This is a genomic window from Butyricicoccus intestinisimiae (genome assembly GCF_018918345.1).
GTDB classification, from domain to species: Bacteria; Bacillota; Clostridia; order Oscillospirales; family Butyricicoccaceae; genus Butyricicoccus_A; species Butyricicoccus_A intestinisimiae.
Genome location: NZ_JAHLQI010000003.1, coordinates 171144 through 228814 on the forward strand (window position 1 = coordinate 171144; position 57671 = coordinate 228814).

The following is a 57671-nucleotide window of genomic DNA, read 5'->3' on the forward strand; positions in this document are numbered from 1 at the left end:
CGGCAAATTGCCACGCGCGCCTGTACCGAACGGGTGGACATCGTCGCACCGGTGTCGTGAATGACGAGATCATACGACGACAAATCCTCCGGCAGATCCAGACCAAAGTTGTAATCAATCTGCAGCTCCTCACCCACGACACGGCGCAGCGAACGCGGAATCTTGATTCTGCCGATTTCCTTATATACCTCGCTCGCACGGCTGCCAACGGCAACGAGAATGCGGCTGTTTTCCTTCAAATCACCCAGCGTGCGCGCACCGGCGATGAAGTCCTCGAGCACACCGCGCTGTTTTGCATACAGCAGCGAATACGAGGTCAGCGGAACATTTTCCGGCACAATATCACGCACCTTGCCGAACGAACGTGCATAGGCAATGACTAGATCGACGCGCGGAATCTCCTTGAGCGCGTTTTCCAAATCATCCTCGTGGATGATGACGCAGCGTGCGCCGCGGTTGATCAAGTCCATCATAATCAGGTACTCATGAATCAGACCGGATTCCGGCACGAGCAGCAGGACATAATCTCCCTCGCACACCAGATTGTCCGGCACAAGAGAACCTTCGATATCTTCGCTGGTTCGAACCATCTGCGACAGGCGGGCACGCAGCAGCGATATCGAGCCGGACGTATTGGCAGAGATAAAGATTGCATCCGGAAACTCCATTTTGAGCTTGGCAATATCGCCCGCATACGCTTCGTCACAGCGGTTAAATACCTGCAGATACGGCACATCATTTTTGACGAGCCAATCATGCGCATGCTGATAGGTCTGACGCGCCGTTTCATCAAATTCCTGGATGTTAATTACATAAATAGCAATGTCAGCGCGGCGAACCGTATTGCGCACGCTCGTTGCATTTTCGCCGTCCAGCTCACTGACGTCGTTGAGTCCGGCGGTGTCAATCAGCGTAACTTCCCCGATGTGTCCAAGACGGCAGCTGCCGACAATCGGACCGTACTTTTCTTTTCCGCTCCGTTTGATGTCCTTGCGGTGCGAGACCAGCAAGTTAAAAATACTTGTCTTGCCGCTGCCCACCTGACCGAACAGAACAACATGCCGATTCTGACCGCCGATTTCGCCCGCCAGATCTGCGGATAAATAGTTATGTCTCATGATTTTTCTCCTCCCTATGGGATCACTCCGGCACCATCGCATCTCTATGCTGCCGAACGCCGGAAGGAAGCCTCCTTTGAACTCTTTTCTACATAGCTTTCATTATATCATGAAAATACAAAATGTACAGAGCGATGCCGCTTTTTTACCAACGTGCTTCCTTTTCTTCATATACCAGCGCAATGCCGCCCGGGCCGACATAGGTTCCGATGACCGCACCGATTTCTACATACGTGATTGCAATGTCACTGATATGCGTCTGGAGCATGCGCGTAATCATCTCAACGCGCTCCGGCGCACAAGACGAAATCACCATGACATGATGCAGGTCTGCGGCGTGCCGCAAGAATCCCTCGACGAGCTTTTTGCAGCCGGCCTGTACACCGCGCACCTTGTCCACATTCTTCGGTTCTCCCTCAAAAAACGTGAGCAGCGGCTTAATGCCCATGACCTTGCCCGCAAGAGCGGTTGCCTTTCCGATGCGGCCGCCTTTGCGCAGATATTCCAAGCTGTCAAAAATAAAATACACCGCCAAATGATTCTGCAAATACAACAGACGGTTGAGAATCTCCTGTGCCCGACAGCCCTCGCGCACCATGCGCACAGCTTCCAGCGCGAAGCCCGCCACAGCGCCGGACGCCGTCATCGAGTCTATCAGATGAATGTTGGGCTGAAATTCTTCTTCCTCCCGCAGCATACGGCGCGCCATACTGGCACCGCTCAGCGAGCCGGACACCTTGCCGGATACCGTAATAACAATGATATCATCATAATCCGCAAACTGCTTCATGGCATCCATCCATGTCTCAATGGTCGGCTGGCTGGTTTTCGGCAATTGCTTGCTCGCAGCGAGCTTTTTGAAAAACTCCTCGCTGGTCAGATCGATACCGTCTCGATATACCGAACCGTCCTCAAAAGCCACCTGAAGCGGAACGACGGAAAATCCTGCTTTTTGTGCACGTTCCGGCGTAAAATCACAGCTGGAATCCGCAAGAATTGCTATTTTACTCATATCTGTTTCTCCTCATTCTCCATATCAGCTTTTCTTGCTTTCAGTGTAGCATATCCGCATCTATTCATCAAGCACTGCAAGAAAAAAACGCCTGCCAATTGCCTTGGCAGGCGTTGCTCTCGTTATGTTTCCGGCGTACCGGATTTGTTGTCCTCCTTGGGCCGTCTTCTCGGACGGCGGCGGCGCGGCGGACGATGCGCATCGACAAAGTCTTTGCCCTCCTGCGGGCGGCGCTCATTTTGTGCCGGACGGTTTTCTCCCTGTTCGGCATTTTTGTTATTGCGCTCACGGTGCGGACGGCGCGGACGGGATTTATGCTGCTTGTCGCCGTTTTTTGCATATTTTTCCCGCTTTTCTCCGTGCTCTCCGCCCTGCTTTGCCGCAGCTTCTGAAGGCTTGCGGCGTTTTTTCGGGCGTTCGGAACGGCGATTTTCCTGTGGCTCGCTGTGCGCGCCCTCGTGCTGCTCCTGCGGCTCGATGCTGTCAGTCAGCTTTTCCGCAACCTTCGGCGCAGCTGCCGGCTTTGCCGACATCGGACGCGCAGGACGGCGCGTTCTGCGTCCTGCCTGCAAGACCTGACAATCTGCACACGCATACACGCGCGGCGTGTCCGGATCGTCCTCCAGCTGTACAGTGCACTGTCCGCGCAGCATGGCGTTGCTGAGCACCACACCGATGCCGTCCGGTGTCTGCACCGTGGAATCTATGCGCGGTGTCACGCGCGCCAATTCTTCATATGCCTCCTGCTCATATTTCAGGCAGCACATCAGTCTGCCGCAGGTGCCGGAAATTTTTGTCGGATTGAGCGACAAATTCTGCTGTTTTGCCATATTGATAGATACCGGCTGAAAATCGTCCAAAAACGATGCACAGCACAGCGGTCTGCCGCAGATGCCCAATCCACCCAGAACCTTCGCCTCATCGCGCACGCCAATCTGACGCAGCTCGATGCGGGTGCGAAAGACCGATGCCAGATCCTTGACCAGCTCGCGGAAGTCTACACGGCCATCCGCTGTGAAATAAAACAGAACCTTATTGAGATCAAATGTATATTCGACGGAGACCAGCTTCATATCCAGCTTGTGCTCCGCAATTTTCTTTTCGCAAATCGCAAAGGCTTCCTTTGCGCGCTTTTGATTGGTCTCTACGACCTTTTCATCCGAATGTGTCGCAACGCGCAGCAGCTTTTTGAGTGGCTTGGTGACCTCGCCCTCTGCAACATCTCTGTTGGCAATGGCAACTTCTCCATATTCTACGCCCCGTGCCGTCTCAACGATGACATGCTGTCCCACTGTTGTCTGGATGCCGCACGGGTCAAAATAATATACTTTTCCGACTTCTTTGAATCGGACGCCTATAATCTGAGCCAAATTTGTTCCTCCTACATCTCGCCAAAGCGGCGAAACGCTCTCTCATAAAATCTATTGTATCCGCTCAAAGCTTCCGGCGGCAAGACATCCTGTCAGCAGCGCCATGCTCGGATTGCGGGAAATGCGTTCGTCCAGCTCTCCCATCCAATCATACAGTGCGAGCAATTGGCGCACGGTGAGCGTTCGGCTCACCGCCTGTGTCTGTTCGGACAGAGCCGGAAGCAGCGGGGACGGTATGCCGCGCGCGCAGAAAATCGCATCGCGCAGTGCGGTGCGCAGCGCTGTCAGCACATGAGAAAACTGCTGCCGCGATAAGCCGGAGCAGTTTTCTGCCGCCTGCAGCAGTCCCAGCTCTTGCCTGCACTCCAATGCACGCAAAAATTCGCCCGCCAGCTGCGTCATTTCTTCCGCCTCATCGCTGAGTGCCGCCAGCGCGTCACCCGCGATGCCCTGACAGCCTGCGGCGGCGCATTGCAGCACTGCGCTGTCTTTATCCGGATACTGTCGGCGCAGCAGCTGCATGACACAGCCGGTATCCAGCGGCACCATGGCATATTGCGTGCAGCGCGACAAAATCGTCGGCAGGATGGCACTTTCATTTTCCGTCATCAAAATGAAAAACGCATATTCCGGCGGTTCTTCCAGCAGTTTGAGCAGGGCATTTTGCGCCGCAGCGTTCATGTTCTGCGCATGGCGAATGAGGAAAATGCGGCGGTCGCTGTCGCCCGGATACACGGCACATTCCGATCGAATGCGGCGTGCAGTGTCCACTTTAATTTCCGCATCGCCCGCATCAATGCAGGTGACATCGGAATGATAATTTTGCTCGACCTTTCGGCAGGCGGCACACTGTCCGCACGGCTTTTCTCCCGTGCTCTCACACAGCAGTGCCATCGTCAGCACGCGTGCCGCGGTCAGCTTGCCGATGCCTTTCGGACCGGTCAGCAAAATGCTCTGCGGAAAGCGTCCGTGCAGGGCATGCTGCCAAGCTGCTTTCAATTCTTCATTTCCCAGCAAACTGGCAAACGTCATAACGGTTCCGCCTTTCCTCAAAAATCACCGTCCATCACGCAGATGGATGCAGTATCAGTATACCATCCGTCCCGCAGAAATTCAATGTGAACTTGCCGAATCCGCTCTCCCGGATATACAAGCGGCACGCCGGGCGGATACGGCGTAATCGGCCGCGCACAGATTTTTCCGGCGCTGTGCCCCAACGGCACGGTTGTTTTGGCGCCAAACCACGCCTTTCGCACCGAGCACACGCGCTCCGGCTCCGGAAACGGCAGCGGCTGCCGATGCGGCTTGGAAACGGCACAAAACCGCTTGTCGCGCAGCGCGCCCATAAGCCGCGCATAATCGCGTTCGGTGTCCGCGCCGGTGCAAATGCACACGAGATAATTGGCGTCCGCCATCTCGGCATCAATCGCAAAATCCGCATGCAGTATCGCGGAAAGCTCCTGTCCCGTGACATTGGTGTTTGTACATCGAATGGTCAGCCGACACGGGTCAAGCGGTGCCTTTTCCTCTGTCAGGGTATCAAATGCGGTTACCTGCGCAATCTCCCGCCGCAGTGCCTGCACCCGCGCGGCACACTGCGCATACGCCTGTGCGCCGTCGCCTTCCAGCCAAGCCCGCGCCAAGTCAATGGACGCGAGAAGCAGATACGATGGGCTGGACGTGCCGAACAGCGGTGCCGTCTCCAGCAGCGTGTCAAACGGAATGCGGCCGGACGAGAGCAAAATCGCGCTTTGTCCCCATGCGGGCAGTGTCTTATGTGTGCTCACCGCCGCCAAATCCGCGCCCTGCTCGATGGGAGACGGCAGACCAACCGCCTTGCAATGGGCGCCATGCGCCGCATCGACGAGCAGCGGCACGCCGTGCGTATGACAAATCTCCGCCAACTGGGGAATATTTTGCAAAATACCATAGTAGTTCGGGCTGGTCACCAAAACGGCGGACGCCTGCGGGTTCTGCCTCAGCGCATGTTCCACATCTTGCGCGTCAAGCAGTCCCGGCATGCCGTCCAGCGGCTCCGGCACGACAAACACCGGTGTCAAATCCAGCAGTGCCATCGCGTGCGTGACGGATTTGTGACAATTCCGATCTAAAATCAGCGTGCCGCCCTCTGGCACAGCCGCGCCGATCGCCGTCATCAGCGCCTGCGTCGAGCCGCCCGTCAAAAACAGACAGTCACGGGCGCCATAGTATCGCGCGGCATCGCGCTCAGCGGAGAGAATCGGTTCATCTCCCTCATACAAATTGCCGGTTCCCTCGATTTCCGTGTAATCAATCGGAAACGGAAAATTCAGCTCCGGCAAAACCGGACGGCCTTTGTGTCCCGGCATATGAAAACGGGCGGCCTTGCGAGCCGCCTGTTTCCGTAATTGTTCGTACAATCTTGCGTCAGACATATTCCTTGGTTACCAGTGGGCTGAGATACAGCGGATTGACATCGAGAATCGCCGTGTCACCGTTTTTAATATCCAGTCCTGTCACATCGCAGGATACATGGCACAGACCCACATGTCCCAGCACGCGGACGCGATGTCCGGCAATGCTGATGTAGATATTGCCCTTGCCCCTGCCGTCTTCCAAATCGTTCTTTACATAACGCATGACATCGCGCGGACGGAACAAATCGCGCTTTTTTTCCACGGAAAAGCCGTCTGTATAGCCGACCGGCACAACCGCCACGCGTGTAGTGTCCTTTGCGACATAGCCCGCGCCATAGCCAAAGGTGTGACCCTTCGGCACGGTGCGCGTCTCAATGACGCGGCTTTCGAGATAACCCAGACGGGACAGTCCATATTTTGCGCCGCCAACAATGCGTCCGGTAAACGCAGAGCCGACGCGAACCGCGTCCAGCATCATATCGTCATAGCGGAACACACCGTTGGAGTTTGCCGCATGGCGCATGCCGACACAAATACCGTCCGCTTCCAGCTGGCTGATGATGTGGCACAGCTGCTTATACTGTCCGCGCGTTGCCGCCTCATCGGCAAACGAGGAGTGAAAATGCGTATAAATACCGGTCACCTGCATGCCCGGGCACGCAGTATACACTTTTTTAATCTCCGCATACTGATCCGGCAAAAAGCCGTAGCGTCCCATGCCCGTGTCAATCTTGACATGCGCCTTTGCCTGCATGCCGCAGCCCTGTGCAACTTCATTCAGGCACTGCGCTGCCTCCGGCGAACCGACCGTCGCAATCGCGTTCGCCTGCACGACCTGATACGCTTCATCCGCCATCGCAGTGGAGCGCATGACGAGAATGTCTTCCTCGGTATAGCCCCAATCGCGCAAGCGCTGGGCGTCCTCCGGCTCGGTCACGGCAAACATGCGGATGCCGGTCTCCTTCAAGACCTCTGCCATCTGCTTCATGCCAAAGCCGTAGCCGTCTGCCTTGAGTACGGCAAATACCGGCACGCCCGCCTTTTTCTCAATGATGCGGGCATTTTCCTTGAGCTTTTCCCGCTCAATCACGAACTTTTTCATGTTACTTGTTCTCTTCCGGCTTCTTTTCTTCTTTCTTTGCCTGCGACTCGCCGCGATGATCGCCGGTCAAATTCTTCGGCTTGGAAGTATCCAGCGCAGCGTTCTTCTTCAGGAAGCGCTTGCGGCGCAGGTTGCGATAGGTGCTCTGACCGTGTACAACGGCAAAGTATATCGGCTTGTTGAATACCAGATCATATTCGCCGACAAACTGTACCAGATCGCCATTGAAATCCTTCTTGAAGCGGTACAGACCGTACAGCGGGTTATCCGGTGTCAAATCGCCGGAAACGCCGCGGAAGTCATAGATGCGGCACTTCTTCTCCAGAGACCACTGAATCATCATCCACTGCAATAAGTAGTTCGGCATCAGCTTGCGGACGTCAAATTCCTTGGTGCCGTTTGCGGATGCGCCGTACAGATACCAAACCTTGTCGCCGTAGTAAATCGCAAGCGTACCTGCAATCGGCTTGTCCTCATAAAATGCCATGTACAGACGGGCATTGTCCCCCATCGCATCCAGCATCTTATTGAAGTAGCTTGCCGGACGGGTGACGAAACCGTCACGCAGGCCGGTTTCCAGCATCATCTTTGCGAAAAACGGCATCATTTCCTTGCCAACCAGCTTGATCTTGACGCCGCGCTTGATTGCCTTGCGCACCTTGGTACGGGTATCCGTCTTAAAGTGCATGATGGCGTCCTCGCCCTGCGTGTCGTCGACAGTGATGTCGAATGCCTCGCCCGGCTCAGCGGTATAAATCTTCTTGGCGTTCATCTCGGAGACGTCCAGACGGAACACGAAGTTCGGCTGAATGCCCTCAAAGTTCTTGCCGTCGCCGGTGGCATTTTTAAAGCCCAGATGCTCCAGCTCCTTGATAAACTCCTTATCCTCAATCGAAACGTCCGGATCAATCTTAAGCACGTAAGAATGATACTTCTTCGCCAGCACGCGAGCGCCCTCGATGAGCTGCTCCATGGTTGCGCGGTCATGCGGATCGCAAACCGGACCGCGGCAGCCGTACATCAGTGTCCACGGCATATGCGGCAGGTTGCGGATGAGCACGGCGAGAGAGCCGCAGATTGCGCCGTTCTCGTCGCGAACGATGACTGCTTCCCACTTCCAGTTATCCTTCAGGTTCGCCCACTTCTTGGACTGCGCGAAATGGCCAAACGGGTGGCTCATATTAAAGGCTTCGTATTCAGCCAGCGTATTATCATTTACAAATTCAAACATTTCCATCCTCCTGATCTGATTGGAACAGAATTTCATACTTATTTCCATTATAACACCGGAACAAACGAACGTCTATGCGCGTTCCGGCATATTTTTTAATTATATGCCATTTCTGCCGTATGTACAAGGTGCAATCATCCGTATTTTCAGATGTTTTGTGCCGGATCTGGGTGCATGTTACCGAAGGCACGTGCCGGCTCCTGCCGTCCTCCGTGAAATTCCATTCGCAGCCACGCCGCACAGAACGTCATATCCGAGCAAAAAATTTGCAAAATCTGAACAACTTTGCCGTTTTTTTGTCATTCTTTGCAGGCACGATTTGTCTCCCTTGCAAAAATAGACAAAAATTTCCGCTTTCGCACGCTAAATTACAGCAGTCGGATGAAAAGGAGTCTGGCGTCTTGACAACCCCGCCTCAAATGCGATTTAATAAGAATGTCAGTTTGAACGAACTGGTAATATTATCTGATTACATAGGGACCGATATATGACTCTTTTTTATCCCTATGTACCGTTGAAAGGCAGGTATCACTCTCATGTCCGAAGGAAGAATTTATAACTTTTCGGCTGGCCCGTCCATGATGCCGCTGCCGGTCCTCGAGAAGGCCGCAGCAGAAATGACCAACTATGGCGGTTCCGGCATGTCAGTTATGGAGATGAGTCACCGTTCAAAGTACTACGACGATATTATCAACGGTGCGCAGGACGTTCTGCGCCGCGTCTATAATATCCCGGACAACTACCGCATTCTGTTTATGCAGGGCGGCGCAACCATGCAGTTCTCTGCGGTTCCGCTCAACCTCATGGTAACCGGCAAGGCAGATTACGCCATCACCGGCAACTTCGCACGCAATGCATACAAGGAAGCAAAGAAGTTTGGCGACATTCACATCGCTGCAACCTCTGAAGCTGACAACTTTACTTGGGTTCCGACCCCGGATCAGCTGGACATCCGCCCGGATGCAGATTACTTCTACATCTGCGCAAACAACACCATCTTCGGTACCGAATGGCACTACGACCCGAACGCAGGAGATGTTCCGGTTGTTGCTGACATGTCCTCCAACATTCTGTCCAAGCCGGTCGACATTTCCAAGTACGGTATGATTTATGCCGGTGCACAGAAAAACATGGGCCCAGCAGGCATGGCAGTTGTCATCATTCGCGAGGATCTCATGGGTCACTACCGCGAGAACATGCCGGTTCTGCTGGATTACCAGCTGATGGCTGACAAAAACAGCATGTACAACACGCCTCCTACGTACTCCATCTACATGATGAAGCTGGTCACCGAATGGGTCGAGCAGATGGGCGGTCTGGAAGCGATGGCAAAGAATGCGGATCTCCGCAGCAGCATGCTGTATGACTATCTGGATTCTACCGATTTTTACAAGGGTGCTGCACAGAAGGCTTCCCGTTCCCGCATGAACGTCACCTTCCGCACCGGCAACGATGAGCTGGATAAGAAGTTTATTCAGGAATCCATCGACGCCGGCATGACCAATCTGAAGGGTCATCGTCTGGTTGGCGGCATGCGCGCTTCTATCTACAATGCTATGCCGATCGAGGGCGTTGAGTACCTCATCGACTTCATGAAGAAGTTCGAGAACAACAACAAGTAATGTGCTTGTAAAGGAGATTTTTCTGTCATGCATCAGGTAAAACTGTTTAATAAGATTTCGAACGCAGGTCTCGATCTGCTCAAGAAGGATTCCTACGAGTATTCGGAGGATTTGACGGACTATGATGCGATCTTAGTTCGTTCTGCCAAGCTGCACGATCTGGAGTTCCCGAAGGGACTCAAGTGCATCGCCCGTGCCGGCGCCGGTGTCAACAACATCCCGCTCAAGAAGTGCACGGAAAAGGGCATTGTCGTATTCAACACCCCGGGCGCAAACGCAAATGCCGTAAAGGAACTGGTTCTGTGCGGTCTGCTGCTGTCCTCCCGTGACATCATCGGCGGCGCAAACTGGGTAAAGACCCTCGCAGGCAACGGCGACCAGATCAGCGCACTGGCTGAAAAGGGCAAGTCGAACTTTGCCGGTCCAGAAATCGCAGGCAAGACGCTGGGCGTCATCGGTCTGGGTGCCATCGGTGTCCGCGTGGCAAACGCTGCCATCGAGCTGGGCATGGATGTCATCGGCTATGACCCGTATCTGTCTGTCAATGCTGCTCTGAACATCCAGCGCGGCGTAGCTTATACCGCAAACCTCAACGACATCTTTGAAAAGTCTGACTACATCACCGTACACGTTCCGCTGATGGATTCCACCCGCGGCATTGTCGGCGAGGAAGGCATCGCAAAGATGAAGGACGGCGTTCGCATTCTCAACTTCGCCCGCAACGGTCTGTGCGACGAGGATGCTGTCATCGCAGGTCTGGAATCCGGCAAGGTTGCTTGCTACGTGACCGACTTTGCTTCCGAGAAGCTGCTGGCACAGCCGAAGGCAATCTGCCTGCCGCATCTGGGTGCTTCCACGCCGGAGAGCGAGGACAACTGTGCGCGCATGGCTGCCGAGGAACTCATCGAGTACCTCGAAACCGGTACCATCCGCAATTCCGTCAACTTCCCGAATCTGCGCGTACCGCGTGAAGCAAACATTCGTATCTGCATCATGCATCGCAACATGCCGAATCTGATTGCACGTCTGTCCACCACGCTGTCTGACCGCGGCATTAACATTGAAAACATGGGCAGCCGTCCGCGTGACGAAATCGCTTACACCATCATGGAGACCAACAACGAGTTGACTCCGGAGACAAAGGCTGCTCTGCAGGCTGTAGAAGGCGTTATTTCGTTCCGCGTTATCGAGTAATCATATCTTCTATATAATGTACTAACCGCAAAAGCGCCGCTTCCTTCACGGAGGCGGCGCTTTTGTCTTGTGTGCGCAGCAAAAAGCAACAGCCCCGCACATTTCTGTGCGGAGCTGCCGACAAAGAGAGATAGAAAAAGTTAGAAAAAAACAAAAATTATTTTTCGCGGATACGCGTTACAGAAAAATTGAAAATCTCGCTGCGGAGATAGTCTATGGTATACAAGACCGGATTGCCGCGGGAGTCAAAATGCTGCTGTTCCATGCCGAGGATCTGCATATCCTGCTGTTCTCCGCGCAGCTGGACAGCCAGCGGGTCATCATGCTTTGGAATCAGGATGTGCGCCGAGGAGCGGCTGACAAAAATGCCTTTGCGGTTCTCAAAGTAGAAAAACAACGAATCCGGCATGTGCATCGGGTCTAATTCATCCGCCAGATATACCGGCATGTAATGCATGCTGCAGCAAATCGGATCGCCGCTCTTGGTATAGCGCGTGCGATTGACGTAAAAAACATTGATGCCGGACTTGACGCCGAGCGCCGATGCCACCTCACTGGACGGAATGGTGAGTCCGGTTGTATAGCTGGAGCGTCCCTCTGCGATGCCAGCCTGACGAATCATTTCGCTGATCGCGCACAGGCGCGTCAAGTCATTTTCCGCCTTGGCGGACACTTCCATGAGGAAGGTGCCGACGCCATGCTTGGAGTAGATAATGCCCTCTCGCCGAAGCAGTTCCAGCGACGCACGCCATGTTTCGCGGCTGATTCCGAAGTGCTGTGCCATTTTGGTCTCGGACGGCAGGCGTTCTCCTGCCTGATAGATTCCCTCGCGGCACATAACCATAAATTCTTCTTTTGCCCGCAGCGATGATGACATGCGTTTCATTTCTAACCCCTTTCTGCTTGTCTAGACCTATTTTCTCTCTGGTATAGACTTCTATGTTACCTTGTCCAACCTATCGTTTGCAGAGGTACATGTTGGAGCGGATATTGTCTGCTTTTATTCTTGTTGTACTTAGTATATCCCGTTCCGGACAGAAAGTAAATTCGCAGTTTACACAAAATGCGGGCACGTGCACACAGCACTTTTACTAATTATGTGCGCGTGCACGCAATTGCTTTGCGTGCACATTTGTGTCTTCAAGATTGTTATTTTTTCGGCATTCTCCGGCGTCCGGCGCGGCATACAACCGCACGCAGTTGTCGGACAGGTATACTTCGTTCTTTTTTGCGGCTATTTTGCGGTGTTTTCGCAAAAAACGCTGTCTCTTCCGCTGTTTTGGTGTATAATAGCAGTATCATTCCATACAACAACAGGAGGTCTTTCTGTATGGCTGAAAATAAAACCAACGCGATGCGCATGCTGGATCGCGCAAAAGTTCCCTATACGCCGCACACCTACGAAACCGACGGCGAACACGTCGACGGCATCACGGTTGCCACATCCATCGGCGAACCGCTGGAGCGCGTGTACAAAACCCTCGTGACCGCAGGCAAATCGGGCGGACACTATGTCTTTGTCATTCCGGTTGCGGCGGAGCTGGATCTCAAAAAGGCCGCAAAGGCTGTCGGAGAAAAATCCGTGCAGATGATTCACGTCAAAGACATCAACAAGCTCACCGGATATATTCGCGGCGGCTGCAGCCCAATCGGCATGAAAAAGCAGTTTCCGACCGTTCTCAGCGACTCTGCGCGCGATTTGCCGACCGTCATTGTGTCCGGCGGACGCATCGGCTTTCAGGTTGAGCTGGAGCCCAACGCACTGCTCAAGCTCATCCGCGGTCAGTTCGGGGACATTGAGGTAAAATAAAAAGCTGGAACCCATGGGTTCCAGCTCCGCTCCGTCAAGGTCTGCTCTGCTTTTTCTTGTGGCGCTTGCGTTGATGATACAATCGGATGGAAAACAGAATGACGAACATCAGCACAATGGCGCAAACCACAATGCTTGCACCGAGGATGGCGTCCTGTGCGAGCTTGGGCAGATGGCTCAGCTTCTGCTGCATCGACGCAGCAACTCCCTGCTTTTCCGACTCGGACTGTGTCTGCACAGCCTGTTCCTGCTTCTCATTTTTGTCATCCATCACAGGAAGCATCACGGTTGCCAACGGCGCTGAACCGTCCAATCCGGTTTCTTCCTGATATGCTTTCCGGCTGTTTTCCGCAACCGAGATTTGCAGCTGCACACCGGACGGTGTTTGGGCGCAGGCGTAAGACAAATCTTTTTCCGTCATGCTCGATGGCAGGCGCAGAGTAACAGCCTGAAGCTCCGCTTCATCCAGTTTTCCGCCCGTTTTTTTGACTGCTTTTTTTGCCTGCTTTTCAAATGCATCTGTCGGCACCGTCAATTTCGGATACGCGCTCTCTGCATAATTGAGCAGCGCGGTTGTCTCTGTGAAAATACCATTCTTCACCGGACAATTGAGCAGCGTGACAATCATATTGCTGCCGTCGCTGGTCTTGGCACAGGCAATAAATGTGTTGTGTGCCTTGGTCGTCCAGCCGGTCTTTGCCGCATAAATACGCGCATCATAAACCGGACTTCCCTGCTCCAGCGCATTCACCTTGGTCTTAATCTGCCAGCCTTCCCCAATCACGTTGTCTGCCGGCAGCGTATACGTGACAGATCCCGCATATTTGGCAAATGCCGGATATTTATTTGCCGCTTGGGTGATAATGGCCATATCGTGTGCACACGTATAATGCCCATCGGCATCCAATCCGTTCGGATTCATAAAATGCGTGTGTGTGCAGCCGAGCTCCTCTGCCTTTGCATTCATCATGGCAACGAAGTTATCCACGGTACCGCCTACAGCTGCTGCGAGGATGTTCGCCGCATCGTTTGCGGAATAAACCAGCATACAATACATCAGCTCGTCCAGCGTCAGATTCTCACCGGCCTCAAAGCCAATGCGCGTTGACGCCAAATCAACCGTCGCCAGCGCCTCATTGGTCGCGGTCGTCGTGCCCTGCAAATCGCTGTTTTCCATGGCAACGAGCGCTGTCATTGTCTTGGTGATGGATGCCATCGGCAGCTGTGTGTAGGCATCTTTTTCATATAAAATTTCTCCCGTGTCCGCATCCATGACGCACACACTTTGTGAAGTCGTCTGCGGCGCTGCAGCGAGTGCGCTCATGCTGCTGCACAGCAGAAGTACCGCCATCAGGCAGGCGGCAATTTTCTTACCCATGTATGTCCCTTCCCATCTGAATTATGTTTTGGTTTGTACAAAACCACTCTTTATGATACACGATAACCAGCAAAATAACAACCATACCGCTATCTTTTTAAGATTATTCACGGAGATTTCACATGATTTTGATTTTTTGGCTCTTGCTGGTCAATTGCATTGGTGCTTTCGTCACGATACACGATAAGCACGCAGCCCAGCGCGGCGCATGGCGCGTGCCGGAAAAAACGCTGTTTGCGCTGTGCATTCTCGGCGGCTGCCCCGGTGTCTATTTGACGATGCGCACCATTCACCACAAGACCAAGCACCGGCGATTTATGATTGGCATTCCGCTCATCTTTGCGGTACAGCTCGCCCTGTTTGCTTGGCTGTGTTATCAGCACACACCGGTTTTGCTGTAAGCAAAAACCGATTCACCCCCATGATATACCATACAAGGAGGTCTTTTATGCTACTCATTCAAAACGGCACCGTTCTCGATCCATATACTGAGACTTGCAAAAAACTGGATATTCTCATTGACGATGCCGGCATCATTCACCGCATCGCACCCACCATTCCTGCGAACTATATCGAAGATGTCTATGATGCATCCGGCTGCATGATTTCTCCGGGTCTTGTCGACGTACACGTACATTTCCGCGACCCGGGACAGACGGAAAAGGAAGATATTTACACCGGCGCCGCAGCAGCAGAGGCGGGCGGATACACCACGGTTGTATGCATGGCAAATACCAAGCCGACCTGCGACAATCTGGAAACGCTGCAATACGTGCAGGATAAAGCGCGCCATGTCATGATTCACGTGCTGCAGGACTGTGCCGTCACCAAGGGATTGGGCGGCAAGGAGCTGGTTGATTTTGAAGCACTGCATGAGGCAGGCGCTCCGGGATTTACCGATGACGGCGTCAATTTGACCAGCGGCAAGCTGTGTTTAGAGGCCATGCGCCGCGCCAAGGCACTGGGCGTTCCGCTGTCGTTCCACGAGGAAGATCCGGCGTATGTCCTGTCTCCCGGCGTCAACTACGGCAGCAAAGCCGCAAAGAAATTTGATGTACTCGGCGCAATGCCGTCCTCTGAGGAAGAAATGATTGCCCGCGACATCGAGCTCGCCCTGATGACGGGCGCGCGCGTTGCGTTCCAGCACATCAGCTCCGCCAAATCCGTTGCGCTGATTCGCGCCGGCAAGGCGCGCGGTGCGGACGTGCACGCCGAGGCAACCCCGCACCATCTGGCACTGACACAGGATGACGTGCTGACCTACGGCGTCAACGCCCGCATGAATCCGCCGCTGCGCACGGAGCAGGACCGTCAGGCACTCATTGCAGGTCTGGCAGACGGCACCATTGACATGATTGCCACCGACCATGCACCGCACACCGCGGAGCAGAAAAACAAACCGTTTGCACAGTCCATGTCCGGCATTACAGGTCTGGAAACCGCCTTTTCCGTGCTGAACACCGCGCTGGTTTGCGCCGGCAAGCTGACGCCGATGCAGCTCATGCGCTGCATGAGCCAAAATCCGGCGCAGTTCTACAACCTGACCGGCAAATCCATCGAAGAAGGCAACCGTGCCGAGCTCATGATTGCGGACTGGAACGCCGATATCACGTATACGTCGTATCGCTCCAAGTCCAGCAACACACCGTTTACCGGCAAGCCGCTCAAGGGCGAAATCAAGGGCATCGTGTGCGGCACGTACACCTCGCTCAAGCAGAAATAACCCCATGCATACAGCAAAAAATCCGGAGACATCGCGCGATGTTCTCCGGATTTTTTTGCGTTACTTATGATATTTTCCGCCAGATGCGATATTGAGCGCCCGATACAGCTGTTCCAGCACCATCACGCGCGCCAAATGATGCGGAAACGTCATCGGTGACATGGACAGCCGCAGCTGCGCGGATTTTTTGAGGCTTTCATCCAGTCCGCACGAACCGCCTATCAGCACACTGATGTGCGACACGCCGCTTCCCATCCATTTGCTCAGCTTATCCGCAAACTGTTCACTGGACAGCGTACCGCCCTCAATGCACATGGCAACCACGGCACTGCCTGCCGGAATTTTCGCGCGGATCGCCTCCGCCTCTTTGGCAAGTGCCGCGTCAATCTGCGCCTGTGACGGGCTGTCCGGCAGCCGCTGCTCGGTCAGCTCTATGATTTCCAGCTTACAGTAGCCTTTCAGCCGCTTTTCATACTCGGCACATGCCTCCCGATAAAATTTTTCCTTGAGCTTGCCGACACAAATCAACCGAACATGCAGCATGGCGCACCCTCCTCTGTCAGTGGTATCGGCTGCTCCATCGCGCCGCGCGGCGCAACATATACCTCGCAGTCCGCGCCGCGCAGCGCCCGCTGCGTGCAGCGCAGAGCAGCCAGCGGATTGTTATTCTTATCACTCAAATGTGCGAGCACGAGCCGTTTTGCGCCGTTTTTGACGGCCTTCAGTGCGCCATCCGCACACGCTTCGTTGGAAAGATGGCCGAGCTTGCCGCGAATGCGCTGCTGCAGGTAAAACGGGTACGGACCATGTCTGAGCATATCCACATCATGATTGGATTCCAGCACAACGGTATCACAGCCGCAGATGGTCTGCTGTACCTCGTCTGACAAAAAGCCGGTATCCGTCACATAGCCGAGCTGATGCCCGCCGCCGTCAATGCGATAGGCAACCGGCTCTGCAGCATCGTGAGAAATCGGCATCGACTGCACACGCAGACCGTCCACGAAAAACGTCTCTCCGCCCGCAAAGAGACGGAAATTCTTTTTTGCCTGCGGCAGCTTTTGCAAAATTGCCGCTCCGGTGCCAAATGTCGCATACACCGGCAGCTCATATTTTTTTACAAAGGTCGCCAAGCCTTTGATGTGGTCTGTGTGCTCGTGTGTGAGCAGCACCGCAGACAGATTCGGAATCTCCATATCAATGCGGTGCAGCGCCTGATTGAGCGCGCGCACCGACACGCCCAAATCAATCAGCACAGAAGTCTCTCCCGACTGCCACACGGCGCAATTTCCCGACGAGCCGGAAGCCACGGAATAATAAAAACTCATTGATATCCCCTTCGACAAAAATGGGGAACTGCCTCGGCAGTTCCCCCGCAAAGCTGCAAGAGCTTATTCGTTTACTCGTTCCATCTCGCCGCCGATGCCGCACACCTTTTCGACGAGCTTTTCATAGCCGCGTTCCACATAACCAATGTTGGAAATTGTTGTCACGCCCTGTGCCGCCAAACCGGCAATCACCATTGCCGCGCCTGCGCGCAGGTCATGTGCAACCACATCGGTGCCAAACAGATCCGGCACGCCTTCAATCACAGCGGTTTCTTTAAAGACGCTGATGTGTGCACCCATCTTTTCCAGCTCCTCCGCATAGCGGAATCGGTTCGGCCAAACACCCTCTGTGATATGGCTGGAGCCGTCCGCCAGCACCATAGCAGCCGCCATCTGCGGATGCATATCGGTCGGGAATCCCGGATACGGCATGGTCTTGAGATTGGTATGACGCAGCGGACCATTGCGAATGACGCGAATGGAGTCGTCATACATTTCAATTTTCACGCCCATGTCCTCCAGCTTGGTGCCGATGCACTCCAGATGCTTCGGAATGACATTCTTAATGAGAACATCGCCGCCGCAGGCTGCAACCGCCGCCATGTAGGTACCGGCTTCAATCTGATCCGGAATAATCGAGTACGTGCCGCCATGCAGGCTTTCCACGCCGTTGATGACGATTTTATCTGTACCGGCACCCTTGATATCAGCACCCATCTGATTGAGGAAGTTTGCCAAATCTACGATGTGCGGCTCCTTTGCCACGTTTTCCATGACGGTCTGTCCCTTTGCAAAGACAGCTGCCAGCATGACGTTCATGGTCGCGCCAACCGTGACAACATCGAAATAAATATGGCTGCCGACCAGACCCTCCGGCGCAATGGCCGAGATAAAGCCTTCCGGCTCCACGCGAACATAGCTGTTCAGACGCTCAAAGCCCTTGATGTGCTGATCGACCGGACGAATGCCGCCGAAATTGCATCCGCCTGGCATCGCCACGCGGGCATGTCCATATCTGCCCAGCTCCGCACCGATGAAGTAGTACGATGCGCGCAGACGCGTCATGAGCTCGAATGTCTCCGGACTTTCCAGATCCATGGTGCCCTTTTCGGTCTGAATGGTTGTTTCATCCAAACGGGTGATTTTCATGCCCATCTTTTCGAGAATCTCGAACTGCAGCATGACATCGACAATATTTGGAACATTTTTAATAATACACGGCCCATCAACCATCAACGTTGCTGGGACGATAGCAACAGCAGCATTTTTTGCGCCGCTGATCGTCACTTCGCCGTTCAGCGGATGTCCGCCCTTGATGATATATTTCTCCAACGAAACCTTCTCCTTAAAATCCTAACTGCCAGGATAGTTGTTTCCCCAGTTAACCTCTATTTACCCTTTACGCATGTGCGGATTCCGAGAATACCCGTGTCAGCACATGTATACGAATAATATGTTAACACAACTATTACAAGAACGCAAACGATTTTTACACATATGCTGATTTTCCCCGCAAAAAAACAGTTTCATCAGGAAAAACGCGTCATTTTGGTACGGAATGCACAAAAATCATCCCTCTGCGTCCCAGATATCTGCCGCGGCATCTGTTGCGTTTTGCTGTGTTGCAGCATTGGATGTGCTTTGCTCCGTGCCGTCCTCCGGCATCTCCAAGTCCGGCAATGCGTCATCCGCATCGGCATCGTTTGCCGTGACGCCGGTTCCGGAACCGGCGTCTGCTGCACTGCCGCTTCCTGCCTCCGCTTCATCGCCGGTCTGACTGGTTTCACCGATGCTCTCCGCCGTGACAACTTCTCCGGTCATAATATTGAGCAAATAGTCGCCCTGATCCGTCGAAAAGCGCCAGCATGGAATGGTCGCAAAGCGGCCGCCGCTGCGATCCGACAGCACATATGCCGCCTGCACGCGGAGAATCTGTCCCGCACCGCTTTTTGCGCCGAGGAATTGAAATAGTGCCTGCTGCTCGGAATAGGTTTTCAGGGCGCGGATTTCCAACGGCTGCGCCGTGCCTGTGCACCAAGTGCCCGTAATATAGAAAATATTATTGGGCGCAATGGCAACATCCAAGCTGCATCCAATCAACTCCGTGTCATAGATGTTTTGCTGCACACTGACCGAAAATCCATTGTTGTCCTGTGTCGCAGCGATTTGCTTCCGAGAGACGGAAAATCCCGCCGTCTTCAGCAAGTTTTCCACAACCTCAGCCGCCTGATCGTTGTCCTGCGGCACTTCTACATCCGACAGCTGCACATCTGCATCCAGTTTTCCGGACTGCGACCACGATACCGTTCCATTGTCGCCGCTCCAAACCACTGCGCTGCCCTTTGCTTGGGTCTTGATGTCTCCGCGCAGCAGCGTCTGCGCCAACTGCTTCTGCACGCGTTCGTCCGCCCGCAGCGTATACGCCTGCGGCGCGTGTTCCATCGTCCGGTACACACTGGATCCGCACAGCACGCCCTGCTGTGCGAGCATGCTGTCCATCTGCTTGTGCATCTGATGCTTGAGCACAGCGTCATATCCTTTGACACAGCCCAGCGCCAGCAGCAGCACAACATTGACCGCAAGCAGCACGGCAATGACCGCGTTCCTCACGCCGCTCCACGGGCGAATCACGCTCGGTTTCGGCTGTTTTTTCCGCCGATTGTTCCGCAGTCTCACGATGCACCACCTCCTTGAATCAGATGGTCAAAGTCCTGCATCACAACGGTGATATGATCCGGTGTCCGCGTCCGATTGACCGCGTCCTTCGCATCCTCCTTGCCATATTGCAGGACATACCACTGCGGCGAGACAGCCGTGCCGGTATTGTCATACCAAGCCGTTGTTCCCGTACTGCCTGCAGCACTGTCCGCATCCGAGGTATCATCCTGCATTTCGTCCCACGACAAATCCGCATCGCCGTCCTCTGCGCTCCAAGCTGCATCCGCCGCATCGCTCGCAGCGGACGCATAGGCATCGCTCCAGTCGTTTGCGGTTTCCTTTGCCGGATCGACATAGCGCAGGCTGAGGATCGCATCCGCATCAAACGCCAGCGATGCCGCCGCCTGCTTTTCCGGCATGACGGCAATGGTCTCTCCGGTTGACTGACAGGTGCGCAAGGCAAGCTCTGCATGGGTGAGCATGCCGTTGTCAAAGGTATAGCGCGCCAAATATCCAGCCGCCGCATTGTCCACCGGCACGCCGTTTATCTGCATGCCATACACGACAATATATTTGCCGCCATCATCGGTGTACGTCTTTTTGAGTGCCGGAACCGCACCGCTGCCGATGGCTTCCAATATCTCACCGGTCAGCCGGTATGCCGTCTGCACATCCTGCTGGTACAATTTTTGTCCGTGCGCCGCGCTCACGCCGATGCCGGTTCCGTCATAAACCGCCGTGCCATCGCCGCCCAGACGAAACGTATGTTTGCCTGAAACATATATCGTTTTTCCGCCCGATGTGTACGCATGCTGCACGGCATCCTCTGCCTGCAGGCCGAACGCCGTGAGCACTTGTTCTATGCCGTCCTCTCCGGTGTACGGCGCAAACGACATCACATCGAATTTCATGCCGCCTGCGTTATACAGGACATCCGGCGAAATTGCCGCGGTCTTTTCGTCCACCGCAAGACTGCATCCGTTCGGTTCAAACTGCTCGACAGCGAGCCGAAAATCCTCGTCCTGCACGGAAGTATCCGTGCGTTTGATGGTTCCGCTGCTGCTGTCCCGAAAATACAGCTGATACCCGTCTTTGCTCTTGCTCAGAAGCACGGTTCCCAGCGCACAATCCGCCAAATTCTTTGTGTCCGAACAGCCGAGCCAATTGGCAATCATTGCAGCCGGAACCTGCCCATCATACTGCATCATCAATATCTGATTGCTCAGCGCCCGACTATATGTCTCCATCGTCGTTGTATACGGCTTGGATGCATGAGACAGCGCCTGCATCCAAACATCCGCCGTCTGCTCATACGCCTGCTTTACGCCGTCCATGTTGTATTCCACGCCGAATACACCGTTCTTGCTGCGCGAAGCAAATCGAATCGGCATGGTTCCCGCGGCGTCATCGGTCTGTGTCTGTTCCGACGACAGCAGCCAATGCGGCAGAGAGAGTGTATGCTGCGGCAGAACCTCCCGCCACAAAAGCACGCTCTGCACCGGTATCGCCGCAAGCAGGACAACCAGCACGCCGTTGCGCAGCAGATGCTTGTGTCGCGCAAACCAGCGCGTCTTTGCACGGCGGGTGCGCCTGTTCGGCAACTGTTTCCGGCTCATTGCTCCCTCCTATCCGAAGGCGTCACAATTGCCGCAAACAAGCCCGGCTCCAATGTGGCGAACGTGACATCCATCGTCGCATGATTTTGGCGCAGCTTGCCGCGAATTAAGCTCTGTTCGGCGGTTGGCATCGGCACATCATGAAAGACATCTTCAAAACAAAGCGTTTTGCCCGCTTTCATCTCTGTGCCGAGCAGCTGCTCCGCCATCAGATTGATTTCAAGCACCTTGCCGTCCGCCTGAAACAGCACATAGCCTTCCTGCAAAAACGGCAGCAAAATATTGAGTGCCGTGCGGTCTCTGCCCTTCCGTTTCTTTTTTTCCGGCGCATACAGCGCTGCCGCCATCGCTTCCCAATCGCCATGCGGCACCAGTGCTTGATTGTTGCGTTCCCGCAGCTCCTGTGCGGTGTGCGCGGCACAATCCGAAAAGGACTTTGCCAGCCCCCAGCTGATGCCCGCTGCGGCAAGCAGACTGAGCACCAGTCCCGCCAGCAGCAAAACTGCCAGACGCGCCATCAAAGCGCGCATACTGCTTCCATCGTCCTGAATATCCAAAATCAGCGCGCTTTCGCCGGTAATCGGAACCGCAACATCCATCTTCGTCGGCAGCAGCGGCATGGCATCTCCCACGCCGCCGCCCATTGCGGTGACGATATTGTCCGTCATAACGGCGTTCTCATCGCCCGCCAGACGGTCTCCCGTTGCGGCGTCCCAAATCGAATAGCTTCTGCCGGAGCCGATGCGCAGCTGTCCGGCATAGGCGCTGATAATTTTTTCCGTTTCAGCGGCAGCACTGTCTGCGGCGCCCGTTGCATTTTCGTTCATTTCTGACAGCAGGTCTGTTGTGAGCACCTGAGAAACCTCCGTCTCAAACTGCTGTTCGGCATAGCGCGCCATGCCGAACAGCAGACAAACGGACACAATGACAAGCGCCGCCGCCACGGCCACCAGCATACTTCCCGTCAGTTTTTTCTGCAATGATTTTCGCATGTATGATATTCTCCTGTCTTACAGCCCCATAATCAGCATTTTGCCGACAGCTGCAACGGTTTTTGCATCGTGAATCTCCCCCGATGCCACGCGCTGGCACAGCTCCTCAAACGGCATACGCACAATTTCCACAAATTCGTCCGCGTCCGGATGACATGCGCCTTGTGCCAGCTCCTTGGCGCAGTATAAATACAAACGCTCATCCATAAATCCCGGAGACGGCCAAATTTCTCCCATGGAAATCATCTGTCCTGCGGTCAGTCCGGTTTCCTCGGACAGCTCCCGCCGGCCTGCCTCTTCCGCGTTTTCCGGACCGCGATCCATCTTTCCCGCCGGAATTTCCAGCGTTGTCTCTGCATACGGATAGCGATACTGGCGCACCAGTGTGACCATTCGATTCTCGTCTATCGGCAGCACGCCGACGCCGCCCGGATGCTCACACACCTCACGAATGCACGGCTCGCCGTTTGGCAGCAGGGCATCATCTACGCGGACGGTCATAATCTTTCCGTGAAAAATATAATTGCTGTTTACTCGCTTTTCTGTCAAGTCCATCCCTAAAACTCCTTTTACAGCACAGCCTTGTGCGGCTGTTTTTGCCGATGATAACTCAGTTTTCAGTATAAAAGCAATGGTACGCTTTGTCAAACGGCTAACTGTATATTTTATCCTCTATTTTTATGTTTTTTCTGTGCACAAACAAAAACAGGACTCGGTGTGTACCGAGTCCTGCCCAATGGCTGTGTATACTGCTTAGCCCAGATAGTTCTTCATCATGGTAGCTGCTTCTGCACGCGTTGCATTGCCCTGCGGATCAATGCACAGCTTGCCGTTCACGGTCTTGCCCTTGATGATGCCCTTTTCCTTTGCCCAGATGACTGCATCCTTTGCCCAGTTGGAAACCTTTGCTCCGTCTGCAAAGTTGTTCAGATCTCCGGAAACCGCCGGTGTGCCGGCATGTGCGTACAGCATGCGCGCCAGCTGCTCACGGGTGATGTTGGTATTCGGACGGAACATGCCGTTTGCGTATCCGGTGACAATACCGTTCTGGCTTGCCCACAGAACTGCGTTGTAATACCAGCTGCCCTGTGCCACGTCGGTAAACTTCATCTCTCCGGAAACCGCCGGGCTGCCAGCCTGTGCGTACAGAATCTGTGCAATCTGTGCGCGGGTCAGCGGCTCATTCGGTGCAAAGCGGTAGTTGCCGACACCCTTCATGATGCCCTTGTCATATGCGTACTGCACATAGTCCAAGAACCAGTCGCCGGTGTTGACATCGGAGAACAGGTCAATGACATTGCTGGAATTCGGATTCGGCACAAATACATTGATTGCCGTTTTCTTGCCGCTCACCTCAACGGTAACGGTGGTCTTGCCGTAATTAACCGGATAGATGCCAACCGTGCCGGCGAGATCTTCTGCCTCGACAATATTGTTGTTTGCACTGATGACCGTTACTTCACGGTTTACGGTCGTGTTCTGCGGATTGAACTGCACATCATAGAATGCAGAAGCGTTTTCCTGCTTTTCAATGGTCACGCCGGTAACCTTCTGGCCGTTGCCGTCTACCAGCGAAATGCCGTTGAGGCCGACTGCCTTCTTGACGATGGTGAAGTTCTCTCTGCTCTTGGTGGAAGAAACAGTGTTCCACTTGTTATTTGCATAGTACTGCGTATAGAACTCAATTGCATACGTGCCTGTGCTCATTCCGTCGGTGTCCAGCGGAAGAACGCTGGTATACAGACCCTCTTCAGCCTCAAATGCTTCTACAAAGGTGTCCAGCGCCTTGTTTCCCTTATACAGCGTGCAGACATAGCGCTGTCCGCCGCGGCCGTTGTCGTACTCAACCAGTGCGAAATTGATGGTATTGCCGGCAACAACGCTCTGTCCCTTTACCGATGCACCCAGCTTGATGTAGGAATAGTCCTCTGCCGCCACATTCTTCGAAATTGCAGCGCCCTTCTGTACAGCCAGCTCACCGGCAGCTTCTGCGGTGTCTGCGGCAAATGCCGGAGCCGTTGTCGCCAGCATGCCCAGTGCGAGAAGCAGGCTTGCCACTCTCTTTTTTACGCTCATTGTTATGTCCCCTTTCGACACATTTTTTTACCGCTTTATGCGGTGGTTTACAAAAAGTAGTATACCACACTTTTTATCCAAAGGAAATACTTTTCTCAGATTTTATAAAAAAAAAACGCGCAAAATATTTATATTTATATGTGATTTATACCTTTAAGATACAAGTTGCCTAAAAGAGAGGCTACCACTGCCTCTCTTTTCTTGTTTTTTCGTCAAATGCCCTGATACAGGTCGATGTATGCCTGTGCAGAACGATCCCAGCTAAAGTCGCGGTTCATAGCATTGCACTGCATCTGGCGCCATGCCTTCTGGTCATGACGGAACAACGCAGCAGCTTCTTCAATGACATGCAGCATCTCATGTGCATTGTAATTTGCAAACGAGAAGCCGGTGCCCTCGCCGGTAAACTGGTTGTACGGCTGTACGGTGTCCTTGAGTCCGCCGGTCTCGCGCACGAGCGGCAGGGTGCCATAGCGCATAGCAATCATCTGCGCCAGACCGCACGGCTCGAACAGAGACGGCATCAGGAACAGATCACAGCCCGCATAGATCTTATTTGCCAGATCTGCCGAGAACATAATGTTGGTCGAAATCTTATCCGGATGCTCCCACTTTGCACGCATGAACATCTGCTCATAGTCATAATCGCCGGTGCCGAGCACGATCATGCGCACATCCTTTTCCAAGATGTCATTGAGCACGCACTGTACCAAGTCCAGACCCTTCTGGCTGGTCAGTCTGCCGACCATGCCGATGACCATGGTTTCGTCCGATGCTTCCAGACCGCACATCTTGAGCAGCTCCGACCGGTTGACCTTCTTGTCATCCAGCGAGTTGATGCCATAGTTTTTAAACAGATGCGGGTCTGTCTCCGGATTGAACGCATCGACGTCAATGCCGTTGACAATGCCGCAGACCTTTCCCTGATTCCAGCGCAGGACGGCATCCAGACGGAAACCGTAAAACGCGGTCTGAATTTCCTGTGCATACGTCTGCGATACGGTTGTCACGCGGTCAGAGCAAACAATGGCAGCCTTCATCAGGTTGACATCGCCGTCCTGCTGCATAAAGCCGTTCTGGAAGTGATGGTCATCAATGCCCAAAACGTAATCCAGAATTTCGCGGCCGTACTGACCCTGGAACTGGATGTTGTGAATCGTAAAGACGGTCTTGATGTTGCTGTACCAAGGACGGCAGTTGTAATCCAGTCCGTAGTACACCGGAACGAGTGCCGTCTGCCAGTCATTGCAGTTGATGACATCCGGATGGAAATCAATGGCAGGCAGCATTTCCAAAATTGCGCGGGAGAAAAAGGCAAAGCGCTCCGCGTCATCATACTCTCCATATACGCTGTTTCGTGCGAAATAGTACTCATTATCCAAGAAATAGTACTTTACGCCGTCCGATTCATACACAAAGATGCCGCAGTACTGGCTGCGCCATGCAACCTGCACATACAGATTTCTCAGGTAGTACATCTTATCGCGCCACTCCGGCTTAATCTGGCAGTACAGCGGGCAGATCACGGCAACCTCGTGTCCCTTTGCCGCCAGCGCCTTCGGCAGAGAACCTGCCACATCGCCCAAACCGCCGGTTTTGATAAACGGCGCTACCTCGCTTGCTGCGTACAATATCTTCATATTTGATATCCTCCATGTCAAAAAAAGAGAACCGGGAGAACGATACCATCCGTTCCCCCGGCTGGTCCCGGAGCAATGATTCGTTTTTTCACCCGCACCCGAGATTATATCTCTGTATTGTTTTTGCTTATACGGTCGCGTTCTTTGCGATTGCTACCGGATAGGTTGCGCTGCCCATCATCTTGCGGTTCTCGCGCACGGTAACGCCCTTATCCGTTACGACATACGACAGCTCAACACCCTCGCCGATGCTGCTGTTCGGCAGCACGATGCTGTCCTTGACAATGGCATCCTTCGCAATGGTGCATCCGCGGAAGATGATCGAATTTTCAACCGTTCCTTCGATGCGGGAGCCGTCTGCAATCAGGCTGTCGCTGACCTCCGCATCTTCGCCGTAATACGTCGGTGCTTCATCGTAAATCTTGGTCAGAATCGGACGGTTCTTCAGGAATACCTGATCGCGAATGTCCTTGTCCAGCATATCCATCGATGCAGAGAAGTAACCCTTGACGTTTTCAATCTTTGCGGAATACTTGTCAAATACATAGCCGTGAACCTTATCGCCGCGCTTGAACACATGCTGCATCGCATCGCGCTCAAACGAGCGCAGGTTATGGGTCACACAGTCGGACAGCAGGCTCTGCAGGTACTTGCGCTTCATGATGTAAATGCCCATGCTCTTGTACTTGCACTTGCCGCCCATGTTGTCGCCGTTGCGGATGTCCTCTACCTCATGGCGCGGGGACAGATCGAGGAACATATCAAAGGCGCCGCCTTCCGGATTCTTTGTGCAGACGATGGTGACATCTGCCTCCGACTTCTTATGTTCCTTCATGACTTCATCCAGCGGAATGTTTGCCACGATATCTGCGCTGCAAATCAGCACGTGCTCGCTCTTGTTCTTGTTGAGCATGTCGCTGATCGAGCCGAGTGCCTCCAAAGAGGTACGATAGTTTTCTGTTACCAGCGGCGAAGACTTCGGCGCAAATGCGTTCGGCGGAAGCAGGAACATGCCGCCGCGCTTGCGGGACAGATCCCAATCCTTGCCGGAGCCGAGGTGATCGAGCAGCGACTGATACTTGTCGCGCATCAGAACGGCTACCTGATAACAGCCAGAGTTCACGAGATTGGACATCATAAAGTCAATCACGCGATAGCGGCCGCCAAACGGCACCGACGCTACCGGACGGTGCTCGGACAGCTCGCGCAAGTCATTATTGCCATCAAATCCAATGATAATTCCCAGTGTATTTTTCATTCTTGTTCTTCCCCTCACTCTGCGTCCGGAATGTCCTGATCCGGCATTTCCTTTGCCGCTACAATGGCATTCTTGCCGATGGTGACGTCCGGTCCTACAACTGCAACGCCCCAGTTATCTCCTGCTTCATCCGGCGTATTGCCGATCTTTGCGCCTGCACGGATATGTGCGCCCTCTGCGACAATTGCGTACTGTACAACAGCGCCCTTGTCTACAACGGCACCCGGCATCAGAATCGAATACTCAATGGTTGCGTCGGTGTCAACCGTAACATTCGGGAACAGAACAGAATTGGTAACATTGCCTTCGATTTCGCAGCCCTCAGATACCAGAGAATGCTTAATCGTTGCGTGCTTGCCGGTAAAGTGCGGTGGTGCGGCGGTGGTACGGCCATAAATGCGCCAGTCGTCGTCCTCCAGATCCAGACCGGAGTTCGGGGACAGCAGATCCATGTTTGCTTCCCACAGAGATTCGATGGTTCCTACGTCCTTCCAGTAGCCGTCGAACTGATAGGTCTGCAGATTCTCGCCGTTTGCAAGCATTGCCGGAATGATGTTCTTGCCGAAGTCATTGGAGGAATTCGGGTCGTTCTCATCGTCAATCAGATACTTGCGCAGCTTGGACCAAGTAAAGATGTAAATGCCCATCGAAGCGAGGGTGCTCTTTGGATGTGCCGGCTTCTCCTCGAACTCATAAATCGAGCCGTCCGGATTGCAGTTCATAATACCGAAGCGCTTTGCTTCTTCCAGCGTAACGTTGAGTACTGCGATGGTTGCGGCAGCATTCTTTTCCTTGTGCTGGTCGAGCATCTTATCGTAATCCATCTTGTAAATGTGGTCGCCGGACAAAATCAGCACATATTCCGGATCGTACTCGTCGATAAATCCGATGTTCTGATAAATCGCGTTTGCTGTGCCCTTGTACCACTCGGAACCGCTGCCGTTCTCATACGGGGACAGAACGGATACGCCGCCGTTCAGGCGGTCGAGATCCCAAGTCTGACCGTTTGCCAGATATACATTGAGTTCGTGCGGCTCATACTGCGTCAAAACACCGACGGTATCAATACCGGAGTTTACGCAGTTGGACAGCGGGAAGTCAATGATGCGGTATTTTCCGCCGAACGGAACCGCCGGCTTTGCAACCTTTGTCGTCAGTACATACAGTCTGCTTCCGCGGCCGCCGGCCAGCAGCATTGCGACACATTCTTTCTTCCTTACCATTTTTCTGCTCCAATCTTTGTTAAATTTTAGCTTTTCCTCTGCACGCAGCCAAGCTGCCTGCAGCGTTTTCTCAGAAGATTTTACGTTCTTCTGCCTGAAATTCCCACTCTATCAAAAACTGCCTCTCGGCAATGTTTGTTGGCTATTTTTTCTCATTTCTTTTGTTTAAAAAATCGAACGCAGTACGGCGGCATCTGCATCGTCAGGCGGCAGCTGCCGTCCTGTTGTTTTTTGCTTGTCACAGCACCGGACTCTCCCGTTCCGCCGTATGCGATTGCGTCAGAGCAGAAAACTTCCTCCCACTCCTCCGAATCCCGCAAGGTTAAGCGGCAGCCGGTCAGCTTGTGTGCGGTCAAATTCATGACCGCGAGCAGCCGTTCGCCGTCCGGACTTCTCCGCTCCAGCGCAAGCAATCCCGGACTGTCGGCATCTCGATTGATCCGGACAATCTGTTCGGTGCTGTCGCTCGTCCAAAGCGCCGGATTGCCGCGGTAAAATTGATTGAGCGCCTGCACATAGGCTTTCATCTGCCGGTTTGCCTGACAGTCCAAATCCTGCCAGTCCAGCGCATGATGACACGCCCATTCGGTGTACTGTGCAAACTCACCGCCCATGAACAGCAGCTTGTCACCCGGATGCATCATGACAAAGCCATACAGCAGCCGAAGCGGTGCAAACTTTTCATGGTACTCTCCCGGCATGCGTGCCAGCAGAGAGCCTGCGCCGTGTGACACGGCATCATGAGACAGCGGCAAAACAAACCGCTCTCCGGTGCTGTTGAGCAGAGACAGCGACAGCCAATCCGCCAATGCTTCCGGATCGTCCGTATGCTGCAAGTGCGTCAGCGCTTCTTGTACCCATGTATCGCGCCACATAGCGGTGAATCCAAGGCCGCCGAGTGCCGTCGGCTTGGTCACAGAGGACCACTTGCCCGTGCTGCTCGCAATCATGCGCACGGTTGGTTCCTGCTGCTTCACGGTATCACACAGCGTGCGCAAAAATCGCGCGCCGTCTGTATTCCAATTTTCTCCGAATTGGTTTGCTTTCCACTCACCCGCTTCGCGCTGGTAATTCAAATACAGCATCGGCTGCACAGAGCTGACGCGCAGACCGTCTGCGTGGAACTGCGTAATCCAGAACATCGCAGAGGACAGCAGGAACGACTGCACTTCGCCGCGCCCGAGATCAAACTTCTGTACGCCGTACACCATATCCTTCGGGTCGGATTCGCACGCTTCATAGCATGGCTGTCCGTCAAACATGAACAGTCCATGCGCATCGGTCGGAAATCCGGCAGCCGGCCAGTCCAAAATGACACCGATATCCGCCTGATGGCAGCGATCCATCAAATACATCAGGTCATGCGGCGAACCGTACCGGCTGGTTGCGGCGAAAAAGCCCAGCGGCTGATATCCCCAAGAGCCGTCATACGGATGCTCCAAAAGCGGCAGCAGTTCCAAATGGGTATACCCCATCTCGCACAAATACGGAATCAGCCGATCTGCAATGACGCGATAATTAAAAAACGAACTGTCTTCCGCTGTCTGCCACGACCCAAGATGTACTTCATAAATATTCACCGGTTCGGGTGCAATCTTTCTGCGCTGCATCCAGTCAGCATCGCCCCATACATACCCGTCCATCGGATAATAGCGCGATGCATTTGCCGGCCGCACTTCTGCATAGAAAGCAAACGGATCAGATTTATCAAAAACCTGACCGCCCTTTGTCCGAATGCTGTATTTATAGCAATCGTAGCGTTCGATGTCTGTCAGGAAGCAGCTCCAGAATTCCGAATCCTCCGCCATGCGGGTCATCGGTGCCAAATCACGCGCCCAGCCGCTTTTCTCATGAATCACGGAGACATCCGCAGCATGCGGCGCCCAAACGCAGAATTGTACGCCTTTCTTCCCGTCCTTCACGGCACGATGCGCACCCAGCCATTCCCACGCGCGCTGTTCGGTTCCGTCGTGAAATGCTTGCAGACGGCTCTCCAACTTCTCATTTTCATTCGTTTCCATTGGTGCCATCTCCCCTCTCAAAATCATTCATCAAACACACGAATACACGAAAAAGTCTTTCCTATTTGCCGCCGGTTTCCCATCCGGCGCAGCTTGCGGACTTCCCTTTCTCGTTTGTAGGAATATTATACAACATTTGTAAAAACAAGTCCAGAAAAAATGTGGATTTTTACAGACATTTTCCAATCTTCTTCATTTTTATCCTGTTTTTATTCTTTTATGGCATGCAGAATCATACACAGCGCTTCATCCGCCGCGTCCTGCCGCGCCTGCGAACGTCCATGCGGAGATACAATTTTATGAACCTGCGTGCTTCCTTTCCAGAACAGTCCGATGTAAATGGTGCCGACCGGTGTGCCGTCCTCTCCGCCGTCCGGACCGGCATAGCCGGTGATGCCAACGCCGAGATCGGTTCCATAGACGCGCGCAATGCCCTGTGCCATTTCCGCCGCTGTCTGCTGCGACACAGCCGTATACGTCTCCAGCGTCTCCGCACGCACGCCGAGAATTTTTTGCTTGATTTCATTGCAGTAGGTGCAGGCGCCGCCTTTATAGAATTTTGACGCACCCGCCACATCGGTAATCCGTGCGGACAGCAGCCCGCCGGTGCAGCTTTCTGCAACAGAAAGCGTCAGCCCGCGCTGTGTCAAACACCGCGCCACTTGTTGTTCCAGTTCCGGTTGTGTCATACAATGGCTCCTTTCTGTTTTTCCGCTCGCCGTCTTTTTATTATTTTCATGATAGCATATTTTTTGTTAATCTGCAAGAATTGGAAAAGCACGAAAAAAGGCGCATGTGGAAAAATTTCCACATGCGCCGATATATTCGACAAATTATCCAATCGTGGACAGCGCAGAGCCTGGAATAATGCGGCCCAGTTCGTTGTACTCGTAGAAGCCCTTGCCGGACTTCTGACCCAGTCTGCCGGCGCGAACCATTTTACGCAGCAGGCGAGCCGGACGATACTTCGGATCCAGCGTCTCATGGTACATAACTTCCATAATAGCAAGGCAAACGTCCAGACCGATCAGGTCACCCAGAGCCAGCGGGCCCATCGGATGGTTTGCGCCCAGCTTCATCGCGGTGTCGATGCCCTCTACAGAAGCCAGACCCTCTTCAAAGATCTGAATCGCATCGTTAATCAGCGGAATCAGCAGACGGTTTACAACAAAGCCCGGACCCTCGATAACTTCTACCGGAACCTTGCCGATGTCCTCAGAAATCTTCTTGACCGTCTCAACCATTTCACGGGTGGTAGTCATGCCCGGAATGACTTCGACCAGCTTCATGACAGCCGCCGGGTTAAAGAAGTGCATGCCGATGATCGGACGGGTCAGCTCGCCACTGATTTCCGTGATGGACAAGGACGATGTATTGGATGCAATCAGCGCATCCGGCTTTGCAATTTCCTCAATCTCCTTCAGCAGCTTTTCCTTTGCCTGCAGATTCTCGATGGCAGACTCTACAATCAGATCAGCCTCTTTGCATCCGCTGATGTCACAGATGGTGATCTTGCCCATGATTTCGTCCATGCGCTCCTGTGTAATCTTTTCCTTCGCAACCTGACGCTTGAGCGGCTTCTCCAGCAGCGCACGCTTGTGGTCGAATCCCTTGCCGGAGACAACGCAAAGATTTACTTCATATCCTTCAGACTGTGCGAATGCCTGGGTGATGCCCAGACCCATTACGCCAGAACCAACAACTGCTACTTTCATACAAAATACCTCATTTCTTAACGCGCAGGCTCCATACCTGTTTCCTGTTATCAAAACGCCTGCCGCAGCTACTATAGAGTTGTTATTTTTTTAACAATCTATCATGGTTAAAGTATACCATAGTCCGCCGCATAATGCAACCACTAATTTGTATATTTTTGATGAAATATCCAATTTTTTTCAAGTGTAGCCAAAAAAGAGCACATCTGCGCATGTGCAGATGTGCTCTTGCATAACTTCTTGCAATTTTATGAATATTTCCTGATGATATTGTTACAGTGTCACGCACTCCACGCCAGCCAGCGCTTTTTCTACGAGCGCATCGACATCCAGCACCTTCTCCGCTTCCTCCACCTTGAACTTCTTCGGACGGGTCAGCGGGTGCTTCGGCGTAAAGACGGTGCAGCAATCCTCATATGGCAGGATAGAGGTCTCGAATGTACCGATCTTTCTGGAAATCTGTACGATTTCTTCCTTATCCATGCCGATTACCGGACGGAACACCGGCATCGAGCAAACCGCACCTGTGACGCTCATCGCCTCCATGGTCTGCGAAGCGACCTGACCCAGGCTCTCGCCGGTAATCAGCGCACCGGCGTCATGCTCCTGCGCCACACGCTCTGCCAGACGCATCATAAAGCGGCGCATAATCAGCGTAAACATATCCTCCGGACAATTATCGCGGATGGCTTCCTGAATTTCCGTAAACGGAACAACATAGACCTCCATGCGGCCTGCATAGTGGGTCAGCAGTTCCGCCAGTTCCATGACCTTTTCCTTCGCGCGCTCCGAGGTATACGGATAGCTGAAGAAATGCACCGCGCACAGCTCCAGACCGCGCTTTGCCATCATATAACCGGCAACCGGAGAGTCGATGCCGCCGGACAGCAGCAGAGCCGCCTTGCCGTTGGTGCCGACCGGCATGCCGCCAGGACCCGGCATTTTGCCTGCGTGTACATATGCCGCCTTGTCGCGCACCTCGATATTGACGCGCAGCTCCGGATTATGCATGTCCGGAATCAGATTTTCATACTTGTCATCGAGATCGCCGCCGATTTTCTGGCAAATCTGGATGGTATTGAGCGGGAACTTCTTATCCGAGCGCTTTGCCTCAACCTTGAAGCGCTGGACACTCTCCAGCTCATCGCCCAGATATTCATTGACCGTGTTCCAAATAGCGTCCATATCCTTTTCGCAGACCGCTGCACGGCAAATTGCTGCAACGCCGAATACATTGTGCACGGCATCCAGCACTTCGTCCATGTCCACACCGTCTGCCGGCTCTACATAGATGGTAGACTGCATGATATACACGCTGCACTTACCGACCTTGGATACACGGCGGCGCAGATTGGCGAGCAGGCGGCTCTCAAAGCGGCGGCGGTTGAGACCCTTGAGCACGACTTCGCCGAGCTTTAACAGTAAAACTTCTTTCATATTCAAACCCTCATTCAAGTGATAAATTTTTCAATGATTCACCTGCTTATCTTATCACAGCGCATACAGGTTTGCAAGAAAAACACGGGTATCAGTCCGTTTGCACATTACACCACGTGACATACGGATGGCTCAGGGCAAATATGACAGCTACCGCTGTGAGCATCCAAGCGTGCAGGGTAATGCCGCACAGCAGGAACAGCAAAGCCGGAACAATCGCCAGCGCCATGCAAATCCACGATTTTTTGCAGGTGCATCTGCTTGCCCGCATCATCACATACACAATGCCGGTCAGACCGACAGCGAGCACAACCAGCACCGGAGACAGCAGCGCAAACAGCACGGCCAGCACAGCGATTGGCACGAATGCCGTGTACACAGCCTTGCTTTTGAGCAGATGCCGCCACAGCAGCACATACAACAGCAGGCACATCAAGCTGCCCACCTCATAAATCGCCAGCAAACCATCCGACGTTCCCCCTTTGACCGACAAAATCATCAGGAGCATACAGCCATATCTGCCAATCTGTTCCAGCACATTCATGCAGCGACTGGCACATTTATTTTTCGCCTGCTTATTTTGCAGCATGTAAATTCCATTTGGAATCAGCAAGGCAGCAATCATCAAAAGATGAAATACGCTGAACCAACCAAACGTCACGACAAACACCTCCCGTTGCTTCTTTATATTCAGTATAAAAAAATACAGCCGGCGATACAACTACAGTTCCATTACAAAATAACAACTAATCGGTAAACAAAAAAATCACCTGCTTTTTCGGCAGGTGATTCAGTATGTTATTCCGGTGTGTTATCTTCCGATGATGTATCCGGCGGGAGCTTCTGTGTCTGGATACGTTTCTTCAACACCGCAGACAGAATGAGAACAAACCGAATGCCAACGATAATCAGGACAATCAGAGCCACAATCAGCACAAAGTTGAGCAGGATAGAAAGATACTGCATCGCAGTATAAAATCCGCTGTTCATAAACCCAAGCATATTCTCCATGCGAAGCACCTCCTATATCCTGAAATTCCATAGATTTATGATTTACCAGCCGCCAGTAAAGGTTTTAGAATACGATATATATCTCCGATAATAGGTCGTGATTCCAACAGTATAACTTGACGAAAAACCAATATTCACAAGAGTACCACTACTTATATTGCCTTCTACAGAATAATTTCTTTGTACGGCAACTTCTAAGTTTCCATTAGCATTAAAATAAACACTTCCACCGCTAACTTTAGCGGAAACACCTCCGCCAACATATGTATGAGGACCCGAACCCGCAGCAATTGCCCATGGACTCCAAACCTCCTCATATACCGATGTAGATCCCGATGACTTATATGCATAGAAGCCATACTCTATACCTATACCGTATGGCTTACAACCAGAAGGATAATAGGTCTGTGATACTGTCGTTACAACCTTTCGCGCGCTCCGATTCTTAGAATTTTCACGCTCAAGCTCCAAAAAAGTCTCATGCGCTAAACTCTGCGCAGAATCAGCATTCATTCCAGATTTTTCAACCAAAAGTGTCGCATAGGACTCTTCATCCAGAATCGTTTCAGTCCATGCCGTGCTATCTGCGGAAACAACTTCATTCACAGTAATAGTCGATGAAACACCAGCAGAAGGCAAAGAGTTAAAAATAATACTTTCGTTTGAAGATATTTCCTCGGAATTGTAGTCATCACGAAAATTTCTGGACGCCGGTATATCCACAGCATTAGTCCCGATTGCTATTGACGATATTGCAACAGCTCCTACCACCATACAACTCAATAATCGATTCAATTTACTCATACACTTAACCTCCTCACTTCAAATGATTCAAAAATCTTGTAAATTATCCATACTTATTTTATTCCCAAATGTCGTCTTCTCTTCTTGTTCTAAATTATATCATTTTTCAACCATCATTGTAAATATAAAACGTATACAAAATTTAACAAAAATTTTCTACAAAGAAATTTTTGCCGATGTCTTTTTCTGATAAAAAATGACACACGATTTTTCAGCGTGTGTCATTTTTATGCAATATGATGTTATTATGCCCGTCTCAGCCGCGCCGTGCCTTCTTCCAAGGCATCGAGCAGGGCATCGACATCTTCCTCTGTATTGGACGGGGCAAAGCTGATGCGCAGTGCACTGTCAATGTCTGCATGATCGACTTTCATCGCCGCGAGCACATGGCTGGCTTTGCCCTTGGAGCAGGCGGAACCGGACGATACATATACGTCATGCATCTCCAAAATGCGCAGCAGCACCTCGCTCTTACAGCCTGGGAACGACACGTTGACAACATGCGGAATGTCATGCTTGCCATTGTACTTTGCCCAAGAGAATCGCGCAGCGATGCCAGCTGTCAGGCGGTCACACAGCGCCTGTACTTTTGCATAGTTTTCATCCATCTGTTCCAGACGCACGCGGCACGCCTCGCCAAACGCGGCGATATTCGGTACAGCTTCTGTGCCCGGACGCATGCCGCGCTCCTGTCCGCCGCCGTACATGAGCGGCGCAATGCGCGTGCCCTTTTTGATATACAGTGCACCAATCCCCTTCGGCGCACCGATTTTATGTCCGCTGACGCTGATAAAATCTGCATTCCACAGCTTCGGCTTGATAGGCAGACGCGCCAAACCTTGCACGGCATCAATGTGAAACAGCGCCTTCGGGGCTTTTTTCTTGAGGATCTTGCCAAATTCCTTGACCGGCAATACCGTTCCGACTTCGTTGTTTGCAAGCATACACGTCAGCAGCACGGTATCCGGACGAATCGCTTCGCGCAAGTCCGACACGGAAATGTGTCCGTCTGCATCCGGCTGTAAATAGGTGACTTCAAAGCCCTCCTGTTCCAGCTTGTGCACGGTGTTGAGGGTTGCCGCGTGTTCGATTGCCGTTGTAATGATGTGCTTGCCCTGTCCGCGGCGGCGGCACGCGCCGAAAATCGCGGTGTTGGTCGCCTCTGTGCCGCAGGAAGTAAAGGTAATTTCCGACGGCTCGGCGTTGAGAATCGCTGCCACATGGCGGCGCGCAGTCTCTACAATGCCGGATGCTTCGATTCCCATTTTATGTACGCTGGACGGGTTGCCGAACTGCTCGGTCATCACCTGACAGGCGAGCGCAGCAGCCTCCGGCAAGACGGCAGTTGTCGCCGCATGATCCAGATAATGCATGATTCTTGACTCCTTTTTTCTAATATGCGTTCAGTCTGCCTGTAATCTTAGCACACACCGGATGGGTTTGCAAGTAAACCAGTCTGTATTCGAGTTGCCCTGATTCGTCAAGGATACTTGGCTCTCCCTTCGGGAGAGCTGGCATTTGCGGAGCAAATGACTGAGAGGGCGGATTCTGACAAGTTCGTATCAGGCAAATCTGAGAGAATCATATAGCTGGCACAAGCCCTCTCTGTCGCTCCGCGACATCTCTCCCAGAGGGAGAGACAAGTTTAGACTATGCGAGTTAAAAGCCTTCTTCTCTGAGGAATACAAACAGCACGCGAGACAACCGCATTTCTGCGCGATCATCCGCGTGCTGTTTTCAGACAACGATACTTCATATTCTATTCCTCTTACGCCGCCCAGAAACGCCACGGCGCCCATCGCAACAGTTTTCTTCTGAGTCTCAGCCTTCTCTTGGTCATCATCTGGAACGCCTCCTTTCCGCCGTCCGCAAGTTGTTACTTTCCGTATCTTTATTATACCACAGCCGCCGCTTTCCCGCCATTAGAAACATTAGACAATCTTTCTTTCGAGAATTTGACGTGCAAAAGAGCGCACGCGGGAACAGTTGATTCCCTGTGCGCTCTATGTGATTTTATGTGTTTCCTAAATAGTCTGCAGTTGCAGTCACCTGCAATTCTCCAATTCCATCCACTGTTGTTTTGCACGTCATCGTCACTTGGCATGGTTTATCTTTTTGTTTATCAGAGTCTATCGTTACAGCATCAATTGTCACCATATCCGAAACTTGTTCTGTCGAAAGTTGTAACACATTGCTTGCCTCATCTATCGGTTGTCCTTCTGTATAAATAACCGTGTTATCATCAGATCGAATCGTCAGCGAAACCGACGATGTTCTTTTACAGAGTTCAGTGCCTTTATCGGAGCAAACTGTGCCATACGCAATACTCCAACTCGATTTTCCCGCCGTACCAACGTCTGTGATCTTACAGCACAAATATGGTATGCGTACAACCGTGCAATTTCTTCCAAAGAGAGTTTTTGTCGTACTGACATATGCTGTATCTGTTGTCCTGCTCCATCCATTTAATAGAGAAAATGCAGATTGCATTTCTTCCCATTCCTGTTTTGTATCCATATATTGCTCAGGTAAATCTTGCAGGAGATACTCCTCTGTTTCTGTTGAAATCGGCACAAACATCCCAAACAACAAGAATCCTATACATAGTATTGCTATGCCAACAGCAGCTTTTATTTTCATTTTATCATCGCTACTGCCTTTCCCGTGCGTTCGTCAGCTTCGATTTCCTTCAGCACATCTTCCATGCTCTGCGAGTCGCTTCCCAATGCGTCATACAGAATGCTCGTACTCAGGAAAAGAAACTGACCAGTTGGATCCGCAGAATCTTCCCGATACGCAGTGTAATCGGCTGGAATATCTCGTGCCCCGCTGTACTCACCGAGCAGCAGCAATGCATTTGGCGTATCATACACCGACATGTCATCATATGCCATCGTATACTGCGCGAGCAGCATCCCTTGATGCATACGAAACTTGTCGCGCGCCTCGCTGAATGTCGCCGCGTCTGTACGATCTATTCTGTCTCCGCACAAATCCATGCCGATCTGCATGGTGCTGTACAGCTCAGTCCGATAGCTTTCCAGCCGTTGCTGTTTCTGCTGAGCCGGTTGTATGCCGAACGCATATCCCATCACAGCAAGCAGCGCGAGCAGCAGTACAGCACTGACAAGCCAGCTTTTCTTTTGTGATTTATTCACTAAACGTCTCCTCTTTCAAAACTTTATGATATTGTAAGCTGTTGAGTCGCTGTTGTTGTACGAATTGGAAAAGCAGCTGTATATGTCTCTACAAGATATGTCAAATTTCCTTTTGCTGTATATGTGCCAGTTAATCCATTAGTTGTAATATCAAAACCTGCCGGAAATCTTTTATTATAATTGTCAAAGTTTACATTTAATTTTTGTATATCTGCTCTTAAATAGCTGTGTGCCCCTTTATTCCTGAAACTCCGCCGTTCCGTTTTCCACATGGAGCACAGAAGTTGCAAAAGTCTTAATTTCCTCTGCGTTATGCGAGGCGAACAACAGGGTTTTACTCGGATCATCTATGTATTCCTGAAAGATGCTGTGCGCGATGTCAATGCCATCTCTATCCAGCGCATTGAGCGGCTCATCCATAATCAAAATATCCGGCTGTTCCATCACAGCCTGCGCAATACGCAGGCGCTGAATCATGCCCTGAGAATACGTGCGAACCTTTTTGTCCTTGGCTTCTGTGAGCTTCACACGGTCTAAAATCTGCAATACCTGCTCTTTTCCAATCTTGCGATTGATTTCCGCCAGCATCATCAGGTTTTCATAGCCTGTTGCGCTGTTCATAAACTGAGGAGCATTGATAAACACGCCCGCATTTTGGATGAAATCAACATCTTTTCCAATCACGTTTCCATCTACGGTAATCGTTCCGCTGTCAGGACGAGAAAATCCCGTGATGAGCTTTAACAGCACACTTTTGCCGCTGCCATTATAGCCTGTGACGGCAACCGATGCGCCCGTTGGAATTTCCAAACTCAAATCGCGAAAAATCACGGTATTTTTATACGCCTTCGCCACATGTTCTAGCCGAATCATATATTTCCTCCTTTATATTTTCAACGGACGCCGTGTTCCATAGATGAGAAGCGCAGCTTGCACAACGACAAACACAAGAATAGCTATCAATTGCTGCTGCCAACTGCCAATCGCCAGCAGTGCCGACTGCTGCTGTAGCAGATCAATCGAAAACAAAATCACCGTAACAACAACGAGAATCCCGATGATACCGGCACGGGAAATCGTCTGAGAGAATACCTCTGCAAACACAATTAGCATGGTCAAAAAAGCAAGCAGCTTTACCCACAGCAGGATATACACAATCGGAAAACAATCATACGGCACAAATTTCACTGCACCCAAGCCGTGCTTGACCGTATAGATCGCATTGGCGGCAAAGACGCAAAGAAGCGGCACAGTGGATGCAAACGCAACATACTTGCCATTCCGCCGCATGGTATGTATCCAATAGCTGCGCTCTGAGCCAAACCGCAAAATCGAAAGCGTGCGAAATCCTTCCGGATAAGCATACGAATTGCTGTATACAAAGACACCGGCGAGAATGAGCATCGCCAGATAGCAGTAGGAAAACGAATTCCATTGACTGCCGTAGCCGCAGGCGTACATCTGCACCGGATTGCTCAAAGCAAGTGCATAGGCATCATGTATACTGTACGCGGATTGCCGCAGCACAGGGGATTGAGCAACTTGGCTGGCAGACAGGATACTGATGAGAGCGACTACCAACGCATACATTTTTTTACTCATGTCTTTTCCTCCGAAAGATACTCTTTCTTCGGTCTGCGGCACAGGTACGCCAATCCAGCAAAGCACAGAGCATACGTCAGCACGACGCGTATCCATCCGCCCTCCGGCAGTCCGTCATAGACCGGAAACGAAAGCGGGCTGATCTGCTGAATCCATGTGCCCTGCTGGACGCCGCTGGCAACAAAGAACAGCATCGGAATCGCCTGTGTCACGATATAATGCTTCGCGAAAACCGCTTTGGTCTGATACAGGCAAAGCATCGCTGTGCACAATAGCATATGTACGACATATACCACAAACGGCACCAAATAAAATTGCCCTGTAATAAAATACCGCTCTGCCAATCCTGTCAGCAAGGCCGTTCGTTCCACCACAAACAGCAGGGCGGAAGCTATCGCCCAAAACACCGTGCTGAATGCCATCAAACGGCAAAATGTCCGCTTTCGATATGCCTTCCATGTCGGATAACGTGTCAGCTGAATCGGCGTGCGCAGCTGAACCAAATTCTGTGCCGCCATGAGCACGACAAACGAAAAAGCAACAAAGCCATAGGTCTGAAACGCATTGACCAGCATCGTGTCGTTGCCGGACGCCGTCCACTGCGGCTTCGGTGTCTCCACACGCTGTTGCACCGTTGTTATCACGGCATCGGGAAGCGGCTTGAGTTCTCGATCTGTCTGAATCACACCGAGTACGACAAGTACAGCCAGCAACAGCAGCAATTGCTTCCATTGTGTTTTCCAACGCATACGCTTCCCTCCTCTCCGTCACGCCCTGCGCTTGCGCATACCGTACCAAATCATCACAATGGACGGAAGAATGACAATCGCCATCGCGCAAACAACGCCCCAGATGCCATGTACTGTATGACCATATCCCCAATAGTCCGGCGAGCTTGGCCACAGTAAATTTTCTGGAGAGAACAGCGGCAACGGCCATTTATCATCAGATACTCCTTGCGAAAACAGCGAGGTGGCAACCAAGCTGTAAATCGTGGGAACCAATAAGTAAATATATACTCTATTGATTAGATAAGAAATTGCTATCGTCAGAAGAGAAAACATCATCGGAAGCAAAAAATATCTAAAAACTCCTAATAACAGCACATATAGATATGGATGTACTGCTGCATTGAGATTCCAGCCCCAGTCATTCACAAATACATTAAAGCAATTATTCGCATCGTATGTACTGGTACACCAAATGCGCATAGCCAACATCGTTGCCAAATATGCACAGAATACGGTACATCCAGCAATGACTGTAGCTCGTATAACCCATAGCTGTTCGGTCCTTCTAGGATGCTTCATACGCGGCATGGCAAATGGTAAAAAGTGATCTCTCATCTGAATAAACGGGAGCACTGCCACGGAGGACAGTATCGGTATCAAATGCCGTCCGTATGAAACATACCATTCCATGGCGTCTACAAATGAAATTTTAAGCCGTATGTACGCAACAACCCATGGATCTTCTCCCAAAACCGCGTTGTTTACTCCTTCGACATGTCTCCAAAATCTCGGGAGCATTCTAGTATCAAATCCTAGAAACAAAAAACTTATGATAGGCAATGCAATGATAACGCTCAGCGTATACATATTAAAAATCTGTTTTTTCTGATATTTTTTCATCTTATCACCTTTAAAAAAATGCTCGTGCTTGGCACGAGCATTTCATGTTTTACGGATTCCAAGAGCCGCTATTGTATATTCCTCGTGTGCTATCTTTAACTAATTTTCCCTTCAAGGAATAACTTCTGCCATTCACTACATCAGCAGTAATACTCCGACTTCCGCCCTGAAGTGTAAGAGCAACACTTTCAATAAAATCGCCACCAGATGTATAGATCGCAACCTTGCATCCCTTCACTTGTCCTTCAGACCCCGACCAAGATGCAGTTGCATATCCCTTCGATGTCTTCGTCTTCAATCCAGCAACAGAAGTCCACTTGTTATCACCCAAATAGCCAGACCAGCTATATGCAAATGCCTGTGAACCGACCGCAGTCATCATTGCTCCTGCCAACAAAAAGGCGCCAATTCTTTATCCGAGAAGGTGTTTGTCTATTTTGTATAGTATAGCACAGGCTATTCCCAAATTCAATTGTAAATGTTACACAATGCGTGCCGCATTGTTTTGTTAACGCTGCTTAATCCCCATAACTTACCATAAGCTCTCTTATGATCTGCTATAAGCTGCTCTTAGTATGCACTTTTGCAAACAGCGCGCCTGCCGCGAGGACAACGACCGGCAGGAACAAAATCTGATACAACTCTTGCGCCATTCCAAATGCTTGATTGCTGCCTGCGCATAAAATGCAAATCGCACTTGTCAATATTGCCCCAAGCCACACACCGTGTGATTTCTGACAGGTGCTCCCCGCCCGCACACATCCGGCAAAAAACGATAAAATCAGCGCCGCGCGCGCCACGGTGCACACGAGCAGACTGCCGGAAATCAGCACTTCTCCGCGCTGAAACGCCTCGCCAAACGACAGCACACTTGCCGCCGTATACGACGGATACAAAACCCCGCGTGCGCCCTCTGCGCCGAGCAGGCAGATGTTGCGCAAATACAGCACACTGAGCAAAACGCCCGCCAGCACACAAGCGCGCAGCAAACCATTGCGAATGCGTGTTCCCTGTCCGCCGAGCACCGCCGCCGCATAAAACACCTCGCCAAACGGCACAGACAGCAGCAAATACACGCGTTTGGGTAAGTCCTTCACGCCGCCCGATAAAATCGGACGCAGTTCATAAAAGTCCAATTGCTTCCAGCTCAGCACCAGCGACAACAGCAGAGCCAGCACGACCAGCCACACCATCGGCTGCGCCCAAAGCGCAAGCTGCCGCACGCCATGCTGTGCCGAAGCCGCCGCGCACACGAGCAGTGCCGCCGTCAGCAGCCACACCGGCCAAATCCCGCCGGATACCGTCCGCAAAAAAATCACACCGCTGAGCACCGTCATACACAGCGACCAAAACGCCAGCGCGGCAAGCGTCCACATATACAGCGTGCCGCCCACTGCGCCAAACGCCGCGCGCGGCAGCTGAAACCAATCGCCCTGCGGCATCCGTTCGGACGCCAAGCAGCACAGCGCCGCAACCGGCAGACTGCACAGTCCCGCGAGCAGCAGAACAATCCAGCCGTCCCGCCCGTCCTGTGCCGTCATGGTCAGCGACCAGCCGCTGAGCACAACGAGAAGCACACCTGTCACCTGTCGGCTGCTGATGGGGTTCATTGGTTTCCTCCTTCTGTACTCTGCGCCGCGTGCATCGTCACAGACACCGTGACGGGCACGGTGCGCCATGCTTGTCCGCTCAGCCGTCCGATGCCCAGCGCATCACAATCCGCCTGTTTGAGCCGCTCTATCACGCGTGTGCATTGCTCCTGTGCGACCCGCGCCGCGCGGCGTACCTGCTCATCGGTCTTACACGCGGCATCCGCGGACACCTGAATCTCACAGGTATCCTCCGCAACGCTGCGCCGGACACGTATCGCGCGGAGCACAAGCGGCTCTCCGTCATCATACAGCACCGCTTGCTCCCCGCTGTGCAGCAGCAGCGACAGCACCGCTGTCTGTTCTCGGTTCAGCCATCCGCTGCATGTCTCACCAGAGAACAGCGCACATCCGTCCAGCTGCACCTGTTTTCCCGCCAGAGAAACCGCCGGAAGCACCGGATCTATCCCCTGTGTTTCCAACGCATTGTACACGCGGTACAGCGGCACATCCGGCACTTGCGACTGTTGTATCGCATACGACAAACTATCCCCCACGGAAAATCCGACCGGCTCTCCGCCAATGGACTGACAGGCAAAGATATCCGCCGCGCGGCTTTCTCGCACAGCGCACACGCGCACGGACGGCCGCACCGCACTGTCCGCATGTAATTCCTGCACGCAGGAACCAATCCCTCCCGACAGCACGGTATCGTCCAAAAACAGCACGCGCGCATGACTCCAATACAGCTGGACATCCAAACCCGCACCCGTGTCATCAATCGCCTGTTCCATTGTCTGCGCCGCACCGGATACCTGCTTGGATGCGGGCACAGCCGTGTCTGCATCGGGCAGAGCAAGCTCTGCCGTCAATTGATATTGCTGTCCCTCCCGCGAGATCGTCCCAGCCGTGACGGCGGACAGATCGCCTGCATCTTTCCAACTGCATCCACACAGCAGCAGACACAGCAGCAAAGCCGCGCCCGCGCGTCTCATCGGCGCACCCCGCGCCATCCCGCAAGAAACCGATGCTCCGGCTTCATTGCAAACCATGGAAATCGGAGCAGTACATCGCGCCGGCTGTGCTTTTCCGCCGCGAGCACATTGGTCAGATACGGCACGCCAAACGAGGACAGGCGGCACAGGTGCGCCAAAATCAAGCAGCCGCCGAACAGCACGCCATACAACCCCAACAGCGCCGCACACACCAGCAGAAAAAAACGCAGCAACAGCGTTGCCGTGCGCAGCTTGGGAACAATCAGTGCGGTCACGCCGGAAAACGCGATGATAATGACCATCGGTGCCGACACAAACCGCGCATCGACGGCAGCTTGTCCGAGCACAAGACCGCCGACAATCGAGAGCGCTTGTCCAATCGTATCCGGTGTGCGTGTACCTGCTTCTTTTAATATCTCAAACACTGCCAGCGTGCCGACCGCTTCGGCAAATGTCGAAAACGGCACGCCCTGCCGCGCGGCAGAAATGGAAAACAGCAGGCGCGTCGGCAGCATTTCCTGCTGCCAAGTCAGCAGCGCGACATAAATCGCCGGAAGCGTCAGTGTCAGCACAAATCCCAGCACGCGCAGCCAGCGCGTCAAATTGGTATACAAAAACGAGATATAATAATCATCGTTTGCCTGAAAGGTCTCCTGTAAGATGTGCGGCGCGGTCAGCACAACCGGCGTGCCGTCCACGACAATGGCAACCCGCCCCTCCAGCAGCTTTGCCGCGACAATATCCGGCCGTTCGGTGACACCAACGGTTGGAAACGGCGAAAAACGGTTATCCCGAATGATTTCACCGAGATAATTGGCGTCCAAAATCGAATCCAGCGGGATGTCCTGCAAGCGCTGTCTGACCGTCTCCAATACCGCTTCATCCGCTATGCCTTGGATATAACACAGGCTGACGGTCGTATGCGTCACAGAGCCAATACCGGAAAATTCAAAGCATAGATTGGGCGTGCGCAGCCTGCGGCGAATGAGCGCCAAATTTCCCATGAACGCTTCGGTAAAGCCCTCGCGCGGACCGCGCAGCACCTTTTCATTGTCTGGTTCGTCCGGTCCGCGCTTGGCAAAGCCTTTGGTGTTGACAACCGCAGGTCTGCTGTCGCCGTCCACCAGAACAATCGTGTCGCCGTACAAAAACGCGGCGAGCAGCTGATCGGTTTTCAGGTCAAACGGACAGTCATCAATTTGCAAAACCTCTCGAATGACATCCGGCATTTGCAGAGAATTTCCCGTCCACAGGCTGATCGGCTTGACAATGCTCTCATTGATGGCCTGACTGTTTACCATGCCGTCAAAAAAGAACAGCGCCGCCCGCAGCGCAGACTGTCCCCGCACCTCTCGGCAAATAAATGTATCGTCGTGCACAAACAGCCGCTTCATCATCGCAATATTTTCATCCAAATCCGTCGTGAACGATAACTCCAATCCCAAAACCTCGTTTCTATTCCTGCGTCAGTTGTTCCGCCAATTTTTTGCCGAACGCACGGATAGCGACTTCTGCCTCTTGTATGGTATTGCCGCTTGTGCCGCACTCCAAAATCATGCTGCCTGTCGTTGCCTGTTCATTGAACCGCTGCTTGCGCAGATTGATCGGGCGCATGAGCGTCGGATACGCAGACAAAATATTCTTTTGCAAATTGACGGCAAAATTCAAATTGCTTTTCCAATTGGGATGCTTTTTTCCGCCGGCATTTGTGCCCATGACAAACATGAGCTGCGCACAGGTCTGGCCGTCAATCTCCGACACCACTTTATATTCCATACCGGAGGATGTAATCATCGAATCCCGATGCAAATCAATAATCACTTTGAGCGACGGCGTTTTTTTCTGCTGCTGTTCGATAATATCCATCGCGCGGCTGTACGATTTGTTATAGCTCGGCGCATCAATGATTTCGCGGCAATGCACAACGCCGATGCCCTGTTCCTGCAGTACCTGCGTCAGCACATCTCCAATATATACAACATTGTGTGCCGGATCTTCCGATCTGCCGCCATGCTGGTCAACATACGCCTCACTCGCATGGGTGTGCAGAATCATAACCGTCGGCTGCTCTGCCGATGCATTTTTTGTAATCTTGAGCGGAGATGCCAGCATGTCTCCCAAATCGTAGGATAAACCAGAGTCATTGGAGAGATACACGCCGTCCTGTCCGGGATAGCCGCCCTTTTGTCCGGTAATCGTCAGCTGTTTGACCGGCGCGCCGTCCGCGGTTTGTGTCGGCGCCTGCGCGGTTTCTGCCGCCTTTTGCACATTGTCCGGCAGGGCAAACAAGCTCTCAGAAACCCGCACGGCACTGGCATCGGTATCACAGCTTTCGCCGTCCGTCATGTTTTCCGGCAGCGCCTGTGCCGCGACAATTTCCGACACGCCAACCGCCTGCGGCGCGTGCTCGGACACCGACTCCCAGCCCGGCGCGCCGATCTCCGACGACAAAGCGGCCTGTACAAAGCCGGAATTTCCCGCCAGCTGCTGCATCCACTGCTCCAGCGTCCCACCGCCTCCCAGCCGATCTGCCGCCAGCAAGCCGCCGGCCATCATCAGGCAGGGAATGCACCACATGGGTATCCACGCCTTTTTTCGCTTCATGTGTCTCCCTGCCTTTCCCGCCGCGTCCTGTACAAAATTCTATTCGCACCGGCGGAAGGATATGCAGTTTTTAAGACAGGAACAACTCCATGTCTGCGATATCCAGCGAGGGATGCAAAAATAAATTGATGCCATAGCCGATCACTCGCGCGGCATCTGCGGTCTGCTGGTCGACATCTCGTGTCGTGACCAGCACCGGCGTATTCAAATCATCCAGCGCCTCGCACTGCGCACCGGACTGCTGGGCAATATCCGCCGCCAGTGTCGCGCCGTCTACCACGGTCGGCACGCCAATCGACAAAACGGGTACGCCCAATGCCGTCTGCGTCAGTGCCGTTCGTGCATTGCCGACACCGGATCCGGGCACAATGCCGGTATCCGTCATTTGAATCGTGCACATCAGACGACTGAGCCGCCGCGCCGCCAGCGCATCCACCGCGAGAATCAGTTCCGGATGAATGCGGTCGATGACGCCCAGCACAAGTTCTCCGGTCTCTACACCCGTTGTGCCGAGCACGCCGGGCGCCAGCACCGCAACCGGCCGAAACGCGCGAAATTGCTCAGGAGATTGTTCGACCAAATGCCGTGTCGCCAGCACATTCTGACAGCACAGCGGCCCGATGGCATCCGGCGTGACCGCACGGTTTCCCAAACCAATAACGAGCACCGGCGCGCGCGGGTCTTGATTGCTCGGTGCCAGCTGGCGCAGGATCTGCGCCACCGCGCGGCACGCCCGCGGAAATGCGTCGGTTTCCCGCCGCAGCAAATCACGAATGGACAGCGTTGCATACCGTCCCGGCGGCCTGCCAAAATCCGTATCGGATTCCGTCACAGTGACCGTGTGCAGCGAAAATCCTTCCAGCGTCTGCGTCCGCTGCTGTACGCGCCGTCCCTCCGCCAGTTCCAAAGCAAGATCTGTTCGCACTGCCATGTTTTGTCTCCCCTTCCCCGTCCAGTATGCACCCGCTCCGGTCATTCTATGCGGCAAAACCGAAAAATATCGCTTTCCCTTCGAATTTCTCTGTACGTTTTATCCAATCTGCGAGGTGTCTGACGTATTTTTTGGGGAATTTCCTATGAAAAACACAATTAGCACTTGATTTTTCGTCCGTCTCGTGATAGAATTTCAATTACTGACTAATAGATTAAATGGAGTAAGGAGGTGGACACCAATGCCGAATATCAAGTCTGCCAAGAAGCGCGTACTCGTTACCAAGGTAAAGGATGCTCGCAATCAGGCTGCTCGTTCTGAGCTGAAGACTGTTCTGAAGAAGTTTGACGCTGCAGTTGCATCTGAGGATAAGGCTGTTGCAGAGTCTGCATATAAGACCGCAGTTAAGGCCCTCGACAAGGCTGCTGCAAAGAATCTGATTCATAAGAACAAGGCTGCTAACAAGAAGAGCGCTCTGACCCTCAAGCTGAACGCTTCCAAGTAAGCCCTTGCTTTGATTTAATTGGAAATGAAAACGCATCCGGTCGGATGCGTTTTTTGTTTTGCGCAAATTGGTCGCCCTTACGCGCAGACCAAACTTGTCTCTCCCTCCGGGAGAGATGTCGCGCAGCGACAGAGAGGGCTGCTGTCAGCTAGAAGTTCTCTCAGATTTGCCGGATACAGAATGGGTATGCCCTCTCAGTCATTTGCAAAGCAAATGACAGCTCTCCCAGAGGGAGAGCCAAGAAACTGGTGCAAACAAGCAAAAATAAGCCGGAAGCTCTCGCTTCCGGCTTATCTATTTTACCCAGCAGGGATTGTTTACTTGGTGATGTCGATGACCTGATCGCGGCCAGGACCTACGCCCAGCAGCTTCACCGGACAGCCGACAATCTTCTCCAGCTCCTTGATGTAGCTCTGTACCTTCTCCGGCAGCTCATCAAAGGTCTTGCAGCCGGTGATGTCCTCGGTGAATCCGTCGAACTCCTCATAAATCGGCTTGCAGTCTTCCAGATCTGCGAAGTTTGCCGGGAACTCCTCGATGCGCTGACCCTTATAGTCATATGCTACGCAGACCTTCAGCTTCGGCAGACCACACAGCGGGTCGATCTTGTTGATAACCATTTCGGTCAAACCGTTTACGCGAACAGCATAGCGTGCGATAACCGCATCGAACCAGCCGGTACGGCGCGGACGGCCGGTAACCGTACCAAACTCATGACCTGCGTTGCGGATGTAATCGCCGGTCTCATCAAACAGCTCGGTCGGGAACGGGCCCTTGCCGACACGGGTGGTGTAGCTCTTGCAGATACCAACGATTTCGTCGATAGCAGTCGGGCCAACGCCGGAACCGATGCAGCAGCCGCCGGATACCGGATGAGAGGACGTAACATACGGGTAGGTACCCATGTCCAGATCCAGCAGGGTGCCCTGTGCGCCTTCAAACAGAACTTCCTTGCCGTCCTTGATTGCCTGATAGGTGATAACAGAGGTGTCCTTGACATGGCTTCTCAGACGATCTGCGTACTCCTTGTACTCCTCGAGAACTGCCTTGATGTCAATCGGCTCGCCGCCGTATACACCGACGATAACCTTGTTCTTGCGCTCGCAAGCCTCGGTCATCGCTGCCTCAAAGCGCTCCGGATCCACAAAGTCATGCATACGGACGCCGATGCGCTCAGCCTTGTCCATATAGGTCGGGCCAATGCCCTTCTTGGTGGTGCCGATGTCATCGCCGCCGCGTGCCTTCTCGCTCAGCGCATCCAGTTCCAGATGCCACGGGAGAATGCAGTGTGCACGTGCGTCAATGTACAGCTTATCGGTAGAAATGCCGCGTGCATTCAGACCGTCCATCTCGCCGAGAATGGACTTCGGGTTGACAACAACACCCGGTCCGATGATATTTACACAATCCGGATACAGAATACCGGACGGAATCAGCTGTAATTTATAGGATTCGTCGCCAACAACTACGGTATGACCTGCGTTGTTGCCGCCCTGCGAACGGACGACCACATCGGCCTGCGAAGCAAAGATGTCAATGTACTTGCCCTTTCCTTCGTCGCCCCACTGTGCGCCCAAAACAATTTTGCCTGGCATATAAATTGCCCCTTTCCTGATTTTGAGGGTCGAGCAATTACCCCCGAAACAAACTTATATGGACATTATACCATCTTTTGTGCGTTCGTACAACCATCCTTTTGCACTTTTTCGTTTTAGCACGGCAAAGTATGTGATTTTTCGTACACAATTTTTATGTTATTTTTTGTATATAATACAAGCATAATATATGCTTTAAATTTTTTATAGGTATATTTTTCTCAGACATAGTATGCAATTGTGCAAATAAGAGGGGGATTTTTGTGAAACATTCGATACTTCGCGCAGCCTTTTTGTTACTTTTTATTGATTTGATAGACGAAAATCTTCTTATTGAAAAGGAGGGAACGTAAAGTAAAAACAATAAACACGGGCTACATGGTACGCGCCCCTACTCCTTGCGCGTATCGCGGCGGAAAGCCGCACATTACAACTGAATACCGCCGCGCAGCAGCAACAAACGCAGCGCGGGGACTTATGACCGCGGCAGTTATGAAAACTGACCGCCGTTTTTTATGCCCTTTTTCGGGCAGCCGCCCGCACTATTCCGTAAATATGCTTGTGGTGGAAATATTCATAGACTTGTGGTAAAATAAATCATGTATGGGTGGCAAATATGAATTTATGGAGGAATAATAGTGAGTTATATTACAATGGAAATATGGACTGGAATATGGATATTAGTGAGATTACTTCCAATGGCACTTATTATTTTTGCAGGTGTTATGATTATCGAAGTGGGTATTGAATTTATCCAGAAGAAGAAAATTGAAGTTAAGATTTTAAATTGGTTATGTCAATTCTTATGGATTCTAATAGTTGTATCAATATTAAAAATTACAGGAATTATTGGTGGTAGTTTTGGAATATCCTCACCACTTGATAGTTATATTAGTTTTAAATTATTTGAGGATGGATTTAATGCGGCAACTATTTTGAATATATGTCTATTCGTTCCATATGGATTTTTGCCAGTATTTATTTTTAAGAATATCCACAAGCATTGGTGGAATGGCGTTATACTTGGAGCAGTATTTTCGATTGGTATAGAATTTTTGCAAACATTTATTGGAAGGTTTGCACAGTTAGATGATGTGATTATGAATACTTGTGGGACTCTCGTTGGATTTTTGATAGGATGCTTATTACTTCGTATAACCACAAGGAAAAAATAAATTTCGATTTGTCAGAGAGATAGCAGAGCCATGAGCCGCAGAGATTTTTTAAAAATCCTGCGGCTTTTTTGCGCCCATTTTCAAAAGTCCTGTCCTACTCTTTGGCAAATTTCAAAACTGTCCGTGTAAAAGACTAAACAGAAATTTTTTGGAATTCAGCCCGCAGAGTTGGCAAAATCGGATTTTCATGTGGTGTGGGTAGTGAACGGGAAACAGACAGCGGAAAGCGCAGCTACACCGAAGCCGCCTTATATCGCATGAGCCGGGGCATGGAAAAGCGGTCATGCCAGGGAGCATGACCGCTTTATAAACCATTCTTGCCCTATTTAGTTTGGAACAGGCCCAAGCCCTAAAGCTCCAGCAAGGAACAAAAATACAACAACAGCGACAGGGATTAGCAGCATAATGGCAGATAACACGAAAGTTTGTAGACATGGCAGTTTGTTTTTCTTTCGCCATACGCCATAAATCAAAAGTGCGACACTTGCCACAAGGCAGATAACCGGGAAATATACCATTGCAAAACCGAGCCACCCCATACCGTCAATTAAGAAAATCAGAAACAAAACGGCAGCAATACACCCGGCAATCTTGATAATAGATTTCCGTTCTGCTTTCCGTTGGAACTTCACAAGCTCAAATGTATCAGTCAAAGCAGCGGCAGCCGTGTCCTGAGTGATTTCAGTTTCTGAAATTCTTTCAGACCGCATGATTTCCAGCACGCTAATACCCAAAGCGTCGGCTAATGGTTCAATCGTGTTTATGTCGGGAAAACCTAAACCACGCTCCCATTTACTGACTGCCTTATCCGTTACTTGCAGCTTTTTTGCTAATTCCACTTGCGTCATACCGTTTTCTTTCCGCAGAGTGGCAATGAATGTACCAAATTTTTTTGCGTCCATAGTTAGACCCCCTTTGCGTTTGTCTGCTCATAGTATAGCGCACATGGCAGCATACGACAACCGACGCATAGTTTAGGGCGGAATTTATCCGAACTCTACGGAAAGTTTAGGTTAGGATAGGAAAAGATGTCGATATTCCAGAAAACTTGGGCATTATCATAGAACCCCCGGATTTTTGCCCAACTACAGTGCATACGCCAATTTAAAATTTCTTGCCGAATTGCGTCATATTATTGGAAAAGAAAAAATCCGCGATTGCCTCATGCAACTCCGCAATGCCGGAAAGACGATTTTATTGGCCTCTCATCATGCAGAAGACATTCGCGTGTTATGTGATACGGTCTGTGAAATGGACGGCGGTGTTTTGACCGTGCTTCCGACGGACTCTCCGAGATAAAATCACTTCTCCCTTGTTTCCTTTCGCGCATGGGAGTATAATAAGTTTTCAGGCGGACGCGCCCCGTGTGTTTCTCCGTCAATCTTTTCTTCGGAGGAATCCATGTCAGCTGTACTTTTCAAAGCACTCGCGTTTTTTCTCATGATCGCGCTGGGCTATCTGATGAAAACCAAGCACGTCTTAGAGCAGGAGGACAGCCAGGTTTTGATGAAAATCATCATCAATATCACGATGCCCGCCGCACTGATCGCCGGTTTTCGCACGTTTTCCATCGATATTTCGTTGCTGTTTGCCCTGCTGCTCGGCTTTTGTATGAACGGCGTGCTGCTGCTCGCCGGTTCTCTCGCGTCTGTCCGCAAGGAAGGCAGGCTGCGCGCGCTGTACATTCTCAATACGCCGTGTCAAAACGTCGGCAATTTTGTTCTGCCGTTTGTGCTGAGCTTTCTGCCGTCCTCTGTGGTTCCGGCTCTGTGCATGTATGATGCCGGAAACAATCCGTATGGCGCAGGTCTTGCGTACTCTGTGGCATCCTCTGCCAGCGGCGGAGACGGAAAGGTTTCCCTGCGCAGCATCCTGCGCACCTTGTTTCATTCCCCTCCGTTCTTGGCGTATTTTATCATGATTGTTCTGTATCTGCCAGGCATTCGCCTGCCGGATGCGTTCTTTGATCTGTGCGATTTGTTCGGCAAAGGCAACGCCTTTCTCGCCATGTTCGCACTGGGTCTGATTTTTGAATGGCATCTGCCAAAAGAAGATGTCGGCAATGTCATCCGCATTTTGGGTTTGCGCTATGCGCTGTGTCTGTGCGCCGCAGCAGCGATTTTCTTCCTGTGTCCGTTTGATTTGCCGATTCGGCAGACCTTGTGTCTGTGTCTCGTCGGCCCTGTGACAACGCTCGCCATTCCGTTTGGTCTCGCCTGCGGCTGCAAGCAGTCGATGATTGCCGCACTCAGCTCGGTCAGCATGGTGACCAGCTTTATTCTATCGCTCGGCATGCTGATTGCCTGGGCATAAATCTGCATGAAAAAAAGACCGGAATTCCGGTCTTTTTTTCACATCTTTTGGCGCATATGTCTGTTCCGCAGCCAAGAAAACAGCAAATAAATCAGACATCCGCATACGGCGCCGCAAAAGTCAATCCAAACATCGGTCACACGCGCAGAGCGGTCATTAAACAGCTGAATGGTCTCATCCGTCATCGCACACAGAACGCCGAACAAAAATACATTGAGCACATACGGCAGCCGGACAATGCGAATATCCCGCATGACGATTGCCGCGAAAAATCCCAGTGCGGCAAATTCGGAAAAGTGCGCCATTTTGCGCACAATATATTCGGTCAATCCATCCCCCAGACCAACCGTTCCGAGCAGCTTCATCAGAAATTCAAAAACACCCATACTTTCCGATGTCGACTGCGCGCGATTTGCCATTGAATGCGAAAAAATAAACGCCATGACGGCAATCACCAGCAAAACATGTATGATAACACGCACTCGTTTTTTTGAATCCATAATCTCCTCCATCAATTGACAAACCCCTAGAATATGTTATAATCAAGATAATAAGAGGCACTGCCAGTAGACGGTCGTCCCTCAAAAGTTGTTACAAGATAGTAACCGCTGGTGTGGAAGCTGGGCGGTTACTTCTTTTTTGTCAGCTGAATGACCAGAGCAATAATCTGAACAGTCAGAGAAATTACACCAACAATGGCTGCGGTATAAGCAAATAACGCTTCATATGTAACCATGATGCATCCCTCCTCTCCTAAGATCAGAGGGCAAAAGAAGTCTGTCCTCTGTCAAAAAGGACAAACCGCCTACCGTTCGTGGCAGTGCTGTATTTAAGGATACCACATGAAGCTCTCATTCGCAAGCTATAAGAGGCAACAGCGCGCGCTGTTGCCTCTTTTTGATAATCAGCCTCGGATTTCGAGATATTCGTCATAGGTGCACTGCTTATCCCAAACGCCATCCTCTGTGATTTCAATGATACGGTTGGCAATAGTCTGCGTGAACTCATGGTCATGCGATGCAAACAGGACATTGCCCTTAAAATCAATCAGACCGTTGTTGACTGCGGTGATGGATTCCAGATCCAGATGGTTGGTCGGCTGATCGACAACCAGCACATTGGAACCAAACAGCATCATACGTGCCAGCATGCAGCGAACCTTCTCGCCGCCGGACAGTACATTAACAGACTTGTACACATCGTTGCCGGAAAACAGCATCTTGCCCAAGAACGAACGCAGCGTTGTCTCCAGCGTATCGGTCTGCGAATACGGAGCCAGCCAATCCAGCATATTCTCGGTATGACCGTTAAAAAACTCCGAGTTGTCTTTTGGGAAATACGACTGGCTGGTGGAAACGCCCCACTTGAAGCTGCCTTCATCCGGTTCCATCTCGCCCATCAAAATCTGGAACAGGGTAGTCGCTGCCTGCTCAGTCTTGCCGACAAACGCAATTTTATCGCCGCGCGCCACGCGGAACGATACATGATTGAGAACCTTTTCACCGTCGATGGTCTTGGAAATGTCCTTGACCTCCAAAATATCCTTGCCCGGCTCTCTGTCCATCTGGAAGCCGACAAACGGATACCGGCGGGACGATGCCGGCAGTTCGTCAACCGTCAGCTTGTCAATGAGCTTTTTGCGGCTGGTTGCCTGCTTGGACTTGGATTTGTTTGCGGAAAATCGACGGATAAATTCCTGCAATTCCTTGATCTTTTCGTCTGCCTTCTTCTTCTGATCGTTCAAGGTGCGCTGTACCAGCTGAGAGGACTCATACCAGAACTCATAGTTGCCGACGTACAGGCGAACCTTGCCGTAGTCAATATCTACAATGTGGGTGCAGACATTGTTGAGGAAGTGACGGTCATGCGATACAACGATGACGGTACCCTCATAATCTGCCAGAAAATCTTCCAGCCACGCAATGGAATGAATGTCCAAATGGTTGGTCGGCTCGTCAAGCAGCATGATATCCGGCTTGCCGAACAGCGCCTGTGCCAGCAGAATCTTGACCTTTTCTGCGTCCGTACGGTACTTCATGCCGCTGTACAGAATGTCGTCTGCCTTGAGTCCCAGACCCTGCAGCAGGCGAGCCGCTTCGGTATCTGCATTCCAGCCGTCCAGCTCTGCAAATTCTGCTTCCAGCTCAGCGGCGCGGTTGCCGTCTTCCTCAGTAAACGGATCCTTGGCATACAGCGCATCTTTTTCCTGCATGATTTCATACAGGCGTTTGTTGCCCTGAATAATCGTGTCTACAACCGTACAGTCATCAAAGGCAAAATGATCCTGACGCAGAACCGACATGCGCAGCTTCGGATCCAGCTCCACCGTACCGGTAGACGGCTCCAAATCGCCGGACAGCATGCGCAGGAAGGTGGACTTACCCGCACCGTTCGCGCCGATGACACCATAGCAGTTGCCCTCGGTAAATTTCAGATTGACATCAGAGAACAAATTCTCTCCGTCAAAGTTAATGCTCAAATGATTAACGCTAAGCATGAAAAACCTCCTGTAAAATGTTCACTAAATAGGGGGATATCGTTTGATAAACAATCGTTTATTTATATAATACAATCTATCAGCAGTCCCGCCGCAACAGCTGCCGCATACGTGCAGCCGATAATCTGCCAAGCGGATTTTTTGCACGGCGCTTCGCGCAGCAGCAAAATAAAACCAAAGCCCGCACCGGCGGAAAGTCCGGCAATCACACTGCCAAAGCTGATGGTACCTGCGGTAAACAGCTGCACGAGCAGCACCGACACGGCACAGCCCGGAATCAATCCGATCAGCGCACACAGCACCGGCTGCAGGCGAGAGCCTTGCAGCAAAATCGCCGCCAGCGAATCTGCACCGAGCAGATAAATAATCGTGTTGAGAATCAACATCGTGATGACGAGAAAAACTGTGGTATTTGCCGTGCGAATGAGCGCCGAGCGCCACAGCGATTGGCCGCCGCAGCAGGAACAGCTCGCATTGACCTCATTCATGTCCAGCTCATCGTCCTCCGGCCAGTCGTCAATGTTCCAGTGCTTGCGGAACCAGAACAGATAAAACAGATAACCGGCGACAATCGCAATGCCGATTTTTACGGCAATGAGCAGCACAATTTCTTTCCAGCTGCAGCCGCCCGCGAATAAAACCGGAATTGCCTCATCGGATGTGGACAAATACACGGCAATCAGCGTGGCAGGCGCCAGAAATCCGCGGCAATACAGCACCGAGCAACCCATTGAAAAGCCGCACTGCGGAATCGCGCCAATCAATGCGCCGATGACCGGCCCTGCCGGCTCTGTGCTCGTGACCACGCGGGTTACCGCATCCATATGATTTTCCATCCAGCTGATGACCAGATATACAACAAAGAGAATCGGAATGGTCTTGACAATGTCCATGATACATTCCGTCCATACTTCCAGCACAGAAGCTCACTCCTCTCTGAAAAACGAAAAATAAAATACAAATCGTTTAGACAGTATAGCATACTTGCGCACAAAAAAACAGGGGCAGGATTCATAAGAAACCTGCCTCTTTTGCGCTGTTTTCGGTATTTATTTGCTCCGCTGTGCGCGCTGCTGCTCGAGCATTTCTCCAAAGGCGAGAATCGTATCCACTGCGCCGTCAATGCCTGCGGTGCTCGTTGAGACACACAGGTCATAGCTGGACGCATCGCTCCAGCGCTTGCCGGTATAATAGTTATAATAGCTCGCACGTTTTTTGTCGCGCTTGGAAATCGCATCTTCAATGCGCTTTTCCGGCATGCCGAGGTCATGAATGGCATGATGCTTGCGGTACTCCATATCCGCTGTGCAGAACACACGGACAACGTCCGGACGCTCGCGC

General features: G+C 52.1%; 53 protein-coding genes and 1 pseudogene (2 of these 54 cut by a window edge). 8 read left to right on the plus strand and 46 right to left on the minus strand.

Annotated features, from left to right (window positions below):
• The 7 genes and pseudogenes from KQI75_RS07340 to KQI75_RS07370 form a co-directional block, all read right to left on the minus strand.
• Window positions 1–1118: the 5' portion of a GTPase gene (locus KQI75_RS07340; protein ID WP_216470087.1), read on the minus strand. 97 nt of this gene lie to the left of the window's left edge; 1118 of the gene's 1215 nt are visible here — the first part of the coding sequence; the start codon lies at window positions 1116–1118; the stop codon falls past the left edge of the window.
• A 145-nt stretch (window positions 1119–1263) separates the two neighbouring features.
• Entirely contained in the window at window positions 1264–2130 is an 867-nt protein-coding gene (locus tag KQI75_RS07345; protein ID WP_216470088.1) for a DegV family protein, read from the minus strand.
• Window positions 2131–2696: 566 nt separating this feature from the next.
• Window positions 2697–3500: pseudogene (locus KQI75_RS13770) on the minus strand (PSP1 domain-containing protein); the annotation flags it as partial.
• Window positions 3501–3551: 51 nt separating this feature from the next.
• Window positions 3552–4532: a DNA polymerase III subunit gene (locus KQI75_RS07355; protein WP_216470090.1), complete on the minus strand. Its 981-nt coding sequence runs from the start codon at window positions 4530–4532 to the stop codon at window positions 3552–3554.
• A gap of 17 nt (window positions 4533–4549) precedes the next feature.
• Window positions 4550–5914 carry an aminotransferase class I/II-fold pyridoxal phosphate-dependent enzyme gene (locus KQI75_RS07360; RefSeq protein WP_216470091.1) on the minus strand — a complete coding sequence of 455 codons (1365 nt, stop codon included), beginning with the start codon at window positions 5912–5914 and terminating at the stop codon, window positions 4550–4552.
• The gene (gene alr / locus KQI75_RS07365) at window positions 5907–6998 is read right to left on the minus strand and encodes an alanine racemase (protein ID WP_216470092.1); all 1092 of its coding nucleotides are present in this window, start codon (window positions 6996–6998) and stop codon (window positions 5907–5909) included. The genes KQI75_RS07360 and alr overlap by 8 nt, the downstream gene beginning before the upstream one ends.
• A 1-nt stretch (window position 6999) precedes the next feature.
• Window positions 7000–8229, minus strand: a complete 1230-nt coding sequence (locus KQI75_RS07370) for a lipid II:glycine glycyltransferase FemX (RefSeq protein WP_216470093.1) — start codon at window positions 8227–8229, stop codon at window positions 7000–7002.
• A gap of 536 nt (window positions 8230–8765) precedes the next feature.
• Between KQI75_RS07370 and serC the strand changes: the two genes are divergently transcribed.
• Window positions 8766–9851 carry a 3-phosphoserine/phosphohydroxythreonine transaminase gene (gene serC / locus KQI75_RS07375; protein WP_216470094.1) on the plus strand — a complete coding sequence of 362 codons (1086 nt, stop codon included), beginning with the start codon at window positions 8766–8768 and terminating at the stop codon, window positions 9849–9851.
• Window positions 9852–9878: 27 nt separating this feature from the next.
• Window positions 9879–11045 carry a 3-phosphoglycerate dehydrogenase family protein gene (locus KQI75_RS07380; protein ID WP_216470095.1) on the plus strand — a complete coding sequence of 389 codons (1167 nt, stop codon included), beginning with the start codon at window positions 9879–9881 and terminating at the stop codon, window positions 11043–11045.
• A 157-nt stretch (window positions 11046–11202) separates the two neighbouring features.
• Here KQI75_RS07380 and KQI75_RS07385 read toward each other — a convergent pair whose 3' ends face one another.
• Entirely contained in the window at window positions 11203–11931 is a 729-nt protein-coding gene (locus tag KQI75_RS07385; RefSeq protein WP_216470096.1) for a GntR family transcriptional regulator, read from the minus strand.
• 444 nt (window positions 11932–12375) lie between these two features.
• On the opposite strand from KQI75_RS07385, the gene ybaK reads away from it, so the two are divergent.
• Window positions 12376–12855 carry a Cys-tRNA(Pro) deacylase gene (ybaK, locus tag KQI75_RS07390; protein ID WP_216470097.1) on the plus strand — a complete coding sequence of 160 codons (480 nt, stop codon included), beginning with the start codon at window positions 12376–12378 and terminating at the stop codon, window positions 12853–12855.
• 34 nt (window positions 12856–12889) lie between these two features.
• Here ybaK and KQI75_RS07395 read toward each other — a convergent pair whose 3' ends face one another.
• Window positions 12890–14233 (minus strand): D-alanyl-D-alanine carboxypeptidase family protein, encoded by a 1344-nt coding sequence (locus KQI75_RS07395; protein ID WP_216470098.1) that lies wholly within the window; start codon window positions 14231–14233, stop codon window positions 12890–12892.
• A 122-nt stretch (window positions 14234–14355) separates the two neighbouring features.
• Between KQI75_RS07395 and KQI75_RS07400 the strand changes: the two genes are divergently transcribed.
• Window positions 14356–14634: a DUF1294 domain-containing protein gene (locus KQI75_RS07400; protein ID WP_216470099.1), complete on the plus strand. Its 279-nt coding sequence runs from the start codon at window positions 14356–14358 to the stop codon at window positions 14632–14634.
• Between the two features lie 47 nt (window positions 14635–14681).
• Complete coding sequence (locus KQI75_RS07405) at window positions 14682–15956, plus strand: dihydroorotase (protein WP_216470100.1); 1275 nt, start codon at window positions 14682–14684, stop codon at window positions 15954–15956.
• Window positions 15957–16016: 60 nt separating this feature from the next.
• Here the strand turns inward: KQI75_RS07405 and rlmH are convergent, their stop codons facing one another.
• The 31 genes from rlmH to gpr form a co-directional block, all read right to left on the minus strand.
• Window positions 16017–16499 (minus strand): 23S rRNA (pseudouridine(1915)-N(3))-methyltransferase RlmH, encoded by a 483-nt coding sequence (gene rlmH, locus KQI75_RS07410; protein ID WP_216470101.1) that lies wholly within the window; start codon window positions 16497–16499, stop codon window positions 16017–16019.
• Window positions 16481–17284, minus strand: coding sequence for an MBL fold metallo-hydrolase (locus KQI75_RS07415; RefSeq protein ID WP_216470102.1), 804 nt, complete (start codon window positions 17282–17284; stop codon window positions 16481–16483). Before KQI75_RS07415 ends, rlmH begins: the two co-directional genes overlap by 19 nt.
• A 63-nt stretch (window positions 17285–17347) precedes the next feature.
• Window positions 17348–18616 (minus strand): UDP-N-acetylglucosamine 1-carboxyvinyltransferase, encoded by a 1269-nt coding sequence (gene murA / locus KQI75_RS07420; protein ID WP_216470103.1) that lies wholly within the window; start codon window positions 18614–18616, stop codon window positions 17348–17350.
• A gap of 237 nt (window positions 18617–18853) precedes the next feature.
• On the minus strand, window positions 18854–19960 hold the full coding sequence (locus KQI75_RS07425) for a hypothetical protein (protein WP_216470104.1): 1107 nt from the start codon (window positions 19958–19960) through the stop codon (window positions 18854–18856).
• Window positions 19957–21558: a hypothetical protein gene (locus KQI75_RS07430; RefSeq protein WP_216470105.1), complete on the minus strand. Its 1602-nt coding sequence runs from the start codon at window positions 21556–21558 to the stop codon at window positions 19957–19959. Before KQI75_RS07430 ends, KQI75_RS07425 begins: the two co-directional genes overlap by 4 nt.
• A complete protein-coding gene (locus KQI75_RS07435; RefSeq protein WP_216470106.1) occupies window positions 21555–22550 on the minus strand; it encodes a hypothetical protein in 996 nt (331 codons plus the stop codon). Before KQI75_RS07435 ends, KQI75_RS07430 begins: the two co-directional genes overlap by 4 nt.
• An 18-nt stretch (window positions 22551–22568) precedes the next feature.
• Complete coding sequence (locus tag KQI75_RS07440) at window positions 22569–23105, minus strand: NUDIX hydrolase (protein ID WP_216470107.1); 537 nt, start codon at window positions 23103–23105, stop codon at window positions 22569–22571.
• A 198-nt stretch (window positions 23106–23303) separates the two neighbouring features.
• Window positions 23304–24626, minus strand: a complete 1323-nt coding sequence (locus KQI75_RS07445) for an S-layer homology domain-containing protein (RefSeq protein WP_216470108.1) — start codon at window positions 24624–24626, stop codon at window positions 23304–23306.
• A gap of 212 nt (window positions 24627–24838) precedes the next feature.
• Complete coding sequence (glgA, locus tag KQI75_RS07450; RefSeq protein WP_216470109.1) at window positions 24839–26266, minus strand: glycogen synthase GlgA; 1428 nt, start codon at window positions 26264–26266, stop codon at window positions 24839–24841.
• A gap of 127 nt (window positions 26267–26393) precedes the next feature.
• Window positions 26394–27524 carry a glucose-1-phosphate adenylyltransferase subunit GlgD gene (gene glgD / locus KQI75_RS07455; protein WP_216470110.1) on the minus strand — a complete coding sequence of 377 codons (1131 nt, stop codon included), beginning with the start codon at window positions 27522–27524 and terminating at the stop codon, window positions 26394–26396.
• Between the two features lie 14 nt (window positions 27525–27538).
• On the minus strand, window positions 27539–28747 hold the full coding sequence (locus KQI75_RS07460) for a glucose-1-phosphate adenylyltransferase (protein ID WP_216470111.1): 1209 nt from the start codon (window positions 28745–28747) through the stop codon (window positions 27539–27541).
• A 152-nt stretch (window positions 28748–28899) separates the two neighbouring features.
• A complete protein-coding gene (gene glgB, locus KQI75_RS07465; RefSeq protein ID WP_216470112.1) occupies window positions 28900–30768 on the minus strand; it encodes a 1,4-alpha-glucan branching protein GlgB in 1869 nt (622 codons plus the stop codon).
• A gap of 209 nt (window positions 30769–30977) precedes the next feature.
• Window positions 30978–31457, minus strand: coding sequence for a CinA family protein (locus KQI75_RS07470; RefSeq protein WP_216470113.1), 480 nt, complete (start codon window positions 31455–31457; stop codon window positions 30978–30980).
• A gap of 144 nt (window positions 31458–31601) precedes the next feature.
• The gene (locus KQI75_RS07475; RefSeq protein ID WP_216470114.1) at window positions 31602–32483 is read right to left on the minus strand and encodes a 3-hydroxyacyl-CoA dehydrogenase family protein; all 882 of its coding nucleotides are present in this window, start codon (window positions 32481–32483) and stop codon (window positions 31602–31604) included.
• 273 nt (window positions 32484–32756) lie between these two features.
• Window positions 32757–33920, minus strand: a complete 1164-nt coding sequence (gene thiI / locus KQI75_RS07480) for a tRNA uracil 4-sulfurtransferase ThiI (RefSeq protein WP_216470115.1) — start codon at window positions 33918–33920, stop codon at window positions 32757–32759.
• A 91-nt stretch (window positions 33921–34011) separates the two neighbouring features.
• Window positions 34012–34581, minus strand: a complete 570-nt coding sequence (locus KQI75_RS07485; protein WP_216470116.1) for a hypothetical protein — start codon at window positions 34579–34581, stop codon at window positions 34012–34014.
• Window positions 34582–34718: 137 nt separating this feature from the next.
• Complete coding sequence (locus KQI75_RS07490) at window positions 34719–34931, minus strand: hypothetical protein (RefSeq protein WP_216470117.1); 213 nt, start codon at window positions 34929–34931, stop codon at window positions 34719–34721.
• Between the two features lie 42 nt (window positions 34932–34973).
• Window positions 34974–35735, minus strand: a complete 762-nt coding sequence (locus KQI75_RS07495) for a hypothetical protein (RefSeq protein ID WP_216470118.1) — start codon at window positions 35733–35735, stop codon at window positions 34974–34976.
• Window positions 35736–35980: 245 nt separating this feature from the next.
• The gene (locus KQI75_RS07500; protein ID WP_246566490.1) at window positions 35981–37108 is read right to left on the minus strand and encodes a cysteine desulfurase family protein; all 1128 of its coding nucleotides are present in this window, start codon (window positions 37106–37108) and stop codon (window positions 35981–35983) included.
• A gap of 640 nt (window positions 37109–37748) precedes the next feature.
• Window positions 37749–38375 carry a hypothetical protein gene (locus tag KQI75_RS07505; protein ID WP_216470119.1) on the minus strand — a complete coding sequence of 209 codons (627 nt, stop codon included), beginning with the start codon at window positions 38373–38375 and terminating at the stop codon, window positions 37749–37751.
• Window positions 38372–38893 carry a hypothetical protein gene (locus KQI75_RS07510; protein WP_216470120.1) on the minus strand — a complete coding sequence of 174 codons (522 nt, stop codon included), beginning with the start codon at window positions 38891–38893 and terminating at the stop codon, window positions 38372–38374. The genes KQI75_RS07505 and KQI75_RS07510 overlap by 4 nt, the downstream gene beginning before the upstream one ends.
• Window positions 38894–39130: 237 nt before the next feature.
• Window positions 39131–39766, minus strand: coding sequence for an ATP-binding cassette domain-containing protein (locus KQI75_RS07515; RefSeq protein WP_216470121.1), 636 nt, complete (start codon window positions 39764–39766; stop codon window positions 39131–39133).
• Window positions 39767–39778: 12 nt separating this feature from the next.
• A complete protein-coding gene (locus tag KQI75_RS07520; RefSeq protein ID WP_216470122.1) occupies window positions 39779–40495 on the minus strand; it encodes a hypothetical protein in 717 nt (238 codons plus the stop codon).
• A complete protein-coding gene (locus KQI75_RS07525; protein WP_216470123.1) occupies window positions 40492–41244 on the minus strand; it encodes a hypothetical protein in 753 nt (250 codons plus the stop codon). Before KQI75_RS07525 ends, KQI75_RS07520 begins: the two co-directional genes overlap by 4 nt.
• Window positions 41245–41262: 18 nt before the next feature.
• On the minus strand, window positions 41263–42126 hold the full coding sequence (locus KQI75_RS07530) for a hypothetical protein (RefSeq protein ID WP_216470124.1): 864 nt from the start codon (window positions 42124–42126) through the stop codon (window positions 41263–41265).
• Between the two features lie 49 nt (window positions 42127–42175).
• Window positions 42176–42520 carry a hypothetical protein gene (locus KQI75_RS07535; protein WP_216470125.1) on the minus strand — a complete coding sequence of 115 codons (345 nt, stop codon included), beginning with the start codon at window positions 42518–42520 and terminating at the stop codon, window positions 42176–42178.
• 163 nt (window positions 42521–42683) lie between these two features.
• A complete protein-coding gene (locus KQI75_RS07540; protein ID WP_216470126.1) occupies window positions 42684–43736 on the minus strand; it encodes a GerAB/ArcD/ProY family transporter in 1053 nt (350 codons plus the stop codon).
• Complete coding sequence (locus KQI75_RS07545) at window positions 43733–44710, minus strand: Ger(x)C family spore germination protein (RefSeq protein WP_216470127.1); 978 nt, start codon at window positions 44708–44710, stop codon at window positions 43733–43735. The genes KQI75_RS07540 and KQI75_RS07545 overlap by 4 nt, the downstream gene beginning before the upstream one ends.
• Window positions 44707–46149 (minus strand): spore germination protein, encoded by a 1443-nt coding sequence (locus KQI75_RS07550; RefSeq protein WP_216470128.1) that lies wholly within the window; start codon window positions 46147–46149, stop codon window positions 44707–44709. Before KQI75_RS07550 ends, KQI75_RS07545 begins: the two co-directional genes overlap by 4 nt.
• Window positions 46150–46165: 16 nt before the next feature.
• Complete coding sequence (gene spoIIP / locus KQI75_RS07555) at window positions 46166–47314, minus strand: stage II sporulation protein P (RefSeq protein ID WP_216470129.1); 1149 nt, start codon at window positions 47312–47314, stop codon at window positions 46166–46168.
• Between the two features lie 70 nt (window positions 47315–47384).
• Window positions 47385–48245, minus strand: a complete 861-nt coding sequence (gpr, locus tag KQI75_RS07560) for a GPR endopeptidase (RefSeq protein WP_216470130.1) — start codon at window positions 48243–48245, stop codon at window positions 47385–47387.
• A 241-nt stretch (window positions 48246–48486) separates the two neighbouring features.
• Between gpr and rpsT the strand changes: the two genes are divergently transcribed.
• Window positions 48487–48750 (plus strand): 30S ribosomal protein S20, encoded by a 264-nt coding sequence (gene rpsT, locus KQI75_RS07565; RefSeq protein ID WP_216470131.1) that lies wholly within the window; start codon window positions 48487–48489, stop codon window positions 48748–48750.
• Between the two features lie 317 nt (window positions 48751–49067).
• On the opposite strand, the gene KQI75_RS07570 is transcribed toward rpsT, so the two are convergent.
• Window positions 49068–50345: an adenylosuccinate synthase gene (locus tag KQI75_RS07570; protein ID WP_216470132.1), complete on the minus strand. Its 1278-nt coding sequence runs from the start codon at window positions 50343–50345 to the stop codon at window positions 49068–49070.
• A gap of 638 nt (window positions 50346–50983) precedes the next feature.
• Between KQI75_RS07570 and KQI75_RS07575 the strand changes: the two genes are divergently transcribed.
• Complete coding sequence (locus KQI75_RS07575) at window positions 50984–51520, plus strand: VanZ family protein (RefSeq protein ID WP_173772786.1); 537 nt, start codon at window positions 50984–50986, stop codon at window positions 51518–51520.
• Window positions 51521–51846: 326 nt separating this feature from the next.
• Here the strand turns inward: KQI75_RS07575 and KQI75_RS07580 are convergent, their stop codons facing one another.
• On the minus strand, window positions 51847–52422 hold the full coding sequence (locus KQI75_RS07580; protein WP_216470133.1) for a helix-turn-helix domain-containing protein: 576 nt from the start codon (window positions 52420–52422) through the stop codon (window positions 51847–51849).
• Between the two features lie 499 nt (window positions 52423–52921).
• Here KQI75_RS07580 and KQI75_RS07585 point away from each other — a divergent pair, with 499 nt between their 5' ends.
• Window positions 52922–53833 (plus strand): AEC family transporter, encoded by a 912-nt coding sequence (locus KQI75_RS07585; protein ID WP_216470134.1) that lies wholly within the window; start codon window positions 52922–52924, stop codon window positions 53831–53833.
• 38 nt (window positions 53834–53871) lie between these two features.
• Here KQI75_RS07585 and KQI75_RS07590 read toward each other — a convergent pair whose 3' ends face one another.
• The 4 genes from KQI75_RS07590 to KQI75_RS07605 all read right to left on the minus strand — a co-directional run.
• Window positions 53872–54333 (minus strand): VanZ family protein, encoded by a 462-nt coding sequence (locus KQI75_RS07590; RefSeq protein ID WP_216470135.1) that lies wholly within the window; start codon window positions 54331–54333, stop codon window positions 53872–53874.
• A gap of 404 nt (window positions 54334–54737) precedes the next feature.
• Window positions 54738–56330 (minus strand): ABC-F family ATP-binding cassette domain-containing protein, encoded by a 1593-nt coding sequence (locus KQI75_RS07595; protein ID WP_216470136.1) that lies wholly within the window; start codon window positions 56328–56330, stop codon window positions 54738–54740.
• 62 nt (window positions 56331–56392) lie between these two features.
• Window positions 56393–57250, minus strand: a complete 858-nt coding sequence (locus KQI75_RS07600; RefSeq protein ID WP_216470137.1) for a putative manganese transporter — start codon at window positions 57248–57250, stop codon at window positions 56393–56395.
• Window positions 57251–57379: 129 nt separating this feature from the next.
• On the minus strand, window positions 57380–57671 hold the 3' end of the coding sequence (locus KQI75_RS07605) for a cytidylate kinase-like family protein (protein WP_216470138.1). The gene runs 353 nt beyond the window's last position; 292 of the gene's 645 nt are visible here — the last part of the coding sequence; its start codon lies beyond the right edge, outside the window; the stop codon is at window positions 57380–57382.

Coding starts and splice junctions, on each gene's coding strand:
- KQI75_RS07580 (WP_216470133.1), bottom strand. CDS start 52,422: ATGGACGCAAAAAAATTTGGTACATTCATTGCCACTCTGCGGAAAGAA.
- KQI75_RS07545 (WP_216470127.1), bottom strand. CDS start 44,710: ATGAGACGCGCGGGCGCGGCTTTGCTGCTGTGTCTGCTGCTGTGTGGA.
- KQI75_RS07495 (WP_216470118.1), bottom strand. CDS start 35,735: ATGAGTAAATTGAATCGATTATTGAGTTGTATGGTGGTAGGAGCTGTT.
- serC (WP_216470094.1), top strand. CDS start 8,766: ATGTCCGAAGGAAGAATTTATAACTTTTCGGCTGGCCCGTCCATGATG.
- KQI75_RS07405 (WP_216470100.1), top strand. CDS start 14,682: ATGCTACTCATTCAAAACGGCACCGTTCTCGATCCATATACTGAGACT.
- KQI75_RS07460 (WP_216470111.1), bottom strand. CDS start 28,747: ATGGTAAGGAAGAAAGAATGTGTCGCAATGCTGCTGGCCGGCGGCCGC.
- glgD (WP_216470110.1), bottom strand. CDS start 27,524: ATGAAAAATACACTGGGAATTATCATTGGATTTGATGGCAATAATGAC.
- rlmH (WP_216470101.1), bottom strand. CDS start 16,499: ATGCTGCATGTTCGGTTGATTTGTGTCGGCAAGCTCAAGGAAAAATTT.
- KQI75_RS07530 (WP_216470124.1), bottom strand. CDS start 42,126: ATGAAAAAATATCAGAAAAAACAGATTTTTAATATGTATACGCTGAGC.
- KQI75_RS07345 (WP_216470088.1), bottom strand. CDS start 2,130: ATGAGTAAAATAGCAATTCTTGCGGATTCCAGCTGTGATTTTACGCCG.
- KQI75_RS07520 (WP_216470122.1), bottom strand. CDS start 40,495: ATGAGTAAAAAAATGTATGCGTTGGTAGTCGCTCTCATCAGTATCCTG.
- glgB (WP_216470112.1), bottom strand. CDS start 30,768: ATGGAAACGAATGAAAATGAGAAGTTGGAGAGCCGTCTGCAAGCATTT.
- KQI75_RS07415 (WP_216470102.1), bottom strand. CDS start 17,284: ATGAGTTTTTATTATTCCGTGGCTTCCGGCTCGTCGGGAAATTGCGCC.
- rpsT (WP_216470131.1), top strand. CDS start 48,487: ATGCCGAATATCAAGTCTGCCAAGAAGCGCGTACTCGTTACCAAGGTA.
- KQI75_RS07470 (WP_216470113.1), bottom strand. CDS start 31,457: ATGACACAACCGGAACTGGAACAACAAGTGGCGCGGTGTTTGACACAG.
- KQI75_RS07360 (WP_216470091.1), bottom strand. CDS start 5,914: ATGTCTGACGCAAGATTGTACGAACAATTACGGAAACAGGCGGCTCGC.
- KQI75_RS07505 (WP_216470119.1), bottom strand. CDS start 38,375: ATGAAAATAAAAGCTGCTGTTGGCATAGCAATACTATGTATAGGATTC.
- KQI75_RS07540 (WP_216470126.1), bottom strand. CDS start 43,736: ATGAACCCCATCAGCAGCCGACAGGTGACAGGTGTGCTTCTCGTTGTG.
- alr (WP_216470092.1), bottom strand. CDS start 6,998: ATGAAAAAGTTCGTGATTGAGCGGGAAAAGCTCAAGGAAAATGCCCGC.
- KQI75_RS07570 (WP_216470132.1), bottom strand. CDS start 50,345: ATGCCAGGCAAAATTGTTTTGGGCGCACAGTGGGGCGACGAAGGAAAG.
- KQI75_RS07500 (WP_246566490.1), bottom strand. CDS start 37,108: ATGCATTATCTGGATCATGCGGCGACAACTGCCGTCTTGCCGGAGGCT.
- KQI75_RS07400 (WP_216470099.1), top strand. CDS start 14,356: ATGATTTTGATTTTTTGGCTCTTGCTGGTCAATTGCATTGGTGCTTTC.
- KQI75_RS07445 (WP_216470108.1), bottom strand. CDS start 24,626: ATGAGCGTAAAAAAGAGAGTGGCAAGCCTGCTTCTCGCACTGGGCATG.
- glgA (WP_216470109.1), bottom strand. CDS start 26,266: ATGAAGATATTGTACGCAGCAAGCGAGGTAGCGCCGTTTATCAAAACC.
- KQI75_RS07355 (WP_216470090.1), bottom strand. CDS start 4,532: ATGACGTTTGCCAGTTTGCTGGGAAATGAAGAATTGAAAGCAGCTTGG.
- KQI75_RS07370 (WP_216470093.1), bottom strand. CDS start 8,229: ATGTTTGAATTTGTAAATGATAATACGCTGGCTGAATACGAAGCCTTT.
- gpr (WP_216470130.1), bottom strand. CDS start 48,245: ATGGCAGTGCGAACAGATCTTGCTTTGGAACTGGCGGAGGGACGGCGC.
- KQI75_RS07585 (WP_216470134.1), top strand. CDS start 52,922: ATGTCAGCTGTACTTTTCAAAGCACTCGCGTTTTTTCTCATGATCGCG.
- KQI75_RS07475 (WP_216470114.1), bottom strand. CDS start 32,483: ATGAAAGTAGCAGTTGTTGGTTCTGGCGTAATGGGTCTGGGCATCACC.
- KQI75_RS07525 (WP_216470123.1), bottom strand. CDS start 41,244: ATGCGTTGGAAAACACAATGGAAGCAATTGCTGCTGTTGCTGGCTGTA.
- KQI75_RS07440 (WP_216470107.1), bottom strand. CDS start 23,105: ATGGACTTGACAGAAAAGCGAGTAAACAGCAATTATATTTTTCACGGA.
- KQI75_RS07435 (WP_216470106.1), bottom strand. CDS start 22,550: ATGCGAAAATCATTGCAGAAAAAACTGACGGGAAGTATGCTGGTGGCC.
- KQI75_RS07590 (WP_216470135.1), bottom strand. CDS start 54,333: ATGGATTCAAAAAAACGAGTGCGTGTTATCATACATGTTTTGCTGGTG.
- ybaK (WP_216470097.1), top strand. CDS start 12,376: ATGGCTGAAAATAAAACCAACGCGATGCGCATGCTGGATCGCGCAAAA.
- KQI75_RS07515 (WP_216470121.1), bottom strand. CDS start 39,766: ATGATTCGGCTAGAACATGTGGCGAAGGCGTATAAAAATACCGTGATT.
- thiI (WP_216470115.1), bottom strand. CDS start 33,920: ATGAAAGAAGTTTTACTGTTAAAGCTCGGCGAAGTCGTGCTCAAGGGT.
- spoIIP (WP_216470129.1), bottom strand. CDS start 47,314: ATGAAGCGAAAAAAGGCGTGGATACCCATGTGGTGCATTCCCTGCCTG.
- KQI75_RS07395 (WP_216470098.1), bottom strand. CDS start 14,233: ATGGGTAAGAAAATTGCCGCCTGCCTGATGGCGGTACTTCTGCTGTGC.
- KQI75_RS07380 (WP_216470095.1), top strand. CDS start 9,879: ATGCATCAGGTAAAACTGTTTAATAAGATTTCGAACGCAGGTCTCGAT.
- KQI75_RS07595 (WP_216470136.1), bottom strand. CDS start 56,330: ATGCTTAGCGTTAATCATTTGAGCATTAACTTTGACGGAGAGAATTTG.
- KQI75_RS07430 (WP_216470105.1), bottom strand. CDS start 21,558: ATGAGCCGGAAACAGTTGCCGAACAGGCGCACCCGCCGTGCAAAGACG.
- KQI75_RS07490 (WP_216470117.1), bottom strand. CDS start 34,931: ATGGAGAATATGCTTGGGTTTATGAACAGCGGATTTTATACTGCGATG.
- KQI75_RS07385 (WP_216470096.1), bottom strand. CDS start 11,931: ATGAAACGCATGTCATCATCGCTGCGGGCAAAAGAAGAATTTATGGTT.